Origin of the sequence: Buchnera aphidicola (Rhopalosiphum maidis) (assembly GCF_003671935.1) — a bacterium.
GTDB lineage: Bacteria > Pseudomonadota > Gammaproteobacteria > Enterobacterales > Enterobacteriaceae > Buchnera > Buchnera aphidicola_AL.
Window position 1 is genome coordinate 288,356 of record NZ_CP032759.1, and the last position, 57,671, is coordinate 346,026.

Annotated in this window: 53 protein-coding genes, 5 tRNA genes and 1 pseudogene (2 of these 59 running past the window's edge); 25 read left to right on the forward strand and 34 right to left on the reverse strand. The window is 24.9% G+C overall.

All coding sequences use genetic code 11. The features are described 5' to 3' along the window. Positions 1-49 carry the 3' end of an aspartate-semialdehyde dehydrogenase gene (gene asd, locus D8S97_RS01495; protein ID WP_186821886.1) on the forward strand. The gene continues 1,064 nt to the left of window position 1, outside the view, so only the last 49 of its 1,113 coding nucleotides appear in the window; the start codon falls outside the window, past its left edge; the stop codon is at positions 47-49. Between the two features lie 102 nt (positions 50-151). Here asd and tusA read toward each other — a convergent pair whose 3' ends face one another. The 12 genes and pseudogenes from tusA to prfB form a co-directional block, all read right to left on the reverse strand. Then, positions 152-388 (reverse strand): sulfurtransferase TusA, encoded by a 237-nt coding sequence (tusA, locus tag D8S97_RS01500; RefSeq protein ID WP_158361137.1) that lies wholly within the window; start codon positions 386-388, stop codon positions 152-154. A 52-nt stretch (positions 389-440) separates the two neighbouring features. Then, a complete protein-coding gene (gene nadD / locus D8S97_RS01505; RefSeq protein WP_158361138.1) occupies positions 441-1,082 on the reverse strand; it encodes a nicotinate-nucleotide adenylyltransferase in 642 nt (213 codons plus the stop codon). 8 nt (positions 1,083-1,090) lie between these two features. Next, a complete protein-coding gene (gene holA, locus D8S97_RS01510) occupies positions 1,091-2,113 on the reverse strand; it encodes a DNA polymerase III subunit delta (protein ID WP_158361139.1) in 1,023 nt (340 codons plus the stop codon). A 35-nt stretch (positions 2,114-2,148) separates the two neighbouring features. Then, positions 2,149-4,734 (reverse strand): leucine--tRNA ligase, encoded by a 2,586-nt coding sequence (leuS, locus tag D8S97_RS01515; RefSeq protein ID WP_158361140.1) that lies wholly within the window; start codon positions 4,732-4,734, stop codon positions 2,149-2,151. 290 nt (positions 4,735-5,024) lie between these two features. Continuing rightward, complete coding sequence (gene corC / locus D8S97_RS01520; RefSeq protein WP_158361141.1) at positions 5,025-5,900, reverse strand: CNNM family magnesium/cobalt transport protein CorC; 876 nt, start codon at positions 5,898-5,900, stop codon at positions 5,025-5,027. A gap of 85 nt (positions 5,901-5,985) precedes the next feature. Continuing rightward, positions 5,986-6,342 carry an rRNA maturation RNase YbeY gene (gene ybeY / locus D8S97_RS01525; protein ID WP_315968480.1) on the reverse strand — a complete coding sequence of 119 codons (357 nt, stop codon included), beginning with the start codon at positions 6,340-6,342 and terminating at the stop codon, positions 5,986-5,988. Between the two features lie 126 nt (positions 6,343-6,468). After that, entirely contained in the window at positions 6,469-7,791 is a 1,323-nt protein-coding gene (miaB, locus tag D8S97_RS01530) for a tRNA (N6-isopentenyl adenosine(37)-C2)-methylthiotransferase MiaB (protein ID WP_158361143.1), read from the reverse strand. Positions 7,792-7,853: 62 nt separating this feature from the next. Then, positions 7,854-8,648 carry a thymidylate synthase gene (gene thyA, locus D8S97_RS01535; RefSeq protein WP_158361144.1) on the reverse strand — a complete coding sequence of 265 codons (795 nt, stop codon included), beginning with the start codon at positions 8,646-8,648 and terminating at the stop codon, positions 7,854-7,856. Between the two features lie 20 nt (positions 8,649-8,668). Further along, positions 8,669-9,506, reverse strand: a pseudogene (lgt, locus tag D8S97_RS01540) (prolipoprotein diacylglyceryl transferase). Between the two features lie 52 nt (positions 9,507-9,558). Next, positions 9,559-10,806, reverse strand: a complete 1,248-nt coding sequence (gene lysA, locus D8S97_RS01545; protein WP_158361145.1) for a diaminopimelate decarboxylase — start codon at positions 10,804-10,806, stop codon at positions 9,559-9,561. Between the two features lie 68 nt (positions 10,807-10,874). Continuing rightward, positions 10,875-12,386 carry a lysine--tRNA ligase gene (gene lysS, locus D8S97_RS01550; protein ID WP_158361146.1) on the reverse strand — a complete coding sequence of 504 codons (1,512 nt, stop codon included), beginning with the start codon at positions 12,384-12,386 and terminating at the stop codon, positions 10,875-10,877. Between the two features lie 8 nt (positions 12,387-12,394). Then, positions 12,395-13,493, reverse strand: a protein-coding gene (gene prfB / locus D8S97_RS01555) for a peptide chain release factor 2 (RefSeq protein ID WP_158361147.1) whose coding sequence is annotated in 2 segments (ribosomal slippage) — positions 12,395-13,417 and positions 13,419-13,493 — 1,098 coding nt in all. Because the reading frame shifts where the segments join, the coding sequence is not laid out codon by codon here. An 84-nt stretch (positions 13,494-13,577) separates the two neighbouring features. On the opposite strand from prfB, the gene ygfZ reads away from it, so the two are divergent. Together ygfZ and gmk are read left to right on the forward strand one after the other, a co-directional pair. Continuing rightward, the gene (gene ygfZ, locus D8S97_RS01560) at positions 13,578-14,537 is read left to right on the forward strand and encodes a tRNA-modifying protein YgfZ (protein ID WP_158361148.1); all 960 of its coding nucleotides are present in this window, start codon (positions 13,578-13,580) and stop codon (positions 14,535-14,537) included. A 78-nt stretch (positions 14,538-14,615) separates the two neighbouring features. After that, entirely contained in the window at positions 14,616-15,239 is a 624-nt protein-coding gene (gene gmk / locus D8S97_RS01565; protein WP_158361149.1) for a guanylate kinase, read from the forward strand. A gap of 121 nt (positions 15,240-15,360) precedes the next feature. Here the strand turns inward: gmk and typA are convergent, their stop codons facing one another. Continuing rightward, positions 15,361-17,190 carry a translational GTPase TypA gene (gene typA, locus D8S97_RS01570; protein WP_158361150.1) on the reverse strand — a complete coding sequence of 610 codons (1,830 nt, stop codon included), beginning with the start codon at positions 17,188-17,190 and terminating at the stop codon, positions 15,361-15,363. A 217-nt stretch (positions 17,191-17,407) separates the two neighbouring features. On the opposite strand from typA, the gene yihA reads away from it, so the two are divergent. Next, on the forward strand, positions 17,408-18,013 hold the full coding sequence (gene yihA / locus D8S97_RS01575) for a ribosome biogenesis GTP-binding protein YihA/YsxC (RefSeq protein WP_158361151.1): 606 nt from the start codon (positions 17,408-17,410) through the stop codon (positions 18,011-18,013). Positions 18,014-18,025: 12 nt separating this feature from the next. Here the strand turns inward: yihA and D8S97_RS01580 are convergent, their stop codons facing one another. Continuing rightward, positions 18,026-18,889, reverse strand: coding sequence for a 5'-3' exonuclease (locus D8S97_RS01580; protein ID WP_158361152.1), 864 nt, complete (start codon positions 18,887-18,889; stop codon positions 18,026-18,028). A gap of 319 nt (positions 18,890-19,208) precedes the next feature. Further along, positions 19,209-19,838: a DsbA family protein gene (locus tag D8S97_RS01585; RefSeq protein ID WP_158361153.1), complete on the reverse strand. Its 630-nt coding sequence runs from the start codon at positions 19,836-19,838 to the stop codon at positions 19,209-19,211. Positions 19,839-19,992: 154 nt separating this feature from the next. On the opposite strand from D8S97_RS01585, the gene mutS reads away from it, so the two are divergent. The 12 genes from mutS (at position 19,993) to queD (ending at position 34,311) form a co-directional block, all read left to right on the forward strand. Beyond that, positions 19,993-22,383 (forward strand): DNA mismatch repair protein MutS, encoded by a 2,391-nt coding sequence (gene mutS, locus D8S97_RS01590; RefSeq protein ID WP_158361154.1) that lies wholly within the window; start codon positions 19,993-19,995, stop codon positions 22,381-22,383. 129 nt (positions 22,384-22,512) lie between these two features. Beyond that, positions 22,513-24,315 carry an assimilatory sulfite reductase (NADPH) flavoprotein subunit gene (locus D8S97_RS01595; RefSeq protein WP_158361155.1) on the forward strand — a complete coding sequence of 601 codons (1,803 nt, stop codon included), beginning with the start codon at positions 22,513-22,515 and terminating at the stop codon, positions 24,313-24,315. Further along, entirely contained in the window at positions 24,315-26,018 is a 1,704-nt protein-coding gene (gene cysI, locus D8S97_RS01600) for an assimilatory sulfite reductase (NADPH) hemoprotein subunit (protein WP_158361156.1), read from the forward strand. The genes D8S97_RS01595 and cysI overlap by 1 nt, the downstream gene beginning before the upstream one ends. Positions 26,019-26,029: 11 nt before the next feature. After that, positions 26,030-26,764, forward strand: a complete 735-nt coding sequence (locus D8S97_RS01605; RefSeq protein ID WP_158361157.1) for a phosphoadenylyl-sulfate reductase — start codon at positions 26,030-26,032, stop codon at positions 26,762-26,764. 104 nt (positions 26,765-26,868) lie between these two features. Continuing rightward, a complete protein-coding gene (cysG, locus tag D8S97_RS01610) occupies positions 26,869-28,290 on the forward strand; it encodes a siroheme synthase CysG (RefSeq protein WP_158361158.1) in 1,422 nt (473 codons plus the stop codon). Positions 28,291-28,299: 9 nt separating this feature from the next. Further along, positions 28,300-29,208: a sulfate adenylyltransferase subunit CysD gene (gene cysD / locus D8S97_RS01615; protein ID WP_158361159.1), complete on the forward strand. Its 909-nt coding sequence runs from the start codon at positions 28,300-28,302 to the stop codon at positions 29,206-29,208. A 16-nt stretch (positions 29,209-29,224) separates the two neighbouring features. After that, positions 29,225-30,643 carry a sulfate adenylyltransferase subunit CysN gene (gene cysN / locus D8S97_RS01620; RefSeq protein ID WP_158361671.1) on the forward strand — a complete coding sequence of 473 codons (1,419 nt, stop codon included), beginning with the start codon at positions 29,225-29,227 and terminating at the stop codon, positions 30,641-30,643. Between the two features lie 20 nt (positions 30,644-30,663). Further along, positions 30,664-31,299, forward strand: coding sequence for an adenylyl-sulfate kinase (cysC, locus tag D8S97_RS01625; RefSeq protein ID WP_158361160.1), 636 nt, complete (start codon positions 30,664-30,666; stop codon positions 31,297-31,299). A gap of 281 nt (positions 31,300-31,580) precedes the next feature. Continuing rightward, positions 31,581-32,291 carry a 2-C-methyl-D-erythritol 4-phosphate cytidylyltransferase gene (gene ispD, locus D8S97_RS01635; protein WP_158361161.1) on the forward strand — a complete coding sequence of 237 codons (711 nt, stop codon included), beginning with the start codon at positions 31,581-31,583 and terminating at the stop codon, positions 32,289-32,291. Positions 32,292-32,306: 15 nt separating this feature from the next. Then, positions 32,307-32,810, forward strand: a complete 504-nt coding sequence (gene ispF, locus D8S97_RS01640; RefSeq protein ID WP_158361162.1) for a 2-C-methyl-D-erythritol 2,4-cyclodiphosphate synthase — start codon at positions 32,307-32,309, stop codon at positions 32,808-32,810. A gap of 263 nt (positions 32,811-33,073) precedes the next feature. Then, entirely contained in the window at positions 33,074-33,910 is an 837-nt protein-coding gene (locus D8S97_RS01645) for a peptidoglycan DD-metalloendopeptidase family protein (protein WP_261789594.1), read from the forward strand. 38 nt (positions 33,911-33,948) lie between these two features. Continuing rightward, entirely contained in the window at positions 33,949-34,311 is a 363-nt protein-coding gene (gene queD / locus D8S97_RS01650; protein WP_158361163.1) for a 6-carboxytetrahydropterin synthase QueD, read from the forward strand. Between the two features lie 15 nt (positions 34,312-34,326). Here queD and queE read toward each other — a convergent pair whose 3' ends face one another. From queE to glnS, 4 genes are all read right to left on the reverse strand, one after another. Beyond that, complete coding sequence (gene queE / locus D8S97_RS01655) at positions 34,327-34,986, reverse strand: 7-carboxy-7-deazaguanine synthase QueE (protein ID WP_158361673.1); 660 nt, start codon at positions 34,984-34,986, stop codon at positions 34,327-34,329. 89 nt (positions 34,987-35,075) lie between these two features. Continuing rightward, positions 35,076-36,386 (reverse strand): phosphopyruvate hydratase, encoded by a 1,311-nt coding sequence (gene eno, locus D8S97_RS01660; RefSeq protein WP_158361164.1) that lies wholly within the window; start codon positions 36,384-36,386, stop codon positions 35,076-35,078. Beyond that, complete coding sequence (locus D8S97_RS01665; protein ID WP_158361165.1) at positions 36,379-38,037, reverse strand: CTP synthase; 1,659 nt, start codon at positions 38,035-38,037, stop codon at positions 36,379-36,381. Before D8S97_RS01665 ends, eno begins: the two co-directional genes overlap by 8 nt. Before the next feature lie 147 nt (positions 38,038-38,184). Then, entirely contained in the window at positions 38,185-39,882 is a 1,698-nt protein-coding gene (glnS, locus tag D8S97_RS01670; protein ID WP_158361166.1) for a glutamine--tRNA ligase, read from the reverse strand. Between the two features lie 154 nt (positions 39,883-40,036). On the opposite strand from glnS, the gene D8S97_RS01675 reads away from it, so the two are divergent. The 5 genes from D8S97_RS01675 (at position 40,037) to D8S97_RS01695 (ending at position 41,785) form a co-directional block, all read left to right on the forward strand. Further along, a tRNA-Met gene (locus tag D8S97_RS01675) sits at positions 40,037-40,110 on the forward strand. A gap of 10 nt (positions 40,111-40,120) precedes the next feature. Beyond that, positions 40,121-40,202 (forward strand) — tRNA-Leu (locus D8S97_RS01680). Positions 40,203-40,242: 40 nt separating this feature from the next. Further along, a tRNA-Gln gene (locus D8S97_RS01685) sits at positions 40,243-40,317 on the forward strand. 171 nt (positions 40,318-40,488) lie between these two features. Next, the gene (gene rpiA / locus D8S97_RS01690) at positions 40,489-41,148 is read left to right on the forward strand and encodes a ribose-5-phosphate isomerase RpiA (RefSeq protein WP_158361167.1); all 660 of its coding nucleotides are present in this window, start codon (positions 40,489-40,491) and stop codon (positions 41,146-41,148) included. 43 nt (positions 41,149-41,191) lie between these two features. After that, on the forward strand, positions 41,192-41,785 hold the full coding sequence (locus D8S97_RS01695; protein ID WP_158361168.1) for a 5-formyltetrahydrofolate cyclo-ligase: 594 nt from the start codon (positions 41,192-41,194) through the stop codon (positions 41,783-41,785). A 2-nt stretch (positions 41,786-41,787) separates the two neighbouring features. On the opposite strand, the gene D8S97_RS01700 is transcribed toward D8S97_RS01695, so the two are convergent. Further along, positions 41,788-42,528 carry a 16S rRNA (uracil(1498)-N(3))-methyltransferase gene (locus D8S97_RS01700; protein ID WP_158361169.1) on the reverse strand — a complete coding sequence of 247 codons (741 nt, stop codon included), beginning with the start codon at positions 42,526-42,528 and terminating at the stop codon, positions 41,788-41,790. Positions 42,529-42,532: 4 nt separating this feature from the next. Further along, complete coding sequence (locus D8S97_RS01705) at positions 42,533-43,228, reverse strand: endonuclease (protein ID WP_158361170.1); 696 nt, start codon at positions 43,226-43,228, stop codon at positions 42,533-42,535. A gap of 217 nt (positions 43,229-43,445) precedes the next feature. Between D8S97_RS01705 and metK the strand changes: the two genes are divergently transcribed. After that, complete coding sequence (gene metK / locus D8S97_RS01710) at positions 43,446-44,585, forward strand: methionine adenosyltransferase (protein ID WP_158361171.1); 1,140 nt, start codon at positions 43,446-43,448, stop codon at positions 44,583-44,585. 124 nt (positions 44,586-44,709) lie between these two features. Here metK and gshA read toward each other — a convergent pair whose 3' ends face one another. The 6 genes from gshA to D8S97_RS01740 form a co-directional block, all read right to left on the reverse strand. Then, the gene (gene gshA / locus D8S97_RS01715) at positions 44,710-46,266 is read right to left on the reverse strand and encodes a glutamate--cysteine ligase (RefSeq protein ID WP_158361172.1); all 1,557 of its coding nucleotides are present in this window, start codon (positions 46,264-46,266) and stop codon (positions 44,710-44,712) included. A 113-nt stretch (positions 46,267-46,379) separates the two neighbouring features. After that, positions 46,380-46,453, reverse strand: a tRNA-Arg gene (locus D8S97_RS01720). Positions 46,454-46,481: 28 nt separating this feature from the next. After that, positions 46,482-46,574: transfer RNA gene (locus tag D8S97_RS01725), tRNA-Ser, on the reverse strand. Between the two features lie 128 nt (positions 46,575-46,702). After that, positions 46,703-46,885 (reverse strand): carbon storage regulator CsrA, encoded by a 183-nt coding sequence (gene csrA, locus D8S97_RS01730; protein WP_011053910.1) that lies wholly within the window; start codon positions 46,883-46,885, stop codon positions 46,703-46,705. Between the two features lie 194 nt (positions 46,886-47,079). Next, positions 47,080-49,731 (reverse strand): alanine--tRNA ligase, encoded by a 2,652-nt coding sequence (alaS, locus tag D8S97_RS01735; RefSeq protein ID WP_158361173.1) that lies wholly within the window; start codon positions 49,729-49,731, stop codon positions 47,080-47,082. Positions 49,732-49,781: 50 nt separating this feature from the next. Next, positions 49,782-50,516 (reverse strand): outer membrane protein assembly factor BamD, encoded by a 735-nt coding sequence (locus D8S97_RS01740; RefSeq protein ID WP_158361174.1) that lies wholly within the window; start codon positions 50,514-50,516, stop codon positions 49,782-49,784. Positions 50,517-50,697: 181 nt separating this feature from the next. Between D8S97_RS01740 and rluD the strand changes: the two genes are divergently transcribed. Further along, positions 50,698-51,645: a 23S rRNA pseudouridine(1911/1915/1917) synthase RluD gene (gene rluD / locus D8S97_RS01745; RefSeq protein ID WP_158361175.1), complete on the forward strand. Its 948-nt coding sequence runs from the start codon at positions 50,698-50,700 to the stop codon at positions 51,643-51,645. Between the two features lie 147 nt (positions 51,646-51,792). Next, on the forward strand, positions 51,793-52,092 hold the full coding sequence (gene fis, locus D8S97_RS01750) for a DNA-binding transcriptional regulator Fis (RefSeq protein WP_158361176.1): 300 nt from the start codon (positions 51,793-51,795) through the stop codon (positions 52,090-52,092). 102 nt (positions 52,093-52,194) lie between these two features. Here the strand turns inward: fis and aroQ are convergent, their stop codons facing one another. After that, the gene (gene aroQ / locus D8S97_RS01755) at positions 52,195-52,644 is read right to left on the reverse strand and encodes a type II 3-dehydroquinate dehydratase (protein WP_158361177.1); all 450 of its coding nucleotides are present in this window, start codon (positions 52,642-52,644) and stop codon (positions 52,195-52,197) included. Positions 52,645-52,793: 149 nt separating this feature from the next. Here aroQ and tldD point away from each other — a divergent pair, with 149 nt between their 5' ends. Continuing rightward, positions 52,794-54,245 carry a metalloprotease TldD gene (tldD, locus tag D8S97_RS01760; RefSeq protein ID WP_158361178.1) on the forward strand — a complete coding sequence of 484 codons (1,452 nt, stop codon included), beginning with the start codon at positions 52,794-52,796 and terminating at the stop codon, positions 54,243-54,245. 100 nt (positions 54,246-54,345) lie between these two features. On the opposite strand, the gene rplS is transcribed toward tldD, so the two are convergent. The 6 genes from rplS to ffh form a co-directional block, all read right to left on the reverse strand. Continuing rightward, complete coding sequence (gene rplS / locus D8S97_RS01765) at positions 54,346-54,693, reverse strand: 50S ribosomal protein L19 (protein WP_158361179.1); 348 nt, start codon at positions 54,691-54,693, stop codon at positions 54,346-54,348. 29 nt (positions 54,694-54,722) lie between these two features. Continuing rightward, the gene (gene trmD, locus D8S97_RS01770; protein WP_158361180.1) at positions 54,723-55,532 is read right to left on the reverse strand and encodes a tRNA (guanosine(37)-N1)-methyltransferase TrmD; all 810 of its coding nucleotides are present in this window, start codon (positions 55,530-55,532) and stop codon (positions 54,723-54,725) included. Further along, entirely contained in the window at positions 55,523-55,891 is a 369-nt protein-coding gene (gene rimM, locus D8S97_RS03195) for a ribosome maturation factor RimM (RefSeq protein WP_315968481.1), read from the reverse strand. The genes trmD and rimM overlap by 10 nt, the downstream gene beginning before the upstream one ends. After that, entirely contained in the window at positions 55,888-56,028 is a 141-nt protein-coding gene (locus tag D8S97_RS03200) for a hypothetical protein (protein ID WP_261789567.1), read from the reverse strand. The genes rimM and D8S97_RS03200 overlap by 4 nt, the downstream gene beginning before the upstream one ends. Before the next feature lie 20 nt (positions 56,029-56,048). Next, the gene (gene rpsP, locus D8S97_RS01780; RefSeq protein ID WP_158361181.1) at positions 56,049-56,306 is read right to left on the reverse strand and encodes a 30S ribosomal protein S16; all 258 of its coding nucleotides are present in this window, start codon (positions 56,304-56,306) and stop codon (positions 56,049-56,051) included. 84 nt (positions 56,307-56,390) lie between these two features. Continuing rightward, positions 56,391-57,671: the 3' portion of a signal recognition particle protein gene (gene ffh, locus D8S97_RS01785; protein ID WP_158361182.1), read on the reverse strand. It continues 72 nt past the right edge of the window; only the last 1,281 of its 1,353 coding nucleotides appear in the window; the start codon falls outside the window, past its right edge; the stop codon is at positions 56,391-56,393.

The window sequence follows — 57,671 nt, forward strand, 5'->3', positions numbered from 1 at the left end:
TGCTGCCGAGCCTCTAAGAAGAATGCTAAATTTATTAATTAATATTTAACTTCTTTTTAATTGTTCTTAATTTTTCGTTATATATTAATATACACACCAAGTGTGTATATTAATCTTTTAACTTTTTTTAGATAAATTAATATGAATTAATTTAATCAGTCTTACTAGAAGAAAATCCTTTTTTTAATAAATAGCGATAGGGTTTTACATGAATGAAATGATCGATAAGTTGATGATTCATAAAATGACAAAAATATGGAATATCTCTTTTAGTTGACGGGTCATCTGATAATACTAATACTTTTTCATTTTCTTTCATTTTTCTTATTGTTTTTCTTATAACCATAATAGGTTCGGGACATCGAAGTCCAATTAAATTTAATATAATATTTTTTTTTTCATATTTTTTCTTTTTTTAAAGAAACAAAAACAAATTTTGATTATAAATTTTTATAGAGATTCTTTGACAAAATATATTTGTCTATTTTGGAAGGTAATAATCCGAAAGAACTTTTACTTTCATAATAATTTTTTCTTATTTGCGTTGAAGAAATATTAATCATAGACATTTTTGAAAAAAAAATAAAACCATATGGTTTTTCGTGTAATAAATTAATATTTGTAATTGTATGAGATACAATCCATTTTCTTAATTTAGGATTATTTTTTTTTATATGGATTCTAGGACAAATTAATAAATGAGATAACGATAATATTTTTTTCCAATCTTTCCAAACATTTAAATTATTTAGATGATCTTCCCCTATTATAAAACATAATGATTGTAGATAACCAATTTTTTTTCTTATTTTTTTTAATGTTTCTGTAGTATAAAAAGTTGTATTTTTCTTTGTTTCTAAATAGCTTATTGTAAATAATTTGTTATTTTTAACAAATAATTTAATCATGTTTAATCTATCTATTATAGATGTTTTTGTTTTTAAACGATGAGGGGGTCCATAATTTGGAAGTAATATTATTTTTTTTATTGAAATTTCTTGTGCTAATTTTTCAGCAGAATTTATATGACCGTAATGAATAGGATCAAAATTCCCGCCAAATATTCCATATATTTTTTTCATTTTTTTTACTATTTTTTTGATATATATTTCTTTGGTGAAGATAATAATAATGTTAATGTTTTTAACTCAATCCATACAGAATTATTATATTCTTTTTTTATTTTAATTTCTATTTGTAATAGAATTCTTATTATTTTTAAAAAAATATTAAAATCAATAGAATAGAGAGCTTTGATAAAAAATTTCGATCTATTAAGCCAAATATTATTCTTTTTTAAGAAAAAATCTATATTTATTTTTTTTTCTCTTTTCATATTTAGTAATACTAATAAATCTTTTTGTAAAGATCGTATTAAAATTAGAGGATTATATTTTTGTTTAAAAAAACCATCTAATATATAGATAGCTTTTTCTACATCATTATTAAAGATTGCATTTATCCAATTTGATGGAAAAAAGATTGAAAATTGATTGATGATTTTTTTTATTTTTTCTATTTTAATAGTTTTACCAGGCCATGTAATTAAAAGGATATCTAATATTTGATACGCACATAATGTATTGCCTTCATAATATTTATGTAACAATAAAAAAGATTCTTGTGTGATTTTTAAGTTTCTTTTTTTTATTTCGTATTTTAACCAGTTTTTAAATGCCCATTCATGTGGAGTATCACAACATATAATATCGTTTTCTGACATAAGTATTTTCAATGTCGTATTTTTTTTTACAAAACTAGATAATTCATTAAATTTTAATATTATTAATGTATTTTTGCTTTTAAAAAAAGAAATGCTATTTATATTTTTAATTAAAGATAAATTTAATTTTTTTATAATAAAATTAATTATTAAAATAGTTTTTTTAAAAAATAAATTCTTTAATTGATAGAAATCAATAACTTTATTCCAGTCTGTATTTTTTTCTATATTGATAGTCTCTTTTTCTACAAATTTTTTATTTTTTGCAACACAGAATATTAATTTTTCTGTTTTGTTTAATAAAAGTGAATCTTCTCCTAATAATATATAACAACAATTTAATTGTTGAATTAATTTTTTTTTAAGTTCTTCTGGATATATAATTTTCATTTCGATAAAAATATCACTTTTATTACTTCTTATATTTAAACTACAAAATTGATTACTTTCTCAGGAATATAAATTATTTTAATTATTTTTAAATTTTTTATTTTTTTTTGAATATTTGAGTGGTTTTGTACATAAGATAAAATTTCTTCTTTATTTAAATTATTTTTAACTTCTATGGCATATCTTTTTTTTCCATTAATTTGTACAATTAAAGTATTATAATCTTTATACAAAAATCTTTTTTCAAAAGTTGGCCATTTTTCATAATCAATATAGCAATTTTTATTTAAATATTTCCATAATATAAAACAAAAATGAGGTGTAAATGGATGAAGCATTTTAATAATTGAAATTAAAGATTCCTTCATAATATATTTATCTTCTTCATTTTCTAGTTTAAAATTTGAAAGTGCATTAACTAATTCCATAATTGCTGAAATTGCAGTATTAAATGTTTTTCGACGGCTCATATCATCAGAAACTTTAAAAATAGTTTTATGCAACAAACAATAAATTTCTTTTTGTTTTTTGTTTAAAATATCTAAATTTATAGTTTTATTTATTTTTTTTATTTCAATGTAATTAAATACTAATTTCCAAGTTTTCTTTAAAAATCTATAAATTCCTTTTACACCAGATTCTCTCCATTCTAATGATGATTCTACTGGAGCAGAAAACATTATAAATAAACGAACAGTGTCCGCACCATAACGATTGATCATTACTTCTGGTTCAATTCCATTGTTTTTAGATTTAGACATTTTAATCATTCCTGCATATATAACTTCTTTCTTATTTGTATCATAAAATTTGATTTTTTCTCCTTTTAAATTTTTTTCTTTTCTTACATAAGATGGATGAATCCAATTACGTTGATTATTTTGATCAAATTGATAAAATGCTTCGCCAAGCACCATCCCTTGACACAGTAAATTTTTTACTGGTTCAGTAAATTTAACTAATTTAAAATCATGTAGTAATTTGTGATAAAATCTAAAATACATTAAATGCATAATTGCATGTTCTATTCCTCCAATATACTGGTCTACAGGTAACCAATATTGTGAGGCTATCGGATCAATCATTCCTTCTTTAAAATTCGGACAAGTATATCTTGCATAATACCAAGATGATTCCATAAATGTATCAAACGTATCCGTTTCACGGATAACATCTTGATTTTCAATTTTAATTTTAGCCCATTCAGAATTACTGTTCATAGGTGTTTGAAAAAAATCGGAATTATCTTTTATTTCTGGTAATACCACAGGTAAATTATTTTCTGGTATTGCTATAATTTCTCCATTTTTTTTTGTTGCCATAGGAATAGGTGCACCCCAATAACGTTGTCTTGATATACACCAATCTTGTAATTTATAATTTATTTTCTCTTTTATAATTTTCTTTTCTAATAGTGTTTTTTTTATTTCTTTAGTCGCATCTTCATAATTAAGATTATTAAATTTTCCAGAATTAAATAATATTCCTTTTTGAGTTGTAAATAAATTATACGATTCTGTATTTTTATATTTTTCGTTTTTAACGACGTATTTTATTTTTAAATTATGTTTTATAGCAAAGTTCCAATCATTTTGATTATGTCCTGGAACTGATATAACTGCACCAGTACCGTATTCTTTTAAAACAAAATTTGCTATCCAAATAGGTATTTTCTTATTTGTAATCGGATGAATAATAAACATGTTACTATTTATTCCCTCAAATTTTGTTTTTTCTGTATCTTCTTGAGAGAGATTATTATCAATTTGTTTTTTAATAAATTTTTTTATTTCTTTTTTTTCTTTAGAAATATATAAAGAAAATTCATGAAAAGGAGATATAGAAATATATGTTGCTCCTATTATTGTATCTAATCTAGTAGTAAATACTTTTATTTTTTTAGTACTATTTAATATGTCAAGAATGATTTCAAATCCTTTTGATCGACCAATCCAGTTTCTTTGCATATTTTTTACTTTTTCAGGCCAGTTTTCTAATTGATTTAGATCATTGTGTAAAGATTCTGCATAATCTCTAATTTTTATAAACCACTGCGGTATTTTTTTTATTATTATTTTATTTTGACATCTCCAGCAACAGCCATTTATCACTTGTTCGTTAGCTAAAACAGTTTTATCGTAAGGACACCAATTTACAAAACTATTTTTTTTATAAACTAATTTTTTTTTGTATAGTTGAATAAAAAACCATTGTTCCCAACGATAATAATCTGGTTTACATGTAGTTATTTCTCGATCCCAATCATAACTGAAACCTAACGATTGGAGTTGTTTTTTCATATATTTAATATTTTTATATGTCCAATCAAATGGTTTGGTTTTATTTTTAATAGCTGCTTCTTCTGCAGGCAATCCAAAAGCGTCCCAACCAATTGGTTGTAAAACATTTTTTCCCAACATTCTTTGATATCTTGAAATAACGTCACTAATTGTATAGTTTCTAACATGACCCATATGCAATTTTCCGGAAGGATACGGAAGCATAGGAAGACAATAGTATTTTTCTTTTTTGTTATCTTCATAAACATGGAATACTTTATTATCTTTCCAGTATTTTTGTACGTATGGTTCGATGTTTTTTGGACAATATTCTTTTTCCATAATTTTACTCGTATAAAATACATAATAGTTTAAAAAATTAATTTTTTGATAAAGACATGAATTAAATATTTTTTAATGTGATTTATTATAGACGAACAATTTTTATTAAAAAATAAGAGGATTTTTAGTTTTATCATTCTAATAAATTTTATTCATTAAATTAATGATTTTTAATTTTTTTATTGTCTTAAAAATGAAAGACGTACTGAATAGTATAATTTTATTTTAATTTTTAATAAAAATAATTTTGTAGATAAAATATATAAATATAGTCCTTATTTTTATAGTCCTTATTTTTCTAATTTTTTTGGGATTTTATTTTCTGGAATAGTGACATGTACTTGTATAACTTTTCGACTATCAGCTATAGAAACTTTAAAATTATATCCGTTAATATTAATATTATCTCCCCTGCTTGGTAGATGTCCAAAAGCTTTCATAACTAATCCACCAATTGTATCAACTTCTTCGTCACTAAAATTAGTTTCAAAAGTACTATTAAATTCACTTATTTCTGTAAGTGCTTTAATAGAAAATACACATTTTTTTAATTGTCTAATATTTACTTTTTCTTCATCATCGTATTCATCTTGAATTTCTCCTACAATTAATTCAAGAATATCTTCTATTGTAACTAATCCTGAAACAGCTCCAAACTCATCTATTACTATAGCCATATGACTTCGTTTTAGGCGAAATTCTTTGAGCATTCTATCTACAGATTTGCTTTCAGGAACTACGACAGCAGATCTTAATATGTTTTTTATACAGAATATATCTTTTGAATTTTTCATAAAAGGTAGTAAATCTTTTGCGATCAAAAATCCTTCTACATAATTTTGATCTCTGCTCATTACAGGAAAACGTGAATGTGCAGATTCAATTATAATATCAAGACATTTATTAAGATTATAGTTTAATTTTAATGTTATCATTTGTGTTCTTGGTATCATAATATCTTTGATTCTTTTTTTTGCAATATGCATAACACCTTCTAACATATCACAAGTATCTTGATCAATTAATTCGTTTTGTTCTGAATCACGAATTAATACTAACAGTTCTTCTCTGTTTTTTGGTTCATCGTGAAAAATATGATTCAGTAAAATAGAAAAAAAACCTTTTCGATTAATTTTATCTGTACTCTGTGTATCTTTGTTGCTCATAGTGTTATAATTATCTATTTTTAAAATATATTTTTACTATTCTATAGGTAGAAAGAGATAGGTTGAAATATTTTTTGTAAAAAAATTAGAAATTTTTTATAAAATATGGTTTTTCATAATCTAAAGATAACATTATTTTATTTTCTATTTTTTCCATAATGTTCTTTTCTTTTTTATTTTTATGATCATATCCTAAAAGATGTAATGTTCCATGTATTATCATATGCGCCCAACGTGATTCTAATTCTTTATTATATTTTAATGATTCTTTTTCAATTATGTTTTTGCATAACACAAGATCTCCTAATAAGTTTTGATTTTTATTTATAGAAAAATCCAATTGAAAAGATAAAATATTTGTTGATTCATTTTTTCCTCTATATTTTAAATTTAGATTTTTTATTTCTTTTTCATCAACAATTCTGATCGTAATTAAATTAATATTTTTTTTTTATATAAAACTTTTTTTATCCATTTTTTGAAAATATATTTTTTTGGTATATTTTTAGTGTTTTTACAATTTTTTTGAATTGTTAAGACAATCTTATTTGTTTTTTTCATATGATTTTTAAAGTAATTCACCTTTTAACGAATGAGTGTGGATTTTCTTTATTTTTATCTTAATAAATTTTCCAATTGTATTATGTGATCCTCTAAAAGTGACAATTCTATTGTTTTCTGTTCTTCCATATAATTCCATAATATTTTTTTTTGATACACCTTCTACTAAAACAGATTGTGTACTTTCTAACATTTTTCTACTCCAGGACATAGTTTGTTTGTTGATGCAATTTTGTAAGATATGTAAGCGTTTTTTTTTCTCTTTTAAATCAATATTATCTTCCATTTCTGAAGCCGGTGTACCTGGTCGACTAGAATATATAAAACTAAAACTCATATCAAAATTTATTTTTTTTATGAAATCGATAGTTTTTTGAAAATCTTCTTCAGATTCAGTAGGAAATCCTACAATAAAATCAGAACTAATTTGAATATTTGGACGAGCTAATATGAGTTTTTCGATAATCTTTTCGTATTCTTCTGTTGTATATGACCTTTTCATTAGTTGTAGAATTCTATTTGATCCACTTTGTACCGGAAGATGAAGAAAACTGACTAGTTTTGGTGTATCTTGATAAACTTCAATAATATCATCAGTAAATTCAAGTGGATTACTTGTTGTGAAACGAATTCTATTGATACCGTCTATTTCAGAAACTAATCGTAATAATTCTGAGAAAAAACAAATTTTCCCGTTAAAAGTACGACCTCGATATGCATTGACATTTTGTCCTAATAAATTAATTTCTTTAATGCCATTTTCAGCTAAAATTGATATTTCTAGTAAAATATCGTCAGATGGACGACTAATTTCATTTCCTCTAGTATACGGTACAACACAAAATGAACAGTATTTGTTACATCCTTCCATTATAGAAACAGAAGCTGTATATCCTGTGGTTTTAGGTTCTAAAGAATAATAATTAAATTTCTCTAATTGAGGAAAACTAATATCAATTGTAAAGTGACGTTTTTTTTCTACCTTATCAATCATTTCAGGTAATTTATGTAAAGTTTGTGTACCAAATACAATATCTACATAATTTGCTCTTTTAAAAATTTCTTTACCTTCTTGTGTCGCTACACAACCTCCTACGGCAATAATAATATCTGGTTTTTTATTTTTTAATTTTTTCCATCTTCCTAATTGATGAAAAACTTTTTCTTGAGCTTTTTCTCTTATAGAACAGGTGTTTAAAATTAAAATATCAGCTTTTTCAGCCTCTTTAGTAATTAAATATTTTTTTGTTTTTTCTAAGAATGTAGTCATCATAGATGAATCATATTCATTCATTTGACAACCCCAAGTTTTTATATATATATATTTCATTTTAATAAAATTAATCCTAGTTATTATATAAATATATTTTATTAGTATAAAATATAGTCTTCTTATACAGATATTTTTCCCTTGATTAAAGGATATGGGTTATATCCAATAATTTTGAAATCTTCAAAAGAATAATGGAATAATGATTTAGGTTTTTTTGAAATTATTAATTCTGGTAATTTTCGAGGTGTGCGAAGTATTTGTTTTTTTGCTGATTCAATATGATTTTTATATAAATGAACATCTCCTCCTGTCCATAAAAAATCTCCAACTTGGAGATCGCATTGTTGAGCTATCATATGTATAAGTATCGCATAGCTAGCTATATTAAAAGGTAAACCGAGAAATACGTCACAAGAACGCTGATAAAGTTGACAACTTAATTTTTTTTTTAATACATAAAATTGAAATAGTACATGACATGGAGCTAAAGACATTTTATCAATTTCTCCAACGTTCCAGCTGGATACTAATATTCTACGAGAATTAGGATCTTCTTTTATTTGTTGTAATATATTCTTTATTTGATCGATTTCTTTGCCTTCAGTTGTATTCCAACTTCTCCATTGTTTTCCATAAATTGGACCTAAATTACCAAATTCATCTGCCCAATTATTCCAAATTGATATTTTGTTTTTATTAAGATATGCAATATTCGTTTCTCCTTTAAGAAACCATAACAGTTCATGGATAATTGATGGTATATGACATTTTTTCGTTGTAATAAGAGGAAATCCTTTTTTCAAGTTAAATCTCATGTTGTATCCGAAAATAGATAATGTTCCTGTACCAGTTCGATCTTTTTTTGATTTTCCATTTTTAATTATTTTTTTTATTAAATTTAAATATTGTTTCATATTATCTCAAAAGAAAAAGGTTATTTTTTAAAAAAAGATTGACAAATTATAATACATCCAACAACAATCATTGGAATAGATAATATTTGACCCATAGTTATTATGTTTTTAAATAATCCGATTTGAGGATCTGGTTCTCGAAAAAATTCACTTATTATTCTTAATATTCCATAACTTATTAGAAATAAAGCACTTATACTACCTGTTTTTCTTTTTTTTCTAGTAAAAAAATAAATTATCAAGAATAAAAGTATACCTTCTAAAAAGAATTCATATAGTTGCGAGGGATGTCGAGGTAATACTCCGTATTCATCTAATATGGTTTGTAACTTAGGATTTTTAGAAACTATTTTTAAATCTTCTTTATATGTAGTAGGAAATAGAATAGCATATGAAAAATTTGGTGCTATTCGACCATATAGTTCACCATTAATGAAATTCCCTAATCTTCCTGCCCCTAATCCAAAAGGTACAATTGGAACTATAAAATCAGATATTTTTAATATTTTAATATTTTTTTTTAAAGAAAAGTAATACATGGCCATTATTGCTCCTATCAATCCTCCATGAAATGACATACCACCTTCCCAAATGTGCAGTGAGCATAATATATTTTGAGAAAAATATGAAAAATTGTAAAAAATTATGTATCCTACTCTACCTCCAATGCATGAACCTAAAAAAATAATATATAATAGTTTTTCTATCTTTTCTTTATCTGATTTTTTTTTTATATTTTTTTTTTCCATACCATAGAGCAAATATAAAACTTATGAAATACATAAAGCCATACCAGTGAGCTTTGAAAGAACCAATGGAAAAAATAATAGGATTGATATTTGGAAAATTAATATACATGTAATTTTATTACATCCTTTATTATTTAAATTGTATTTTTCTATAAAAAATTTTATTTTTCTAAATTTAATAATTCTTCAATTGTTTGTCGTCTTCGAATAGTTTTGAAGGTATTATTTTCTATCATTATTTCTTGAATAAGCGGTCTTGTATTATAATTAGAGGACATTGAAGCACCGTAAGCACCTGTATCATGAAAAATTAAGTAATCTCCTATTTTTAATATTGGTAATTTTCTAGTTTCTATAGTTCCACCTTCTTTTTGTGTAAAAATATCGCCTGATTCGCATAAAGGGCCGCCTATAATTGTATCTATTGTATCTCTTTCGTTTATATTTCGATTGTGTGCAGATACAACAGATACGTGATGATAACTTCCATACATAGTTGGACGCATAAGATCGTTGAAACCAGCATCAATTAAGACAAAATTTTTATTTCCCATTTTTTTAATTGCTCTTACTTGTGCAATTAAAATTCCTGATTCTGCTACTAAAAATCTACCTGGTTCAATTTCTAATTGAATTGGTGTATTTAAAAAGCTAGATATTTTTTTTCTTGCTTCATCCCAAATTTTAAAGTATTTTTTCGTATTAATAGGTTTTTCATTAAATTTATAGGGTATTGGTAATCCACCTCCAGCTGAAATAGATGATATTTTTTCATTTATTTTAATTGCATGTTCGACCATGGCTTGACTTACCTTTTTTAGGTGTTCATAGTTAACTCCTGAACCAATGTGCATATGTAAACCTATTAGCTTTAATTTATGTTTTTTTATAATAGGTATAGCTAAATTAGGATTCCAAATTCCATGTTTACTATTTTCTCCTCCAGTATTGGTTTTTTTACTATGTCCATGTCCGAATCCTGGGTTGATTCTCAACCAAACATGATGACCGGGGGAACGTTTACCTAATTGTTCTAACATATCTATTGATCCTGCATTCACTGGTATTTTAAGATCAACTATCTTAGATAAAGTTTCTTCATCAAAAAGATCTGCCGTGAAAATTATTTCGTTAGAATTAGGTTTAAATCCAGCTGCTAAAGCTCGTTCTATTTCACCTAATGAAACTGCATCTATTTTTAGATTGTTTTTTTTCATTAAATGTAATATATGAATATTTGAACACGCTTTTTGAGCAAATCTAATAATATCAAATTCTTTTAATAATTTTATTTTTTTATAGATAATATTCGAATCATAAACCCAAAAAGGGGATTGAAATTTTTTTATTAATATTTGAATATTATTAAAATTAAGATTTGTTTTAGTTTTTTTTAATAATTCTGGCATTTTTTTTCCTATTTAATTATTTTACAATGGAATAATTTATGTAAAATAAATTTCTAAAAAATTAAAAATTATTTTTTAAATGAACGCAATGTTGGAAATAAAATAACATCGCGAATGCTCATTTGATTTGTTAGTATCATAATCAAACGATCGATTCCAATTCCTAAACCGGAAGTAGGAGGCAAACCGTATTTTAATGCTTCTATATAATTTTCATCATAAAATATATCTTTATTTTTTTCTTTTTCTGCTATTTTCATTTGATTTAAAAACCTATTTTTTTGGTCTTCTGGATCGTTTAATTCAGAAAATCCATTTCCGATTTCATATCCAGCAATAAACAACTCAAATCTATCTGTCACATTAGAATTAAAATCATTACGTCTGGCTAGAGGAGAAACTTCTACTGGGTACTGAGTAATAAAAGTCGGTTGAATGAGTTTTTTTTCTACTGTTTTTTCGAAAATTTCATTTTCTATATAACCTATACTCCAACTTTCTTTTATTTCTATACCAATATTATTTGCAATTTTTTTAATTTTTTTTAAACTATTTAAATCTGACAAACAAATATCTGAATTAAATTTTAAAATCGATTCTTTCATTGTTAATTTTTTAAAAGGAAGATTAAAATTTAAGCAATATTTGTTATATTGTATTTTATTTTTTCCAAAAAGTAATTTTGTTATGTTTTTTAGTAAATTTTCAGTAAAATTCATCATATCTTCATAATTAGAATAAGCCATATATGCTTCCATCATAGTAAATTCTGGATTATGTCGAGAAGACACCCCTTCATTACGAAAATTTCTATTTAGTTCAAAAATACGTTCAAAACCGCCTATAATTAGTTGTTTTAAATATAATTCGGGCGCTATTCGTAAGTACATTTCTTTGTTTATTTCATTATGATAAGTAACAAACGGTCGAGCTGTAGCTCCACCAGGAATATTATGCAACATAGGAGTTTCTACTTCTAGAAAGTTATTTTCTACCATAAAATCTCGAATTAATCTGATTATTTTAAAACGATTTTTAAAAATATTAAATAATTTACTATTACTAATTAAATCTAAGTATCTTTTTCTATAACGTTTTTCTTGATTAGATAATCCGTGGAATTTATCAGGTAAAGGTCTTAAAGATTTAGTTAATATTGTTAATTTTTTACCGAAAATAGTTAATTCTCCTGTTTTTGTTTTAAACAACACTCCCTGTATACCTAAAACATCTCCAATATCCCATTTTTTAAAATGATTTTTATAGAATTCAGATCCAATTTCTTTTTCCCTAGTATAAATTTGTATTTTTCCTACCATATCTTGTAGTGTAAAAAAAGATGCTTTTCCCATAGTTCTTCTTTGTATCATACGACCTGCGATAAAAACTTCAATATTTAATATTTTAAGTTCATTAATTGTTTTATCTTTATATTCTTGATATATTTTTATAGAATTAGTATTTCTTTTAAAATTATTTGGAAAAGAAAATCCATTTTTTTTCATATTAATTAATTTTTCTTTTCTTGTTTTTTTTTCATTGTTAAAAGTATTGCTACTTAAATCTGTTTTTTTAATCATTTTATTTCCTATAATTTCATTATTAAACTTTGTTCAATAAAATCATCTAAATCACCATCTAATACAGATTGTATATTATATTTTTCTATTCCAGTTCTAAGATCTCTTATTTTTGAGCTATCTAATATGTAAGAACGAATTTGATTACCCCAGCTGATATCTAATTTATTATTTTCTATTTTTTTTTGTTTTTCTTTTTTTTCTCGTATTTTCATTTCGTATAATTTAGATTTCATTTGTTTAATTGCTTGCTCTTTATTTTTGTGCTGTGATCGATTACTTTGGCATTGAGTGACAATATTTGTAGGTAAATGAGTAATTCGAACAGCTGATTCTGTTCTATTTACGTGCTGTCCTCCTGCTCCTGAAGCTCTGTATACATCTATTCTAAGATCAGATGGGTTAATTTCAACATTAATTTTATCTTCTATATCTGGATATATAAAAATTGAACTAAATGAAGTATGACGTCTTTTTCCTGAGTCAAATGGACTTTTTCGAATTAAACGATGTATTCCTGTTTCTGTTCTTAGCCATCCAAAAGCATATTCTCCAGAAACTTTAATAGTAGAAGATTTTATACCAACTATTTCTCCTATAGATTCTTCAATAATCTCTGTTTTAAATCCCTTTTTATCAGACCATTTTAAATACATTCTTAATAATATTCTTGACCAATCTTGCGCTTCTGTCCCTCCAGAACCAGATTGTATATCGATGTAACAATTGCAGTTGTCATGTTTATTTGAAAACATACAATAAAATTCAAGTTCTTTTATTTTTTTCTTTGTGTTTTTAATGTCTGTAAATATATCTTGTAAAATTGCACTATCTTTTGTTTCTATAGCCAAATCCAAGAAGATAATTGTTTCTTTTATATTTTTTTCAATATTATCAATCTTATTTACTATAATATTTAATAAATTTTTTTCTTTATTTAGATTATATATAGATTCTTTTTTTTTCCATGTTTCAGCTGATGATAATTCTAAATCAATTTCTAAAATACGTGCATTTTTTACTGTATAGTCAAAGATACCTCTTCAAATCTTTTGTGCGTTGTGTCAATTTTTTTATTTGACTTGTTATTGTATTGATATCTATCATAATTTTTTCCAAAAATTTATTTTTGTACTTTTTTTATTATATATTTAATTTAATAATTTTATTTTTTTATTTTCAGGAGAAACAATGTTGTTGTTTAATTTTTTAAAAAAATCTGTTTACCCTTCAACTAATCTACCTTTAACATTAAGTTTACTTGAAGAATGGTGTCTAGTTTACATAGATGGTCTTGATGGTAAAAAACATCTCCAAAATCAATTTACTATTGATATTAATTTTTTAAAAAAAGAAGAATACAAACTTTGTGCTCATTGTAACTTTAATGGAAAAGTATGGGCAACTATGTTTTTATTCCATTATAAAAAAGGTTATGCTTATATTATTCGTAAAAGTATTGTTAAAACACACATTAAAGAACTAAAAAAATATGCTGTTTTTTCTAAAGTACAAATTCGAGAATTAGATAATATTTTTTTATTTGGCTTATCTGGAATTGACGCTAAGTTGTTTTTATCGAAATATTTTATTGATATCCCAAACGAACAGTGTCCATTAACTTTTCATGAAGATAAAACTATACTTTGGTTTTCAAAACCTTTTGAAAGATTTTTATTAGTTTTGTCTTTAAAGGATTTATTTTTTTTACGCAAAAAAGAAAATGAAATTATTTTACTAAACAATAGTAAACAATGGCTTCTATTAGATATAGAGGCAGGATTTCCTATTATTGATGAACAAAATTCTCAAAAATTTTTGCCACAATCTATCAATTTAACAAATCTTCAAGCTGTAAGCTTTAATAAGGGATGCTATTATGGACAAGAAACAATAGCACGAGTATTCCATAAGAATTTGAATAAACATGAATTATATATTTTATCAAGTACAGGAAATATTAATCCTAAAATTGGTTCTATTATTGAAATGAAAAAAGATGAAAAATGGTATAGAATTGGTTTCTTACTAGCAATAGTTCATGTTAAAGTTAATGAAATTGTTATACAAGCAGTTTTAAACAAATCTGTAAAGATTCAAAATATATTTAGAATTTATGAATTTAAAAATATTTTTTTAATTAAAAATTAGTATTTTTTATATTTTATTTAATATTTTTTAAAAAAATTCTTTCTGTGCAAAAATTTAGATAATAATTTTTAAAACATCATGTCTCAAGGTATTCTTTTTATTATTTCAGCACCAAGTGGAACGGGAAAATCTAGTTTAATTGAAGGACTATTAAAAACAAAATCTTTATATAATATCCAAGTGTCTATTTCTCATACTACTAGAGTCATGAGACCTGGTGAATCTCATGGAAAACATTATTATTTTATATCAAAGAAAGAATTTAGAATAATGATTAAACAACAGTCTTTTTTAGAACATGCTAAAGTATTTAATAACTATTATGGAACTTCACGTCAATCTATTGAAAAAATGTTATTTTCAGGAATTGATGTTTTTCTTGATATTGATTGGCAAGGAGCTAATCAAATTCGATATAAGATGCCACATTCAAAGAGTATTTTTTTACTTCCTCCATCTAAAGATGAACTATATAAAAGATTAAGAGAAAGAGGACAAGATAGTGATACAGTTATTTCAAAAAGAATGGAAAAAGCCGTTGATGAAATGAATCATTATTCAGAATATGATTATTTAATTATTAATGATGATTTTCAAAAAGCTATAAATGACTTAAAAACTATCATTAAAGCTGAACATTTGTGTTTATTTCATCAAAAAAATAAACATAACGTATTAATTTCTCAATTATTAAAAAACTAAAATTATAAAAATTTTTTTTCTATATATGAAACATCTTTTTTTATTTAAAATTATTTATATAATTCTATTGATTAAATAGAATTATATAATTAATAAAAGTTAATTTTCTGACAAAAATTTCTTAATTAACTATAGTATTTTTATTTCGATTTGCTTTTTTTCTCTCGTTTTCTTTTAAATAACGTTTTCTTAAACGTATTGATTTTGGTGTAATTTCTACTAATTCATCATCGTTGATGAAAGATAAAGCTTCTTCTAGCGTAAATTTTGTAAATGTTGTTAAAATTATTGCTTCGTCTGTTCCTGAAGCTCGCATATTAGTCAGTTTTTTTCCTGTAAGACAATTTACTGTTAGATCATTGGAACGATTATGAAGACCTATTATTTGACCTTCATAAACTTGACTACCATGTCCTAAAAACAATTTTCCTCTTTCCTGTAAATTAAATAAAGCAAAAGCTACAGCCATGCCAGTGCTATTTGATATTAAAACTCCATTTTTTCTTTGTCCTATATCGTTTTTTTGATATTCTTCATAGTGACTAAAAGATGAATAACAAAGCCCAGTACCAGAAGTTATACTCATAAATTCTGTACGAAATCCAATTAGCGCTCGACTAGATAAAATATATTCAAGACGTATCCTTTTATTAGGATCGACAATTATATTTTTTAATTCGCCTTTTCTTTCTCCTATAAACTTCATGACATTGCCTTGGTGCTTTTCTTCAATGTCTAGAATTAAGTTTTCAAATGGTTCTTGTTTCGTGTCATTTATTTTACGAAAAATTATTTTTGGACGAGATACTTCTAGTTCAAATCCCTCTCGACGCATATTTTCTATTAATATAGATAAATGTAATTCGCCACGTCCAGAAACAGAAAAAGTATTTGCATCTTTTGTTTCTTTTACTTGTAAAGCTACATTATGTATAGTTTCTTTTTTTAATCTTTCTAAAATTTGACGTGATGTAATATATTTACCTTCTTTTCCTGAAAAAGGTGAAGTATTAACTGAAAAAAACATATTTACTGTAGGTTGATCTATAATTAATGGTGGCAGGGGTTGTAAATGATCTGGATGACAGATTGTATCAGAAATATTTAATTTGTTTAGACCTGTAATAGCGATTATATCACCTGCTTCGCCTTTTTCTATTTCTAATCTTTTAAGTCCAAAGTAATTCAATACCTTATTAACTTTACCAATTCTACTTTTTCCTAAATTATCAATAATAACTACTGAATCATTAGGTTTGATATGACCTTGTTTAATACGGCCAACGCCTATTACTCCTAAATAATTATTGTAGTCAAGTTGAGAAATTTGCATTTGAAATTTTTGATTAGGATCTACATTAGGAGATGGAGCATGTTTAATAATTGCTTCGTATAATGGAATCATATCGTTTTGCATCTGAAGATAGTCGGTCCCTGAAGTTCCAAGAATAGCAGAAGTATATATAATTGGAAAGTCAAGTTGTTTATCATTAGCATTAAGATTTATAAAAAGATCAAAGATTTCATTTATAACCCAATCAGGACGAGAATTTTTTCTATCAATTTTATTAATAACTACAATGGGGTTTAAACCGTGTTTAAATGCCTTTTTAGTGACAAAACGAGTTTGTGGCATAGGTCCATCTAATGCATCTACAACTAGTAAAACTGAATCAACCATAGACATTACTCGTTCTACTTCACCTCCGAAATCAGCGTGACCTGGTGTATCAATAATATTGATTTTATATTTTTTCCATTTAATAGAAGTATTTTTAGATAAAATTGTGATTCCTCTTTCTTTTTCTAAATCATTAGAATCCATGATACGTTCTTTCTTTTCTTCATGTTTTTGAAAAGTTCCAGATTGTTGTAAAAGCTGATCAAGTAATGTTGTTTTCCCATGATCAACATGTGCTATAATAGCAATATTTCTTATATTTTGATGCATTTTTTTTCCTTTAAAAAGTAATTTTTTAAATAAATAGATATACCAATAAAGATTAGTTTTAGATAGAATTTAAGAAAAGATTAAATCTTGCGGATTATGTGTTTTATATTAAAGATATCGAATTTATTTGAGAAAGATTTTCTAGAAAAAATACAGTAATTCTACATAAAAATATTTTCAAAAAAAATTTTTGATTCCAGACATTTGAGGTTAAATTTTGACTATTTTGAATTATAACAAAACATTTTTTTTAAAGAGTATTTCTAACATTTCTGATATAAAGATTGAAAATGGAATTGAAATTGCTTTTGTTGGTTATTCTAATTCAGGAAAGTCTAGCGCTATTAATGCATTGACTAATCAAAAAAAACTAGCTCGTTTTAGTAAGATTCCTGGCCGTACTCAATTGATTAATTTTTTTCAAGTAACTTCTAATTTTAGAATCGTTGATCTTCCGGGTTATGGTTATTCTAAAGCTCCTGTTTTAATTAAGATAAAATGGCAAAATATGATACATAGTTATTTAACAACTAGTAAAGCTTTAAAGGGATTAGTTTTATTAATGGATATTAGATATCCTTTAAAGATTTTTGACGAAGATATAATACGCATGTCTTTCGATTATAAAATTCCTATTTTATTATTGTTAACGAAATGTGATAAGTTTACAATAAATAATCAAAAAATTCAATTTCAAAAAGTGCACAAAAAATTAGAAAAATTTTCAAATGAGTTTCATATTCAATTATTTTCATCTTTAAAAAAAGTAGGAATTAAAGAATTAAAATCTAAATTAAATTTTTGGTATAAAAAATATCATTAAATATAGATATTTTTATTTATTAAATGAATATAATTTAATTAAATTAGATAATTTTTTAAAACATGTTTTTTTTAAAGTAATTTCTTCAGAAGTAATATTAATAGGAACATCTAGTTTTATTTGTGCTAATTTGTATGAAAGAAAAGCAGTTTCTTTATATTTTTTTAGTTGAATAGCAGCATTTTTAGAATTTCGAAAAGATAAAAATTGTATTTTTTCAATGTTATTATAAATATTTTTAATATTTGAAAATTTTTTTAATAGACATAATGCAGTTTTCATGCCAATTTTAGGAATTCCTGGAATGTTATCAGAAGCATCTCCCATTAGAGCTAAAAGATCAATAAATTCTTGAGGATAAATACCATATTTTTCTCTTATTTTATCGGGAGTAATAATATTATTTTTACTTAAATGCAATATATTAATATTATTGGTTACAAGTTGTATCATGTCTTTATCATGACTAACAATTAATACTTGTTCTCCTTCTTGTTCTAGTTTATAAGCCAAACTTCCAATAATATCATCAGCTTCTATTCCTAAAATATTTAAAGTTTTAATACCAATTTCTTTAAAAATTTTTAAAAGGGGTGGAATTTGTACGTATAATTTATTAGGCATTTTAGCTCTATTACTTTTATATTCTTTAAATATTGTATTTCTGAAAGTTTTTTTAGATGAATCAAAAATAATAATAATTTTTTTTGAACCATAATTTTTTTTTAAAATATTTTCTATCGTTTTTAACATTCCATATATAGCCCCAGATGGGTTTTCTTCATTATTATTAAAGTTTTGAAATGTAAAATAAGAACGATATAAATATAAGCTTCCATCGACTATAATAATAGGTTTTTTTTTTATGTATAACATGAATTTTTATCTTTTAATTAGTTAAAACCGAATTTAGTAAAATGTAAGATAATAATATAAAATAAATATTATTAAATAATTTTTTACAAAAGTTATCCTGTGGATAACTTTGTGTGTAAAATATATTACATCAATATAATATTTTTTTACTTTTTTTTATTTTCTAATAAAATCAAAAAGTTAAGTCAATTTAATTTTAATGAAAAAAAAAAATAGTATAAAAAAAAGATGTGGATTAAATATTGACAATGTTCTTATTACTTATATAAACAAGAGTTTACCATATAAAATACACAGCTTTGAATTATATTGTATTAATTTATTTTTTTGAAAGTAAAAAGTTTATTAGTTTTATATATTTTTTAGAGAATTGTTTTTTAAAAATCATCTCTAATTTATAATAATCAATAATATATTTTCCATTGATTATCATACTGGGAACATGATTTAATTTTATTTTTTTTATATCATTATCATTTTTTTTTATTAATGTTTTAATTGTAAAACTGTTCCAAAATTGGTTATATTGATCTGAATTTATTCCTGTTTTTTTCAAAAATATATTTTTAATTTTAGAAATATTACTTACGGTATTATTATCTTGAATTTCTTTAAAAATAGGTATCATAATTTTTTCTTCAACTTTCATTTGTTGCGCTATTATCCAAATTTTTGTTAATTTTTTACTAAATGTTCCTCCTAAAAAATTAACATGGTAAGTTTGTATTTTTGTTTTTTTATTTAATTTGTTTTTAATTAAAGATTGAATATTATGTGTCTTTTCTAGTTCGTAACAGTATGGACAAAAAAAAGAAAAAAAATGCATTACTTCAGGAACATTCGAAATATTTCTTTTTTCTATGTCGTATTCTTTTTGATTAGTGAATTCATAAGATAAAGCACTACAAGATAAAAATATACTGTATAAAACAATTAATATTTTTTTCATTTTTTTTATCCGTGTTTTATATTTTGTACAAATTAAAGATTATAAAATAATTTATAAAATAAAAAGAATACACTTATATAGTGTATAATATTAAATTTTTATTTTATAAATTTTTAAAATTTTTTTCATAATTTTAATTATATTTGAGTTCCAAATGACTGAAAATAATAGTTATACTCCAATGATAAAACAGTATTTATCTTTAAAATCACAATATCCTGATATGTTGCTTTTTTATCAAATGGGTGATTTTTATGAATTGTTTTATGAAGATGCTAAGCGTGTTTCTAGACTGTTAAAAATCACTTTAACAAAAAAAGGTTATTCAAATAAAAACACTATACCTATGGCTGGAGTCCCATGTCATACTGCAGAATATTATCTTTCTAAGCTTGTAAAAATGGGAGAATCTGTTGCAGTTTGTGATCAAATAAAAGATATTCATTCTGAAAAAAAACTGTTAACTCGTCAAGTAGTTCGAGTAATAACTCCTGGTACTATTACAGATGAAGCTTTTCTTGAAGAGAATAAAGATAATTTTATTGCTTCTGTTTGGAAAGAAAACAACAAGTTTGCATATGCTGTTTTAGATATTTCTTTAGGATTTTTTGGTGTTTCTGAATATTTTGATAAAAATTCTTTATTATCAGAAATTGAACGTACAAATCCTACAGAATTGTTATATCCTGAAAATTTTGAAGATATTTTATTGATATCTAATAGAAAATGTATACAAAAACGTCCATTATTAGATTTTGATTTAGAAATTTCATATAAATTATTAAATTTACAATTTAAAACTTCTAGTTTGAATGGATTTGGTATTAAAAAAAATCACTTTGTTATTCGTCCTGCAGGTTGTTTAATTAATTATGTCAAATTAATGCATATAGCATATTTACCTCATATTCGTAAAATTCAATTTAATTATATGGAAAATAATATTTTTATGAATACGAGTACGCGTAAAAGTCTTGAAATTACTCAAAGTATTTCGGATGAAAACAAAAACACTCTCTCTTCAGTATTAAATAAAACAGTAACATCTATGGGTGGAAGATTATTAAATCGTTGGTTAAATTCTCCATTAAAAGATTTAAATGTAATCCGAAATCGTCATAATATGATTAAATGTTTGCAACCTTTTTATAAAGAAATACAATATATTCTTAGTCAAGTTAGCGATTTAGAAAGAATATATTCTCGTTTAGCCTTACGTACAGCTTTACCTCGTGATTTTGTACGAATGCGTTCTACATTAAATGTTTTGCCCAGTTTAGATTTAATATTAAAAAAAATAAAATCAAATAACATTAATAATCTTCGTATTTCTATTGGAAAATTTGAAAAAATATTATTTTTATTAAAAAAATCGATAAATTTAACAGTTCCTTCGTCTATTCGAGATGGAGGAGTAATAGCATTTAATTACAATAAAAAACTTGATGAATTAAGATTGTTACAAAATAATTCTCAAAAATATTTAAAAGATTTTGAAATAAAAGAGAAAGATAGATTGAATATTGATTCATTTAAAATTAGATACAATAATATTATTGGTTATTATATTCAAGTCAACAAACGTCACGTTCATTTGATTCCACAATCTTATCTTAAGATACAAACTTTAAAAAACACAGAACGTTACAGCATTCCTCTACTGAAAAATTATGAAAAAAAAGTTATTACTGCCAAATTTCAAGCTTTGCTTTTAGAAAAAACGCTCTATATAGAATTATTTGATATAATAGAACCTTTTTTAGAACGATTAAAAAATAGTGCATTTGCATTGTCAGAATTAGATGTTTTAGCGAATTTATCAGAACGTTCTATATCTTTAAACTATGTTTGTCCTAAAATGACTAAAAAATATGGTATTTCCTTGTTAGACAGTCGTCATCCAGTTGTTGAATGTTTTTTAGAAACTCCCTTTATTACCAATTCTATTTCTTTATCCAATACGAATAGAATGCTTATTATTACAGGCCCTAATATGGGTGGTAAAAGTACTTATATGCGTCAAGTTGCACTTATTGTTATCATGGCTTGCATAGGTAGTTTCGTACCAGCAAAATATGCTTCTATTGGTCCAATTGATAAAATTTTTACACGTATTGGTTCTGCAGATGACGTAAGTAATGGTTATTCAACATTTATGATGGAAATGACAGAAATATCTAATATTCTTCATAATGCTACTTGTAATAGTTTAATTTTAATAGATGAATTAGGACGAGGAACATCAAATAAAGATGGGTTAGCATTAGCTTGGTCATGTTCTAAATATTTAATTATTAAAAATAAATCTATGATTTTATTATCTACTCACTTTATTGAATTAACAAAATTAGAAAAATTTTTTAAAAACATCCAAAATTTTCATTTTTCTGCTATTGAACATAATTCAAGTATAGTTTTTCTATATAAAATTGAAAAAGGAGTTTCAAAAAAAAGTTATGGTATATCAGTAGCTGCTTTATCTGGAATTCCACATATTGTAATAAAGGATGCAAAGGAAAAATTGATTGAATTAGAAAGTAAATAATTCATTTAAAATGGTTTTTACATAAAATTTTGACTTTTTATTAGTAGCTAAAAATTAATATTTTCTGTAAATTATACTGAATTAATAATGTTATTTTTTTAGAATGATAAGATTTAGGTATTTAGTATAATGAAAAATAAAAATCCGTTTGATACCTTTTTTCCTTTTAGTATAGATAAAGTAGAAAATTTAGAAAAAATAGAAAAAAATTGTTCTAATATTCAATACGCTTGGCTTTCAGGCTATTTTTGGAATCTAGCTAATCAAACCTCTTCGAAATTAATATCTGAACCAAATGAATTATTTCAAAAAGATGATACAGAAAAAATAATTACAATTATATCTGCTTCTCAAACTGGTAATGCGACACTTCTTGCTAAACGCTTTAATGAATATTTAAATAATGAAAATAAAAAAACTAATTTAGTTAATGTTTCTGATTACAATTTCAAAAAAATTAAAAATGAAAAGTTTTTAGTTTTAATTATTTCTACTCAAGGAGAAGGAGAACCTCCAGAAGAGGCATTATCTTTTTATAAATTTATCATGTCAAAAAAAGCTCCTAGATTAGACAATTTATACTACAGTATATTTGGATTAGGAGATATTTCTTATGATTTATTTTGTCAATCAGGGAAAGATTTTGATAAAAGATTTAGCGAATTAGGAGCAAAACGTTTACTTAATAGATTAGATGCAGATATTGAATATGAAGAAAATTATATTAAGTGGTCTAAAGATTTATTGTTTTCTATAAATCAGATAGATATTCCTTTTTTAAAAAAAAACAATAAAGATAATTTGATTAATGGATTAAATGTCTATACAAAGTATAAACCTGCTTCTGCTACTATTTTAGTCAATCAAAAAATTACAGGTCGAAATTCAACTAAAGATGTTCATCATATTGAGATAGATATAAGTGATTTGAATATCATTTATACACCTGGTGATGCGTTAGGTGTATGGTATCAAAATAGTAGTCAATTAATAAATCAAATATTAAAATTACTCTCTATAGATACTTTTGATAAAGTTCAAGTCAAAGATAAATTGATTACTGTTTTTGAAGCTTTAAAAAATAATTTTGAATTAACTATAAATACCAAACATATTGTTCAAAAATATGCTGATATTACACAAAATAAATTTTTGCAGAAAATTATATCTAATGATAAAGACTTAAACAACTACGTTAAACAAACCCCTTTATTGAACATGATAAATGATTATCCTAAAAAACTATCTTCTCAACAATTAATTAACATTTTACGTCCTTTAAAACCTAGACTATATTCTATTTCTTCTTCTCAATCTGAAACAAGTGATGAAGTACATATTACAGTCGGGGTGGTGAAGAAAATAATTTCTGGTTCTTTACATTTAGGAGGTGCTTCTGGTTACCTATCACAATTTTTAAAAGTTGATGATTCTATAAAAATTTTTATTGAAAAAAATAATAACTTTCGTTTACCCGAAAACAAAGACTTACCTATTATTATGATTGCATCAGGTACTGGTATTGCTCCATTTCGTTCTTTTATGCAACAACGAGACAATGATGGATCTAAAGGAAAAAATTGGATATTTTTTGGCAATCCTAATTTTACTGAAGATTTTTTATATCAATTGGAGTGGCAAAGATTTTTAAAAAACGGACTTCTTACTAAGATGAGTTTGGCTTGGTCTCGAGATCAAAAACAAAAAATATATGTACAAGATAAAATAAGAGAAAATGGAAAGGAATTATGGGCATGGATAGAGCAAGGCGCACAGATCTATGTATGTGGCAATGCATCTAAAATGGCAAAAGATGTTGAAAAAGCACTATTAGATGTTTTCAGTAAAAATAGTTCAATGAATATTGAAGAATCCAGTGAATTTTTAAACGACTTGAGAATAAAACGACGTTATCAAAGAGATGTATATTAATGAAAAAAGACAATAAAGAAGTACTGTTAAAAAGTACTCCAGAAGAAGCAATTAAAGAAAATAGTAATTATCTTCGAGGTACTATTATTAATGATTTAAAAAATGAAATTACCAATGGTTTTAGTGGTGATAATTTTTCTCTAATTCGATTTCATGGTATGTATCAGCAAGATGATCGCGATTTACGTTTAGAACGTAATCAACAAAAATTAGAACCCCGTTATGCAATGATGTTGCGTTGTCGTTTACCTGGAGGAATTATTAAAGCTAAAAAATGGTTACAAATTGATCATTTTGCGAGTAAAAATACCTTATATGGAACAATCCGTTTAACTAATCGTCAAACTTTTCAATTTCATGGGATTTTAAAGAAAAAATTAAAAGATGCTCATAAAATGCTACATGAAATAGGTTTAGATTCTTTAGGTACAGCTAATGATGTTAATAGAAATGTTCTTTGTACATCTAATCCTATGGAATCTGTAATTCATCAAGAATGTTATGGATGGGCTCAAAAAATTTCAAATTTTTTATTACCTCAAACTAAAGCATATGCAGAAATTTGGTTAGATCAAAAAAAGATAGCTACTACAGATCAAGAACCAATTTTAGGAAAAACTTATTTACCACGAAAATTTAAAACGACGGTAGTGGTTCCACCGTACAATGATGTAGACTTATATGCTAATGATATGAATTTTATAGCAATTGTAAAAGATAATAAAATTATAGGATTTAATGTATTAATAGGTGGTGGTTTGTCTATAAATCATGGAAATAAGAATACATGGCCATTTCTTGCTATTGAATTAGGTTACATTACTGTTGAACAAACTTTATCTGTTGCTAAATCTATAGTAACAACACAACGCGATTGGGGAAATCGTACCGACCGGAAAAATGCAAAAACTAGGTATACTATAAAAAGAGTAGGTTTAAGTATTTTTAAGAAAGAAGTTGAAAAAAGAGCTAATATAACTTTTGGAACTATTCGTCCTTATCATTTTATTAGTCGAGGAGATAGATTTGGATGGACAAAAAATATTGATAATAATTGGAGTTTAACAATTTTTATTCAAAATGGAAGAATATACGATAATGACAAACAATTAGTAAAATCAGGTTTATTAAAAATAGCTAATGTACATAAAGGTAATTTTAGATTAACAGCAAATCAAAATATAGTCATTTCTGAAATATCTGATGAAAACAAGAAAGAAATAGAAGAAATTGCCATCTCTCATGGATTAATAAAAAAAACAAGTCCGTTACGTGAAAATTCTATGGCTTGCGTTTCTTTTCCTACTTGTCCATTAGCAATGGCTGAGGCTGAACGTATGCTATCGTTTTTTATTACTCAAGTAGAAAATATCATGTTAAAATATGGAGTTGAAAAAGAAATAATAATTTTGCGCATTTCTGGATGTCCTAATGGTTGTGGAAGATCTTTATTAGCTGAAATTGGTTTAATTGGAAAAGCTATTGGTCGATATAATTTATATATTGGAGGAAATCGCATAGGTAGTCGAATTCCTAAGATGTATAAAGAAAATATTACAGAAAAAGAAATCTTAACTCATTTAAAGTTTTTAATAAAAACTTGGTCTATTGAACGTAAAAAAGAAGAGCATTTTGGAGATTTTGTCGTTAGAAAAAATATTATAAAAGAAATTGTTAATCCTGTTCATGATTTTTGGAATTAATGGTGATAAATATGTCTCAATTTGACTATAAAAATATAAATTCGTTAGATCCTGAAAAAAAAAAGGAAGTTTTATCTGAAGTTAATATGCTATTGTCTAGATATTCTGCTGAAAAACGTATATCTTGGTCATTAAGGAATTTACCGTTTACACATGTTATGTCATCTAGTTTTGGTATCCAATCAATTGTATTATTACATCTTATAGTAACGCAAAAATCTGATATTCCTATTATACTGATTGATACTGGATATTTATTTCCTCAAACATATAATTTTATTGATATGTTAAAAAAAAAATGGAATTTAAATTTAAAAGTTTTTCGATCCACTATATCTTCAGCTTGGCAAGAAGCTCGATATGGAAAATTATGGACTCAAGGACTCAAAGGTATTAATTTATATAATACTATTAATAAAGTAGAACCAATGGATTTGGCTTTTAAAAAATTATCAGTAAAAACATGGTTTTCAGGATTACGTCGTGAACAATCTAAAAGTCGAAGTGCATTACCATATCTTTCTCTTCAAAAAGGAATTTTTAAAGTCTTACCAATTTTAGATTGGTCTAATCATCAAATATATCAATATTTAAAAGAAAATAACTTAAAAAACCATCCTTTATCAAAAGAAGGCTATGTATCTTTAGGAGATGTTCATACTACTAAAAAATTTAAAACAGGTATGTTAGAAGAAGAAACTCGTTTTTTTGGATTAAAGCGTGAATGTGGATTACATGAAAATTAATTTTCATACTTTTGAAAATTTTATATATTTAAAATTAAATATAAGAATATTAATCATTTTTCAAAAACTTATATAAACTTTTTATTATTTTTAATAGGGTAAATGTGAATTATCTTCCTATTTTTTTAGATTTAAAAGATAAAAATGTATTGGTAGTTGGTGCTGGTAAAGTGGCTTTTAATAAAATTAAATTATTACTTCGTTCAGGAGCTATAATTAATATTATTAGTAAAAATATATCTTCAGAAATTAAAATACTTCTAGATCAAAAAAAAGTACATTGGATTTCCGAAAAATTTCATTTTTCTTATTTAAATAAGATTTTTTTGGTAATTGCTGCTACTAACGATATTCAGTTAAATCAAAAAATATTTGAAACATGTAATAATCTTTGCATATTAGTTAATGTCGTTGATGATCAAGAAAAATGTTCTTTTATTTTTCCTTCTATTATTGATCGATCTCCTGTAATTGTAGCTATTTCTTCAGGAGGAACAGCACCTGTTTTATTGCGTTTATTGCGTGAAAAAATTGAATCTATTCTTCCTATGAGATTGGGTAATGTTGCTAAAATAGCAGGGAATTGGAGATCTATAATTAAACAAAAATTTACTACTTTACTAGAAAGACGTCGTTTTTGGGAAAAGTTATTTAATAGTATTTTTGTGCAATATGTAATTAATGGAGAAATAAAAAAAGCAGTTAAATTTTTAAAAAAAATGATGAATAAACCTCATTTGTTAACTGGGGAAATCATTTTAGTTGGAGCAGGTCCTGGAAATAGTGGATTATTAACTTTAAGAGCACTGCAAGTATTGCAAGAAGCTGATGTAGTTTTATACGACCGTTTAGTTTCTTCAGAAATTTTAGAGTTTATTCGTCGAGATGCACAATGTATTTATGTTGGCAAATCTGCTGGTGCAAAAAATATTAGTCAAGATGAAATTATTAAATTATTAATATCTTTAGCAAAAAAAGGAAAAAAAGTAGTTCGTTTAAAAGGAGGAGATCCATTTATTTTTGGTCGTGGTGGTGAAGAATTAGAGGCAGCAAAAAATGAAGGTATTGATGTTCAAGTTGTGCCAGGGATTACATCTGCCATTGGTATTTCAGCTTATACTGGTATACCATTAACACATCGAGAATACGCACAAGGTGTAATATTTATTACAGGTCATAAATGTCAAAATGGTATGTCAAATAATTGGTCTATTTTATCTGATTCTTCTTATACTTTAGTTGTGTACATGGGAACTTTACAAGCTTCATATATTTCTCAAAATCTTATTTTACATGGTCGTTCTAAATCAACACCAATAGCTGTTGTTGGAAAAGGTACTACTATACAACAAAAAGTTGTTATAGGACGTTTAGATGAACTTGATAAAATAGTTAAATTTACTATAAATCCATCTTTATTAATTATTGGGAAAGTTGTTTTATTACATAAAAAATTAGAATGGTTTAATACTTCTAGTGAATTTAATAACACAAAAAATATCTCTTCTATAGTAAATTTAATTTAAGGAAAGAAAATGTTTAAACAAAATACTACTCATTTACGTCAATTAGAATCAGAAAGTATTTATATAATGCGAGAGGTAATAGCTGAATTTGAAAATCCTGTTATGCTTTATTCTATTGGAAAAGATTCTTCGGTTATGCTACATCTTGCGAGAAAATCATTTTATCCTGGACGTTTACCTTTTCCTTTATTGCATATAGATACTGGATGGAAATTTAAAGAAATGTATTCTTTTAGAGATTATGTTGCTAAATCTTTAAATATAGAATTAATTGTTCATTCTAATCTAAAAGGAAAATTATTAGGCGTGGATCCATTTCAAGATAGTGGTACTAAATACACTGATGTAATGAAAACAGAAGGATTAAAAGAAGCAATAAATAAATATAAATTTGATGCTGCTTTTGGTGGAGCTAGACGTGATGAAGAAAAATCACGGTCTAAAGAACGAATTTATTCTTTTCGTGATTCTTTTCATCAATGGGATCCTAAAAAACAACGTCCAGAATTATGGTGGAATTATAATGGTCAAATTAACAAAGGAGAAAGTATTCGTGTTTTTCCCCTTTCTAATTGGACTGAATTAGATATTTGGCAATATATTTTTTTAGAAAAAATAGAGATTGTACCACTTTATTTTGCTGCTATGCGTCCAGTCTTAGAAAGAGATGGTACTTTATTAGTTGTTAATGATGAACGTATTAATATTAAACCACATGAAAAGATAACTAAAAAAATGGTTCGATTCCGAACGTTAGGTTGTTGGCCTTTAACAAGTGCCATTGAATCAAAAGCTATCACTCTTCCCGATGTTATTGAAGAAACACTAATTGTAAAGACAAGTGAGCGTACAGGTCGATCTATTGATCATGATCAAAGAAGTTCAATGGAGTTTAAAAAAAGACAAGGTTACTTTTAAAAAAAATGAGATTAAAATGAATAAAAATATTAATACTAAAAAACTTAATACAAAAGAGAGTTTTCAAAGTTGGTTACATTTAAATGAACAAAAAACTTTGTTAAAATTTTTAACATGTGGCAGTGTAGATGATGGAAAAAGTACCTTAATTGGTCGTTTGTTACATGATACTAAACAAATTTATGAAGACCAGTTATCTTCTTTAAGAAATGATAGTAAACGTCATGGTACACAAGGAGAAAAAATAGATCTTGCTCTTATAGTTGATGGACTTCAATCAGAACGTGAACAAGGTATTACAATTGATGTTGCATACCGTTACTTTTCTACCAGTAAGAGAAAGTTTATTATTGCTGATACACCAGGTCATGAACAATATACTCGAAATATGGTTACAGGTGCATCTACATGTGATTTATCTATTCTATTAGTAGATGCTAGAAAGGGATTATCAAAACAAACTTATAGACATAGTTTTATTTCTACATTACTTGGAATTAAATATCTAGTTGTTGCAGTAAATAAAATGGACTTAGTAAAATACAAAGAAGAAATATTTATAAACATAAAAAAAAATTTTCTTCTTTTTGCTCAAAGTTTTTCTCAAGATTTAAAAATTTTTTTTATACCTATATCAGCATTAATTGGTGAAAATATTGTATTTAAAAGTAAATTTATGCCTTGGTATAAAGGATTTACATTATTGCATTTTTTAGAAACTATAAAAATTGAAGATGTTGTTAACTCTAAAGAAATTAGATTTCCAGTACAGTATGTCAATCGTCCTGATTCAAATTTTCGTGGATATTCTGGTACATTAGTTTCTGGTAAAATTTATGTTGGGCAAAAAATTAAAATATTGCCTATCAATATTCATTCATCTGTTTCTCGTATTTTGCAGTTTGACAAAGATTTAGAAAAAGCAGAAGTTGGCGAAGCTATTACAATAGTTTTAAAAAATGAAATAGATGTTAATCGTGGAGATTTTTTTGTAAATGTTGATTCTCTTTTAAAACCTTCTCGAGAAGCAATTATCGATGTTGTATGGATGACAAATTCTATATTAGAAATAGGTAATTCGTATATTATTAAATTAGCCGGAAAAAAAATACGTGTTTATATTAAAAAAGTTTTATTTAAAATAGATGTAAACACTTTGGTTAAGAAAAAAACTAATTCTTTAAAATTAAATAGTGTTGGACGAGTGAAAATTGTATTTAGTGAGGAAACTGTATTTGATGACTATGAAGAAAATAAAATCACAGGTAGTTTGATTTTTATTGATCTTTTAAGCAATATTACAGTAGGAGCAGGGATGATTCGAAAAACTATAGAAAAAGAAGAAAAACTTGTTTCTCATAAAAATAATGATTTTGAATTAGATTTATATAATTTAATTTTAAAACATTTTCCACATTGGAATATAAAAAAGTAAAAAAAGGTTTTTTTATTAAAATGAATAATAATTCAAAAAAAAATATTATTTGGCAAAATCATTCGATAACACGCATGAAACGTGAGAAAAAAAATGGGCATAAATCTATAGTAATATGGTTTACAGGACTATCAGGATCAGGAAAATCCAGCATTGCTAATTCTTTAGAAACAATATTATTTAAAAACAATCTTAATACTTATTTATTAGATGGAGATAATATTAGATCTCATTTATGTTCTGATTTAAGTTTCAGTTTTTCAGATAGAAATGAAAATATCAGACGTATTGGAGAAGTAGCAAAACTTATGATGGATGCAGGGATGATAGTTTTAGTTTCTGTTATTTCTCCCTATAAAAATCAAAGAGAGAAAATTTCTACAATGCTAGGAAAAAAAAATTTTTTGGAAGTTTTTGTTGATACTCCAGTAAACATATGTGAAGAACGTGATCCTAAAAAATTATATCAAAAATCTCGCCTTGGTAAAATATCTGATTTTACTGGTATCCAATCTTCATATGAAATTCCAGAAAAACCAGATCTCTATTTAGATGGGACAATGTCTTTAAAAAATAATACAAAAAAATTAATTCAAATATTATATGATAGAAATATTATATCTTTTTTAAATATTGATAAAAAATTTTTATTTTAAATAAAATTATTTAGAGTTATATATGAAAATGCTAAAAATATTTTTACTATTTTTATTTTTTTGGTTGCAATGTTCTCTTTGGATTGGAAAAAATGGTATTCTAGAATATATTAAAATATATAAAAAAATTATAGTAAAAAAAAAAAAAATGAAGATTCTCAAATACGAAACAATCAATTAATATTAGAAATTGAACGTTTAAATAATATAATTAAAAATTAAAAAAATGAGCTATTTATTTTAAATATTTTAAATAAAAATTATTTTTTTTTGGATATTAAATGATATTAATTAATTCACCTAAACCAAAAATTATAGCTGTAGTTCCAGCTGCGGGAATAGGTAGAAGAATGCAATTAGATTTTCCCAAACAGTATATAAAAATTAAAAATTGTACTATTCTTGAATATACTTTAAAAACATTATTATCACATCCTAATATAGTTCGTATTATTGTAAGTTTACATCAGGAAGACAATTTTTTTCAAAAATTATCTATATCATCTAATCTACGCGTATCTTCTGTATTAGGTGGTAACGAAAGAATAGATTCAGTGTTATCTGGTTTAATTATATCAACAGACGCTAAATGGGTAATAATTCATGATGCAGTTCGTCCTTGTTTAAGTTATCAAGATTTAGAAAATTTAATTTCTATTACTAAAAACAGTAAAGTAGGTGGAATTTTAGCGCGACCTGTATGCGATACTATTAAATATAGTAATCACAAAAACAAAAAAATACTGCATACTATTTCTAGAAATCATTTATGGCATGCTTTAACTCCTCAATTATTTCCGATAAATTTATTGCGATTTTGTTTAAAAAAAACTATTAAAGACAAAATAAATATAACAGATGAAGCCTCAGCATTAGAATATTGTGGATATCATCCATTAATTGTTTTAGGAAGCTATAAAAATATTAAGATAACTTATCCTGAAGATCTTGTTTTTGCAGAACTTTATATTAAAGAATTATTAAAAAATTAAGAGGATATATTTATAATGAGAATTGGATATGGTTTTGATATTCATACCTTTGGTGGTATAAAGCCATTAATTATTGGAGGTGTCCAAATACCCCATAATCAAGGCCTAATAGCTCATTCTAACGGTGATTTGTTAATACATTCTTTAATAGATGCATTATTGGGTGCTACTGCTATGGGTGATATTGGTACTTTTTTCCCGAGCGAAGATGCAAAATATAAAAACGTTAATAGTAGAATTTTACTAAAAGATATCTGGAAAAAAATTTATTTAAAAAACTATTATATATGTAATATTGATATTACTATTATTACTGAAACTCCTAAGATGTCATCTTATATCTTTCTTATGAGATCAAATATAGCATCTGATCTTAATATCAAGCTAGACAAAGTTAGTGTAAAATCAACAAGTTCTAAAATGATAGGATGTATTGGAAGAAAAGAAGGAATAGCTTGTCAATCTCTTGTAATGCTTGTAAAATCTAAAAAGAGTAATAAAAAAATTAATAAAATTTAGTATAATTTATTTTATTAAATAAAATTATTACTTAATTTTATTATTTATATAATTAAATGGTATAATTTAATGCAATTGAAATTTTTAATATACAAATTGTTTTTTTTAATATTTACATTTTTCCTTTGTAAAAATTTTGTTTTCGGAAATTCAATTAATAAAAAAAATATTTTTTTTAACAATTCTAAAATTTCACGAGATCATTTTTATGAGAATTATTTTAAAAATGTTCTTTTTTTAAAAAAAAAGAATGTTTTTCTTTGTTGATAAATAGTAAGAAATATTTTTATAAAAAAAATGAAATTTTTATCAGTAATCGAGAATATATTATTTCTTTTAAAAAGAACATTTTTCACATTTTCTATATTATTAAAAATAAAGATACATTATATTCTATATCTAAACGTTTTGGTTATAATTATCAAGAACTATCCAAATTTAATAAAATTAAAAAACCCTATAAGATATTCGTCGGACAAAAAATATGGATAGCAGACATATCAATTAATAATATTAATCATTTAAATTGTACTTTTTTTAATTTTAATAATCAATTAAAAAAAGAATACAATTCTTGTAAATTTTTTTTTGAACAACCATTAAACATTGAAAAATTTTTAAAAAAAAATCGACTTTTTACTAAAATATGTTTTTTCTGCAATAAAAAATTAAACGAAAAAAAATATACTCAATTTCAAAAAAAATCAATTTTTTTTTCTAATTATTGGTCTTGGCCTATAAAAAATCCAAAAATACAAAGTTTTTCTCGTTTTCGAATTAATAATCGACACGGAATTGAAATTTCTGGTTTTAAAGGACAACCTGTTTTGGCTGCTGCTTCAGGAGAAGTAGTATATGTTGATGATTATTTCGAAAATTATGGTAAATTAATTATTATTAAACATAAAGATAATTATTTGAGTATATATGGATTTAATAAATCTATTCTTGTTAAACAAAAAGATCAAGTATATAAAAATCAAAAAATTGCTACTATGGGTATGTTAAATAATAATTTAGCTAAATTATATTTTGAAATACGTTATAAAGGTGAACCTATTAACCCATTAAATTTATTACCTATTTTGAAAAATAATTAAAAATTCTATTAGTCTTTTAAAATTACATTGAGAAAAATGTGAAAACTACCATATTTAAAGATTTTCAATTTGAGGCGGCACATTATCTACCGCATGTCCCTAAAACGCATAAATGTAGACGATTACATGGTCATTCTTTTTTCATTCGTTTAGAACTTAAAGATAAAATCGATAAAAAACATGGATGGATAATAGACTATGCTGAAATTAAATTAGCGTTTCAACCAATTTATGATCAGTTAGATCATAGTTTTTTAAATGATATTCCAGGTTTAGAAAATCCAACAAGTGAAATATTAGCTAAATGGATATGGGATCGTTTAAAACCTAAATTGTCTATTTTAAATACTGTTATAATTAAAGAAACATGTACTTCAGGATGTATTTATCAAGGTTTTTAGTATCACAAAGATCATTTATCTAATTTTAAGATACTTGTGTATTTGTACTGATAATCGCCAATTTTTTATTAAACATATTTTGATACAAATATTTAATGCTTCTTTATTTTGACTAATTGGTTGCAAAAAAATAAAATTATTTTTTTTATTTTTTATTTTTTTTAGAATACTTTCTAAGTAAAATAAATCTTCTTCTTTTAAAATAGGATATTTAATTTCATTAGAACGAAATATTGATGTATCTAGTACTTTTTTATTCATTTTAGGAGAGAGTGTAATCCAAGTTTTTAAAGAACATCTAATTAATTCAGTTCCACTAGTTTCTATTTGACATTTATAACCTTTTTTTTCTAGCTCTTGTGTGATCTCTAAAAGATTATACAAGCATGGTTCTCCACCTGTAATAACAATATGTTTAGCTGTCCATTTTTTAGTTTTTATTATTAGAATAATTTCTTTAACATTTATGTAACTCCATTTTCTATCTGACTCTTTTTTCATTATTATTTTTTTATAAGAAATCTGATCTTGATTACTGCGTTGCCACGTATATTTAGTATCACACCATGTGCAATGTACTGGACATCCTTGTAGTCTAATAAAGATTGATGGTGTTCCAGTATAGTAGCCTTCACCTTGTATTGTTTGAAAAATTTCATTGATTGGATAGTACATAATTAGACTCATGACAAATTATCAATATTTTATATTAATGAGAAACAGGCATATATTTTAGAATACCTGATTCTCTTTAAGAAAATTTTTTATCTTAAAAAAGATGAGTGTACTTCTTTTAATCCATAAAAAGGAGCATTTTTTTCACCTAGATTTTCTTCTATTCGAATTAATTGATTATATTTAGAAGTTCTATCACAGCGACTCATTGATCCTGTTTTAATTTGTCCTGATGCAGTCCCTACTGATAAATCCGCTATTGACGTGTCTTCTGTTTCACCTGAACGATGAGAAATAATTACACCGTAATTAAATTTTTTTGCTATTTTGATGGTTTCCATTGTTTCAGTTAATGTTCCGATTTGATTTAATTTTATTAAAATTGCATTTGCAATACCTTTTTTAATCCCTTTTTTTAGAATGTTTTTATTAGTAACAAATAAATCGTCTCCTACTAATTGGATTTTATTACCTAATTTTTTTGTTTGATATAAAAAACCTTCCCAGTCTGATTCATCTTGTCCATCTTCAATAGAAATAATAGGATATTGATTGGACAAATTTTCTAAATAATGAGTTAGTTCCTGTGAACTAAACTCAATACCTTCTCCGATAAATTGGTATTTCTTTTTGTTTTTATTATATAATTCAGAAGCTGCGCAATCTATAGCTAGTGTAATATCTTTTCCTAATTTGTATTTAGTTTTATGTATTGCATCTTGAATTGTGTTTAGAGCTTCTTCATTAGATTTAAAATTTGGAGCGTATCCTCCTTCATCTCCTACTGTAGTACTCATTCCCTTATCTTTTAGTAAATTTCCTAATGAATAAAATATTTCTGCTCCTATACGTATAGCTTCTTTTATTGATTTGGCTGAAATGGGTTGTATCATAAATTCTTGAAGATCAATATTATTATTGGCATGTTTTCCTCCGTTAATTATATTAATCATTGGTAAAGGCATTGAAAATACACCAGGTGTATTGTTAATTTCTGCAATATGTTGATATAAAGGAATTCCTTTAGAAGATGCTGCTGCTTTAGCAATAGCTAAAGATACAGATAAAATTGAATTAGCACCTAAATTAGATTTATTTTCTGTGCCATCTAAATTAATCATAGTTTGATCAATATCAAATTGATCTTTTGCATTTTTGTTTTTTAAGGCATAAAAAATTTTTTTATTTATTATTTCGACTGATTTTTGAACACCTTTACCCATAAATCGGTTGTTGTCTTGATCTCTTAATTCCCACGCTTCTAAAGAACCAGTTGAAGCACCAGAAGGTGATGAAGCCAAACCAATGAAACCTCCTTCAAGAAGGACTTCGCATTCTATAGTAGGATTACCTCTAGAATCAATTATTTCACGACCAGTAATTTTTAATATTTTAGACATTTTTTACCTTTGTTTTAAAATTGTTTTTTATTTTTTTTGCTGATTTTATAAAATCTATAAATAATGGATGTCCATCGCGTGGTGTAGAAGTAAATTCAGGATGAAATTGACAACCAATAAACCATGGATGATTAGGAATTTCTATGATTTCAACGATATTGTTTTTTTTAGAACGTCCTGCTATTCTTAATCCATTTTTTTCTATTTTTTGTAATAAAAAATTGTTTACTTCATATCGATGTCTATGCCGTTCTATAATAATATCTTTTTTATATAATTTTCTAGATAAACTGTCCTCAGTTAATTTACAAGGTTGACTACCTAGTCTCATAGTACCTCCCAAATTAGGATCATTATTTTTTGTCCCATTAATTACATCTTTTATATCATTTTTTTGAGCATTAATTAAATCAATAACAGGAAATTTACATTTTGGATCAAATTCAGTAGAGTTCGCTTCTTTAATACCTATGACATTTTGTGCAAATTCTATAATTGCTATTTGCATTCCTAAACATATGCCAAAATATGGAATATTGTTTTCACGTGCATATTGAACAGAAAGCAATTTTCCTGTTATACCACGATCTCCAAAACCACCTGGTATTAGAATACCATCAAGACTTTTTAATAATTCAAATTTTTTATTTTCTATTTCTTGAGAATTGATTAATTCTATTTTTACTTTAATTTTGTTTTTTAATCCTGCATGTTTAAGTGCTTCTATTACTGATTTATATGCATCAGGTAATTTAACATATTTTCCAATTATACCAATAATAATTTCTTTATTGGCATTTTTTTCTTCATAAACGACTTTTTCCCATTCTTTTAAATCAGCTTCAGGAACATTTAATTTAAAATATTCACAAATATAATTGTCTAGTTTTTGATCTTTTAATAACTTTGGTATCGTATATATTGAATCTACGTCTTTTAAAGAGATTACAGCATTAACTGGAACATTGCAAAATAATGCAATTTTTTCCCTTTCTCTTATAGGCACAGTTTGTTGAGAACGACAAATTAAAATATCTGGTTGTATGCCAATTGATAATAATTCCTTTACTGAGTGTTGAGTAGGTTTAGTTTTAATTTCTCCAGCTGTTTTTATATACGGAACGAGTGTTAAATGTATATATATTACATTTTTACGACCGACATCGACTGCTAATTGACGAATTGCTTCTAGAAATGGTAAAGATTCAATATCTCCAACGGTTCCACCTATTTCGACAAGAATGATATCACTTCTTTTAGAACATAAAACAATTCTATCTTTAATAGCGTTAGTAATATGAGGTATTACTTGAATAGTTGAACCTAAATAATCACCTCTTCTTTCTTTTTTCAAAACTTCAGAATAAATCCCTCCAGTAGTAAAATTATTTAAGCATGTCATTTTTGTTCGAATAAAACGTTCATAATGACCTAAATCTAAGTCTGTTTCAGCACCATCTTCAGTAACAAATACCTCTCCATGTTGAATAGGACTCATTGTGCCTGGATCAACGTTAATATATGGATCTAACTTCATAATAGTTATTTTTAAATTTCGTGCTTCTAATATAGCTCCTAAAGAAGCAGCTGCAATACCTTTTCCTAAAGATGACACTACGCCACCAGTTATAAAAATATAATTTTTAGTCATGCTAAATATAAAAACATCAGTTAAAATAAATAGGTAGTTTTAAAATTTTAATATTTAATTAAATTATTTTTATTCAAATACTTTAAATAGTTTTTAAATATAAAAGTTTTTAATTTTATTTTAAAATATTAAGTATAGTGCAAAATTTTAATTTTTAATTTTTTTAAAATTCCACGAATCTCGCAAATGAACAGTACGATTGAAGACTAATTTATTTTTTTTCGAATCAAATTCATCTAAACAAAAATACCCAATTCTTTCGAATTGAAAAGATAAACATACAGAATTATTATTCATTTTTTTTATTATATTTTGAGCTATTTTTTTCTCGATAAAACCACTTTTTCTTATTAATGAATCAGAATTTAAAAAAGATAAGAAATTTTTTTCTTTTTCAGGGTTTTTAATTTTAAATAATTGGTTATATAATTTAAATTGGGCTGGAAATGAATTTTTTACTGCAATCCAGTGTATTACTGCTGGATTTTTTTTATTGATTGGTTTTTTTCCTAAACTATTAATATCACAGAAGCATATTATATTAATAATATTACCATTTTTATCTTTTTCTATTTTTTCTGCTTTTATTATATACGCATATCTTAAACGGATTTCTGCTCCAATTTTTAATCTTTTATATTTTTTGTCGTATTTTTCTTTAAAATCTTCTCGTTCAATATATATTGTATTTGTAAATATAACTTCATGAGTTCCTAAATTTGGATTATTTGGATGATTTGGAACTATTAATTTTTCTTTATAACTATCATCTATATTATATAAAAATATTTTGATTGGTTCTAATATAGCCATAGTACGAATTGCTTTTTGATTTAGTTCTTTTCTAATACAGTATTCTAGCATAGAAAATTCTACTAAATTATTTTGTTTAGTAATACCGATTCTACGACAAAATTCACGAATAGAAGACGCTGTATATCCTTTTCTTTTTAATCCAGAAATAGTGAGTATTCGTGGATCATCCCATCCATCAACTATTTTTTTTTCAATTAAAACTGTGATTTTTCTTTTAGATAAAATTGAGTATTCTAGATTTAATCTAGAGAACTCATATTGTTTTGGGTAATGTTTGACACTGGTATTTTTTAGAATCCAGTTATACAAATTTTTATTATCTTGAAATTCTAATGTACAAAAAGAATGTGTTATGCCTTCAATAGAGTCAGATAAACAATGAGCAAAATCGTATGTAGGATATATGCACCATTTATTTTCAGTTTGGTGATGTGTGGAAAAAATAATTCGATATAATACAGGATCACGCATAACAATAAAGGAAGAATTCATATTGATTTTAGCACGTAAGCATGCTTCTCCTTCATTAAATTGTCCTTTTTTCATTTTTTTGAATAATTTTAAGTTATCTTCAATACTTCTATTTCTATAAGGGCTGTTTTTCCCTATAGTTTTTAAAGTTCCTCGATATTCTCGTATTTCTTGTTTTGTTAATTCATCTACATACGCTAAACCTTTTTTAATTAATTCTTTTGCATATTCATATAGTTTTGGAAAATATTCAGAAGAATAGCAAATTTTTTTATGCCATTTATAACCTAACCATTTAATATCTTTTTGAATTGAATTAATATATTTAATATTTTCTTTAGTAGGATTTGTATCATCGAAACGAAGATTACAATATCCATTGTATAAATTTGCGAGTTCAAAATTTAAATGTATTGATTTAGCGTGCCCAATATGAAGGTATCCGTTAGGTTCAGGAGGAAAACGTGTATGTAATAATAAATTTTTATTTTTCTTGAAATCTTCATTAATAATTTTATAAATAAAATTATTGTTTTTTTTTTCTATTTCAGTACTCATTTTTTTTAGGTCTCGTTTTATTTTTTAAAATATATAAAAGAATTACTTGTTTTTAAATAAATAATTATATTGATTATTTATTTTTTATATTATAAAATAAAAAAAGTAGTATCTTTATAAAACAATAAAAAAAACGCTTTTTATTTTTTGATTAGGCTACGTAGCTCAGATGGTTAGAGCACAGCACTCATAACGCTGGGGTCATGGGTTCAATTCCCGTCGTAGCCATTACATAGTAGCGGGAGTGGCGAAATAGGCAGACGCACCAGATTTAGGTTCTGGCGCCGCAAGGTGTGCGAGTTCAAATCTCGCCTCCCGTATATTAAAATATTCTTCTTTAAAAAAAATCTGTAATGATAATGGGGTATAGCCAAGTGGTTAAGGCACCGGTTTTTGATACCGGCATCCCTGGTTCGAATCCAGGTACCCCAGCCATTCTAGAAACATCTTTTTTTTCTCTATACAAAAGTTTTTTATAAAAATATATAAATTATTTTTTTATTAAAATAATAATTTATAATTAAATTATTGGTTTAATGATGTTAAAAATCTATTATTCTTTTCTATTTTAGAATATTTATTTAAAATAAAATAGGTTTTTATACTATGAATTTAAATGAATTAAAAAAAAAAGCAGCATGGGCTGCATTAGATTACATTTGTCCTGGAACTGTTATAGGAGTAGGAACAGGGAGCACTGTTTTTTATTTCATTCAAGCTTTAAGCACAGTAAAAAACTTAATATCTGGAGCTGTTTCTAGTTCTAATTCTTCTACTATTTTATTAGAACAACATGGAATAGAAGTATTAGATTTAAATACTTTTGATTCATTAGAAATCTATGTAGATAGTGCAGATGAAATCAATAATAATATGCAAATGATTAAAGGTGGTGGAGCAGCTTTAACAAGAGAAAAAATCATTGCTGCTATGTCAAAAAAATTTGTTTGTATTATTGATGAATCAAAACAAGTAAATATTTTAGGTAATTTTCCATTGCCTATTGAAATTATTCCTATAGCATTTTCTTATATTTCAAAAGAAATCCTAAAAATAGGAGGTCAACCAAAATTAAGAGAAAATATTACAACAGATAATGGGAACATAATTATAGATGTTTATAATTTATATATCAATAATCCAATCTTAATAGAAAAAAAAATAAATTCATTACCTGGAGTTGTTAGTGTTGGTTTGTTTGCTTCAAGAGTTGCAGATGTTGTTTTAATCGGCACTCAAAAAGGAATTAAGATTATTAAAAATTAACTTTATTTATTAAAAACTATTAATAATGTAATTTATATAGATTATGTCAACTAAACTCTTACAAAATCGAAAAGAAATTCGATCTTATATTCGAATAATACGTAATTCGATAACGTTAACACAACAATATGATGAATCAAATAAAATTTTAAAAACTATTTTTAATTGTGATTTTATTCATAATTCTAAAAACATTGCTTGTTTTTTATCTTTTGATGGAGAAATAAATACATATCCTTTAATTTTAAAATTATGGTTAAAGAAAAAAAACGTATTTCTTCCTATAATAAGTTCTATGTTTTCAAAAAAATTATTTTTTGTTCGGTTTACCTCCCAATCTATTTTATATTACAATCAATATAATATATTAGAACCTTTTTATAACATTCAAGATATTATTTTAGAATCAAATTTAGATTTGATAATAGTACCCTTGGTTGCATTTGATCATAAAGGTGTTAGACTTGGTATGGGTGGAGGTTTTTATGATCGATTTTTAATGCATTGGAAAACAAAAAAATTTATTCCGATAGGAATAGCCTATGATTTTCAGCGTGTTAATTATATACCTAGACAACCTTGGGATGTTTCCTTACCTATTGTTTTAACACCTAATAAAATATACTTTTTTCATTAAAATTAACTGAAATCACCAAATTTTATTTGTAAAGCAGTAATTGCTGCAATTACAGCTGTTTCTGTTCTTAAAACTCTAGGTCCTAATTTAATAGGAATAAATCCATATTGAATTATTTTTTCCATTTCTAAAAGTGAAAATCCACCTTCACAGCCTATTAAAAATCGAACAAAGTTAATTTCTTTAGGCAGTTCGTTAATTGTTAACGTAGCATTTGGATCAAATACTATTTTTATTTCATTTTTATATTTTTTTTTGCACCATGTGAAAATATGTTCTGGTTGTTTAATTTCAGGAATATTATTACGATGACATTGTTGACAAGCAGAAATTACTATATTTTTCCAACGTATATTTTTTTTTGAAAAACATCTTAAATTTTTTTGAAAATTACAGTATTCTGAAAATAGTGGGGTAATTCTATTTACTCCTAATTCAACAGATTTTTGGATAGAAAAATTCATTTTTTTATTTTTTGATAGTACTTGTCCTAAATGAATTGATAATGGTGATTCGAGATTTTTTATTTGTTTTTTTAAAATTATTATTTTTATTGTTTGACTGTTAATTTCTTTTATTTCAGAAAAAAAAATATAATTAGTATTATTAAATATTTCTATTTTATCTTTTTCTTCCATTCTCAATACTTTTTTTACATAATGTGTACAAGATTTAGATAACGATATTACTTGATTAATTTTTAAAAAATCTTCGATATAAATTCGTGGAATACGTTTTTTCATTTTTTTAATTTTTTGTTTTTAAATAAGAAATTTTGCATTTTTTATAAATATAATTATTATGGCTTCCTTGTATTTGAAATATTAAATTTTCTCTTTCACATTCCCATTTAGTTACAGGAAAATTAATATCCCATATTTTAAACAAATTCCTTTCGATTTTAGATAATTTAATTTTATATTTTTTACTCATATAAAAATAAGTTCGAGCTATTTTCCCTTTAGCTCTATCAGGTGGTTCAGCTAATTTTTTTTTAAAATCTATTTTCATGGTACATTTACCATATTTTTTTATATTGCTATCTAGTTGACTGTATTTAAAATTAGATCGATCTCCATTTATTTCTCCAATAGCAGGTTGCAAATTATGAAGATCAAATTCAATTTTTTGATATAATTTATTCTTGATGCATTGTTTTCGTCCTCCATTTTTCCAGCATTTTTTTTCATGTCCAAATTCCCATGCTGGTACTACATGTTCCCATTCAATTCTAGTTGCTCGGTTTTTATTTTTTCGAATATTATATCCACATGATGATAAATCAGGTGTCCCTTTTTTCCCATTCCAAATAATTTTACATCCGCAATAAAATGATCCAGGTGCATTTTTGTGAATTTTAATTGCAAGCACTTTAGCTTGTTGAAAATTTTGTATATGATTTTTTTTAAAATTATTTTTTTTAGTTAAAAATAAAAAAAAAATATACTAATCGTTATCAAGATTATTTTTTTTATCATATTATTTTGTCTTTTTAAAAAATTAATTTTATTAAATAAGAAATTTTTTATTTTTTTATTTTAAATAAATATATTAATCAAGTATTATTTTTAACAATATTTTAAATTAGATAGAAATATTAGTATATCTTTTATTAAAATATTTTTTAATTTTTCAGAATTTTAAAAAAAGGTAAATAAAAATGACTGAATATCTTTTTACATCAGAATCAGTGTCAGAAGGACATCCTGATAAAATTGCAGATCAAATTTCTGATGCTTTATTAGATGAAATCATTAAACAAGATTTAAAAGCAAGAGTAGCGTGCGAAACGTATGTTAAAACAGGAATGGTTTTAATTGGCGGTGAAATTACCACTACAGCTTGGGTGGATGTTGAAGAAATTACTCGAAATACTATTAATAACATTGGTTACATTAATTCTGAAACAGGTTTTGATGCAAATTCTTGTGCAATACTTAGTGCTATAGGAAAACAGTCACCTGATATTAATCAAGGAGTAGATCGTTGCAATCCCTTAGAACAAGGAGCTGGGGATCAAGGAATTATTTTTGGCTATGCCACTAATGAAACAGAAGTTTTAATGCCAGCACCTATTACTTATGCTCATTTACTAGTAAAAAAGCAGTCTGAATTAAGAAAAAAAAATATTTTACATTGGCTTAGACCAGATGCTAAAAGCCAAGTAACATTTAAATATAAAAACGGTCATATAATCGGAATAGATACAGTAGTTTTTTCGACTCAACATAAAGAAAGTATTACTCAAAATATTTTAAAAGAAGCTGTTATGGAAGAAATTATAAAACCAGTTTTACCAAAAAAATGGTTAACTAAGAATACGAAGTTTTTCATAAATCCTACAGGTAGATTTGTTATTGGAGGCCCTATGGGAGATTGTGGTTTAACAGGTCGTAAAATTATTGTTGATACTTATGGTGGAATGTCTAGACATGGAGGAGGAGCTTTTTCTGGTAAAGATCCTTCAAAAGTAGATCGTTCTGCTGCTTATGCAGCAAGATATGTAGCTAAAAATATTGTTGCAGCAGGATTAGCAGATCGTTGTGAAATTCAATTATCTTATGCTATTGGAATTGCTGAACCTACTTCAATTATGATAGAAACTTTCAGAACTGGAAAAGTAAGCAATAAATCTTTAATTAATTTAGTTCGCAATATTTTTGATTTACGTCCTTATGGATTGATTGAAATGCTCGATCTTCTTCGTCCAATTTATCTTAATACAGCAGTATACGGACATTTTGGAAGAGAAGAGTTTCCTTGGGAAAAATTAGATAAAGTAGATGAATTATTGCAATAAAAATTATTTAGTATAATTCTCTATTTCGATAAAGAAATAAATAATTAAATAAATTATATATTAAATAATATAGTAAAGTGAACTCAATATGGAAAATTATGTTGATTTTTAATTATTTCCCATGTTAATTTTTAGCATGGGAGAGATTATTCTTTTTAAATAAAATTTCGTCTTTTTCTATTTTTTTTTGTTTTTTATGAGAGAGTATAACTTCACGTTCTAAAGTATTTTTATCTGAATTATAATTAAATTTACTAATAAATTGTTTATGATATTTATTTGCTAAATTTAATCCAGTTTTTTTTATTCCATTTTTGATTAAAAGTTTTAAACATTTTGCTGAATAAGTTAATTCTGGATTTTTAAAAAAAAGTATTATTTCTTCACATGCATGTTGATATTTAAAACTTTTAGATTGATAATCTAGTATTTTAGCAATTTTTTTTAAATCTTTAAAAATTTTTTCACCAATTTCAATTAGTGTTTTTTTTTCATATTTATTATTAATATAAATTTTTTGATTCGGTTTTCTTCCTTCAAAAATAATTTTGTCCCAATTTTTATTATTTACTAAAAAGTTTTCTTTATTCATTTTAGGTGCTTTAATTAATGCACACCAAATTAGAAATAAATCTAATATTAGTATTTGTTGTTTATTTATTCCTATTGAAGAGAATGGATTAATATCTAAAGAACGCACTTCTATATATTCAATTCCTCTTTTTCCAAGAGCTTCTAAAAGTGATTCGCCAGGATTAGTTTTTCTTTTTGGTCTTATTGGCGTATATAGTTCACTTTCCATTTGTAATATATTTGTATTTAATTGCAGAAATTCGCCTTTTTTGTTTTTTATTCCTATATTAGAAAACTTTTTTGAAGGTGTATTTATCGCTTTATGTAAAGATTCAATGTACGATTTTAAATCGTTGAACATAATATTCAATTCTGTAATAGAAGTTTTAGTATATCCGATATCGCTTAATCTCAAGGAAGTTGACCATGGTAAATATAACATGTCTTCTGTATTTTTTTTGAATTCATATTTTTTGTTTTTTAAAAAATGTTTTGATACTGCAGGTGATGCTCCAAATAAATAGGTAATAATCCATCCAAATCGATAATAATTTCTAATTAAATTTAGATAGCCACATGAAATATAATCTGTATTTTGTAAGTTATTTTCATATTTTTTCCAATTTTTCCAAAATATTTTAGGTAAAGAAAAATTATAATGTATTCCTGAAATAGTATTTACTAGATCACCATATCGGTTTTTTAAACCTTTTCTATAAATATTTTTTATTTTCCCAAGATCGGAAGTTCCATATTGAGCTATTTTAATAGTCATGGATTGATTATAAATATAAGGAATACTGAATGGCCACATTCGTTCATTTTTGATTTTATGAGCTGTGAAAGAATGTAAATTTTTTAAAAATTTTAATAAATAATTAATGCTACTACTAGCAGGTGTAATAAATTCTAATAAATTTTCTGAAAAATCAGTTGTGATCCATTTATGTGTTAAAGGTGAACCAAGTAAATATGGATGTTGGGTATTAGAAAAGTTACCATTTTTTTCAATTCTTAAAGTTTCACGCTCAATACCTCGAAAAATATCTTTTAATATTGCTGGCTGTTTTTTCAGCCAATCAATTTTTTTTGAGATATCCTCTATCAATTTTTTCTCCTTAATTTTTTTTTAAAAGATAATTTTTTAAAAAAATAATTTTCTTAAAGATTTATTTTTATACATGGTATTTTGCTTGATTAAGACGTTTTTTGGATTTTTTTTGCATCCGGGAGGATTCGAACCTCCGACCGTTCGGTTCGTAGCCGAGTACTCTATCCAACTGAGCTACGGATGCAATTTAAATGTGTAAAATACAATAAACATGGCGGTGAGAGAGGGATTCGAACCCTCGATGCAGATTATTTCTGCATACTCCCTTAGCAGGGGAGCGCCTTAATCCTCTCGGCCATCTCACCTGACTAAAAAATTTTTTATTATCTTAATAATACTTTTTTTTTAATATAAGTCAATTTTTTTTTAAAAATTTTTTGTAAAAAAATAAAAAAGCATCTTACCTAAAAGAAGTAAGATGCAGTATTTACTATCAACTTTTTTTTTGTTTTTTTTCTGCTTGAATACGTTGATATATTTCTTCACGATGTACCGAAACTTCTTTAGGGGCATTTACACCAATACGAACTTGGTTACCTTTAACTCCTAGTACTGTTACAGTTATCTCATCGCCAATTATTAACGTTTCGCCAACTCGACGAGTTAGAATAAGCATTCTTTTTTCCTTGAAATAAAAGATTTTAGCCCATCTGGTTCCTGGCTTTATAAACAACACGGGGTTAAACGTAGACCATAAAATGTCTTAATAGTATATCATTACATAAAATTCTTTTAATTATAAGCAATTTATTTGATAAATAATTATAAAAAAAATATTTTTATTTAAATTAAAAATAGTTTAATTAAATATTAATTGTTAAAATTTTCTATTTTTATATTTTCTAATTGTATTTTGATCCAGGATTTTATGTTAGTTAAAATCATAGGTAATTTTTTTATGTTCATGCTACCTCCTTCCGCAATTTCTTTTTTTCCTCCTCCCTTACCATTAGTTTTTTTAATAAAAATATTAATGATTTTCAATGCAGTTATATAATTAATTAAATTTTTTGTTACTCCAATAATAACTGTAAAATCATTTTTATTTTTATTTATAAGTATGATAATTGCAATTTTTAGTTCTTTTTTTAATTGATCAAGTATTATTCGCATAGATTTTTGATCATAATTTTGAAACGTATTAATTAATAAGTTTATTCCCTTAATATTATCAATATTTTTAATTAATTTTTTAATTTGATATACATTTTCTTTTTTTTGTAATTGATCTGTTTTTTTTTCTAAATATTTAACTTGTATTATTAATTTTTCTATTTTTTCTTTTATATTAGAATGTTTACATTTTAAAAGAAAAGATATATTGTTTATATTATTGTCTTTAACATGCAAATAATCGATTGCTTTTTGTCCAGTCACAGCTTCAATTCTTTTAATTCCTGATGATATACTTGATTGTTCTATTATTTTAAACAATCCAATGTCCCCAGTTCTTTTTGCATGAGTACCTCCGCAAAGTTCTATAGAAAAATCTTTTATAAACACGACTCTAACAAAATTTTTATATTTATGATCAAATAATGCTATAGCTTTTGTCTTTTTAGCTTCTTCTAAACTTAAATTTTTAACTTTAATTAAATTATTACTGCGAATTTTTTTATTAACAACGTTTTCAACTTTTTGTAGTTGAGATAAATTTATATTACCAGAATAAGAGAAATCAAATCTTAAGTGTGTATTACTGACTAAGGAACCTTTTTGAAAAACATTATCCCCTAATATTTTTTGTAGTGCAGCATGAAGTAAATGCGTTGCTGAATGATTTAACTGAATAGAATTTCTATATATTTGATCAATTTTACTATATATTAATTCATTAATTTCCATTTTACCTGAAATCAACGTTCCAAAATGTCCTATGGCATCTCCATATTTTTTTGTATTTTTTACTATAAAACGCGATTTTTTGTAATATAATTCACCTATATCACCTATTTGACCACCAGATTCTGGATAAAAAGGAGTTTTATCAAGAAAAATAGTTGCCGTTTGTTTTTTTGATATTAAGGATACAGATTTGTTTTTTATAAAAATATATTTTATTAATGATTTTGTTTTGTTTTTTTTGTAACCTTCAAATATACATGAATTATTAACAATGATATCTTCATTATAATCTTTATAAAACTTATTTTTTATATTAGATTGTTTTTTTTGTTCTTCTTTAGCTATATTATAACCTTTAAAATCAATATTTATATTTTTTTCACGGCAAATATCAGATGTTAAATCAATAGGAAATCCGAATGTATCATAAAGATAGAATGCAGTTTTTCCAGAAATTTTCTTATTGATGCTTTTTTTTATTTCTGTATTTAGTATTTTTAAACCTTTATCTAATGTTTGAGAAAATTGTATTTCTTCTATTTTTAAAGTTTTTTCTATTATTTTTTCTTTTTTTTTCAGTATTTTAGCAGAATCACCCATAATTTCTATTAAACTAGGAACTAGTTTATAAAAGAAATGATTTTTTATTCCAATTTTATGACCATGTCTAAGTGCTCTTCTAATAATTCTTCTTAAAACATATCCTCGATGTTCGTTTGAAGGTACAATATTCTCAGCAATAAGAAATGAAGAAGATCTAATGTGATCTGCAATTATTTTTAAAGAAGTATTATTTAAATCTTTTACTTCGGTAAATTCAGATATTTTATTAATTAATTTTTGAAAAATATCAATTTTATAATTAGAATGAACATTTTGTAAGACAGCTGATATTCTTTCTAAACCCATACCTGTATCTATAGATTTATTTACTAAAGGAATTATTTTTGTTTTTGAAATACGATTAAATTCTATGAAAACAATGTTCCAAATTTCTATAAAACTTTCATTTTTATTTTTTAAAAAATCATTAGAATTATCTACATTGCTGTAATTATAAAATATTTCTGTACATGGACCACATGGTCCAGTTTCACCCATTTGCCAAAAATTTTCAGAATCATATTGACAATTGTTTTTATTACCTATTTTTATAATATGATTAGAAGGAACATTGATAATGTTACGCCATATTTTATATGTTTCTTCATCTTCTTCGTATACTGAAATCCATAAATTATTTTTATCTATATTAAACCATTTTTTTGATGTAAGTAATTCCCATGCGTATGTGATTGCTTCTTTTTTAAAATAGTCATCAAAACTAAAATTACCAAGCATTTCAAAAAATGTGTGATGTCTTTTAGTATAGCCTACGTTTTCTAAATCATTGTGTTTTCCTCCGGTTCTTAAACAACGTTGCACAGTTGTAATACGCGGATAAAATTTTTGTTTTTGACCTAAAAAATATTCTTTAAATTGATTCATTCCTGCATTAGTAAATAATAATGTTGAATCGTCTTTTGGAATTAAAGAGCTACTTGGCATAATTACATGCCCTTTTTCTTTAAAAAAATTTAAGAACTTTTGTCTTATTTCATTTGTTGTGTTTTTCATTTTTTTTACTTAAATATTAAAAATAAAAATTAATTTATTTACAAAAAAAACTAAACTTTATTTAATAAAATAATTTTAGATATTTTTTCAGCTGTATCAAAAATTTTTAATGCAAGAAAAGATTTTTTCATGTATTCAAGTGCATTTATTGCAGCTAAGGTTTCTGGATACTTTTTCAGTATTTCTTCTCCTCGATTAATAACTGCTATATATTTTTTTTGAAAAAAATAATATTTTAATATTTTTAGATCATATTCTGATAAACGATTTTTTAAATAAAATAAGTCTTTTTTTGCATTTACCACATATGAACTATTAGGATAATTATAGATAAAGTTTTTAAGTTGGAAAAATGCTTTAGTTGCATAAATAGGATTGCTTTTATAAGTTTTTATAGAGAAAACGTTATGATATATTTTTTTATCTAAAGATATATTAATCAAACTTTTTATATAAAAGATATAATCTATATTTGGATGTTTTGGATATAATTTAATAAATTCTTCTATATTTTTTTCAGCCATATTGAATTCTGAAACTTTGTAGTAAGCATAAATCAAATTTATTCTAACCTTATCATCAATATAATTAATAATATTGTTCTTTTTAATATTTTCTAAATTAAATATTGCTTTATAGAAATTTTCTTCTTTCAATGCTTTTTTGCATTTTTGGTAAAAATAATAATTTGACATGAAAATATGACTTTTTAAATTTTGAGAATATACTTCAAAAGTTAAAAATAATATCATAAAAATAAATATAACATTTTTATTTTTTTTCATTAGTATTTGTCTTTCAATTAATAAAAATTTTTTAAATCGTATTTGTATTCAATAATGTATAAATTACTACTAATCTTAGTAAGATATAGAATATTAATAATATATACAATATCATATTCTGTAAAAATTAAAGGTTTAGATTTATATAAATATGTTTTATTGTAAAATAAGGGTTATTCCATTGGAAAAAAAAGAATTAAATGCTTTTGTACCTTATGTTGGTTTTACAGGAAAAAGACTAGATAAAATTTTATCTAAAATTTTTATACAATATTCTCGTACCTGTTTAAAGAAATGGATTATTATGAATAATGTTTATGTCGACGGAAAAATTGAAAATCAACCTGACAAAAAAATATTAGGAGGTGCAAAAATTACGGTTTGTTCTCCTATTGAGAAATCGCCTATTAATTTACCTGAAAATATTTTATTAAACATTATTCACGAAGATAATGATATATTAGTTATTAATAAACCGTCTGGTTTAGTCGTTCATCCAGGAGCAGGTAATGAAGATGGCACAATTTTGAATGCATTGTTACATCGTTATAAAAATATTAACCACATACCTCGTTGTGGAATTGTTCATCGTTTAGATAAAAATACGAGTGGATTAATGCTTATTGCAAAAACAATTTCTTCATATAATCAATTAGTAACATTGTTAAAAAAAAGAAAAATTATCCGAAAATATCAAGGTGTTGTTAAAGGTAACATGATTTCAGGTGGTGTTGTTAATTGTCCTATCATGCGCCATCCTTCCAAAAGAGTATGTATGATAGCCCATTCTTTAGGTAAAAAATCTATTACACACTATAGAATAATTAATCGTTTTAAATTGCACACCTATGTTTCTTTTAGGTTAGAAACTGGTCGTACACATCAAATTCGTGTGCATATGCTTCATATTGGATATCCTTTATTAGGAGACCCCCTATATGGAGGTATTAATTATGGTTTTAATAATTATAAAGAAAATGAAAAAATTCACCAAAAATTTAATTTTTTTCGTCAAGCATTACATGCTAATTATATTGAATTTGTCCATCCTGTTACTAAACAGTCAATGAGTTGGAAGGCGCCTTTACCACAAGATATGCAAGACCTTCTTTTATATTTAGATAAATGAATATATAATATTTTTAATAAAATTGAAAATAATTAGTTTTTTTTAAAATACAACATATCTCTTTTCTAAAGTATGATTTATTGTTTTAATAAAAAATTTAATTAATAATATATATACATCAAAAAAGATTAAAGAGTCGATCATTCTATGTCAGAAGATTCAATACATACAGAATTTTTAGTTATTCATACTAAAGACAAACAAGATAAAATGGTTAAAAAACCCTTGCGTATATTAGTAAAAAAATCTTTAGAAAATTATTTTTTACATTTAGATGATAGTAAACGTGTAGGTAATTTATATCAATTAGTTCTATCTGAACTAGAACGACCATTATTGGATACAATTATGCAATACACACGTGGAAATCAAACACGAGCTGCTTCTATTATGGGTATTAATCGAAGTACTTTGCGAAAAAAATTGAAAAGGTATGGTATGAATTAATTTAAAAATTAATATTGAATTTTATATTTTAATCCTATTGCACTTTCTAAAATTTCATCCTACAAAAGAAGGTGCAAATAAGATGTTTTTATCGATAGTTTTTTATAGGCTGCATCTTTTCGATATTGTTTTTAATGCCCAATAATAACCATCAAAACCTAAACCTGTAATAACACCTTTAGAAATATCAGATAACCATGAATGTGAACGAAAATTTTCTCTTGCATAAATATTTGAAATATGAACTTCAATAAATGGAATATCAACAGCAATTAATGCGTCTCTGATTGCTATACTTGTATGTGTAAATGCAGCAGGATTAATAATAATGTAATCAATTTTTTCTTTTTTAGAGGAATGTATTTTTTCGATCAGTGCATGTTCAGCATTAGATTGAATGTGACTTAACGATATATTAAGTTTTTTTGATCTTTTTTTTAAATTATCTACTAAATGAGATAAAGTTTCATCTCCATAAATTTCTGTTTCTCTAGTCCCTAAAAGATTTAAATTAGGTCCGTTTATCAATAACACGTTTATAATTTTTTTCATTATTATCTCGAATAAGTATTAAATTTGAAGTTTTTCTTAAAAATTTTGAAGATATTATATAACAATATCTATAAAAAATATTTTTTATTTTTTTAAATAATATTTTATAATAAATAATAATAAAATTTAACGCAAAAAAGTGAATTAAAATGACATTGGAATTAGTTAGTGAGTCTTTATTGACTGCAAATAAAATAAATCATCAAGATATTTTTTCTTCTTTAGAAGAGTTTTGTACTCATAACATAGATTATGGAGATTTTTATTTTCAATCTCGTTTTTGTGAATCTTGGTTATTAGAAAATAGAATTATTAAAGAAGGTGATTATCATTTAGATCAAGGAGTTGGCGTAAGAGCTGTTTGTAGAGAAACAACAGGATTCTCATATGCTGATCAAATATCTATAGATGCAGTGAGAAAAAGTGCTCGTATGGCAAAAAGTATTTTTGATGCGAAAGAAAAATCAAAAGTAAAACCTTTATTAAACCAAGAAAAAAAATTCTTTTATGATCCTATCAATCCACTAAAAACATTCACATCTAGAGAAAAAACTAATTTACTTTATAGAGTAGATCACATAGCACGTAGTATGGATGATCGTGTTGTAGAGGTAAATGCTAGTTTAAGTGGATCATACGAACAAATTTTAGTTGTTTCTACTGACGGTAATTTATCTTCAGATATAAGACCTTTAGTTGAATTCTCTGTTAGTGTTTTAGTCGAAGAACGAGGTAGAAGAGAGAGAGGTCGAAGTGGAGGGGGTAGCCGTACTAATTATAGCTTCTTCATCACACAAGATGATTGTTTTGGAGAAAATAGAGTTGATTATTGGACAAAGGAAGCTGTTCGTATAGCTTTATTAAATTTATCTTCAAAAGAAGCACCTTCTGGTACTTTTCCAGTTGTTTTAGGATCTGGATGGCCTGGTGTTTTATTACACGAAGCAGTAGGACATGGTTTAGAAGGTGATTTTAATAGAAGAGGAACTTCAATCTTTACTAATATGATTGGAAAAAAAGTTGCTTCAGAATTATGTACTGTCATTGACGATGCGACAATAAAAAATCAACGTGGTTCATTAAATATTGATGACGAAGGAGTTCCAGGGCAATGTAATGTATTAATTGAAAATGGTATTTTAAAAAAATATATGCAGGATAAACTCAATGCTCGTTTAATGGGAACAAAATCTACTGGTAATGGACGTCGTGAATCTTATTGTCATTTACCTATGCCTCGTATGACTAATACTTATATGACATCTGGAAAATCTAAGTTAGAAGATATTATTAGTAGTATTGATTATGGAATATACGCTATTAATTTTTCTGGAGGACAAGTGGATATTACTTCTGGGCAATTTGTATTTTCAACTTCGGAAGCTTATTTAGTAAAAAAAGGAAAAGTTTTTTCACCGATTAAACATACTACTCTTATTGGATCTGGTTTAGAAGTTATGGAACAGATATCAATGGTTGGAGACGATTTAAAAATGGATCAAGGTATGGGTATGTGTGGAAAAGAAGGTCAAAATATTCCGGTAGGAATAGGTCAGCCATCTGTAAAAATAGAAAAGTTAACTGTCGGTGGGACTGCTTAATTTTTTGAAATAAAAATTTTTATTTTTTTTTATAAATAATGGTGCAGTCAAGAATAACGTCATGACTGCATATTTAAATATTTTTTTTAAATAAAATAACTTATTCCATTCTTTCTTTAATTCGTGCAGATTTTCCAGTACGCGTTCTTAAATAGTATAATTTTGCCTTCCTCACTTGTCCTTTTCTTTTTACCAATATACTATCAATACTATGGGAATGAGTTTGAAAAACACGTTCAATACCTTCTCCATTAGAAACTTTTCGAACAGTAAAAGATGAATTTAAAGAACGATTTTTTATCGAAATAACTACTCCTTCAAAAGATTGTAGCCTTTTTTTTGAACCTTCAATCACCCATACTTTTACTTCAACTGTGTCTCCAGGACGAAAATTAGGTATATTTTTTTTCAATTGTTCTTTTTCAATTTCTTGAATAATATTAGTCATTTTTTTCCCTTTTTATAAAAAATTAAAAATTAACAATTATTTTTGTCTTTTTCTTTATTAATTTTTTTTTTAAATTTATTTAAGATTATTTTTTCTTCTTTTTTTAAAATTTTATTTTTTAATAAATCTGGTCGTTCTATCCATGTTTTTTCTAAAGATTTTTTTAGACGCCATAGACGAATTTTATTATGATTTCCGGAAAGTAATATTTCTGGTACTTTCATTTCGTTTATTATTTTAGGCCTTGTATAGTGTGGATAATCAAGTAGATCATTAAAAAATGAATCTTCTTGTATTGATTGTGTTTTTTTGATAACTCCGGGAATAAATCTAGAAATAGAATCTATTGCAACCATAGCTGCAAGTTCTCCTCCAGTAAGTATATAATCTCCTATAGACCATTCCTCATCTACTTGATTATCAATAATTCTTTGATCTATTCCTTCATATCGACCGCAGACAAAAATAATTTTTTTATTTTTAATTGTTTCTAGAATTTTTTTTTGATTGAATTGTTTTCCTTGAGGCGATAAGTAAATAACTACTGCAGTTTTTAACAAATCTTTTGCGTGTTGAATTGCAGAATACAATGGTTTTACACTCATTAGCATTCCTGGTCCTCCTCCATAAGGACGATCGTCTACAGATTTATATTTATTATCAGTAAAATCTCTTGGATTAAAAAATTTAATATTTATAATTTTTTTATGAATAGCTTTTCCAATTACTCCATAATTTGTGATTGCATAGAACATTTCCGGAAAAATTGTAATTATATAAAAGGATATTAAAGCACTATCATATTTTTTTTTATTTTGAGAACAATTATTTAATTCCATATGACCGTTATAATTTTATGTTTAATATTAATACACTGAACTATTTTATTATAGATAAAGGGAATCATTATTTTTTTAAAATTATTTTTTTCTAAGTGATCTTGTATAATAAGAATGTCGTTATTTTGATTTCTTATCAAATTAATTACTTTTCCTAAATATTTTTTTCTTGTATTAAATACTTCACAATCAATAATATCGTTCCAGTAGTATTCATCTTTTTTTAATGTAGGAAGTATGCTTTTTTCTATGAAAATATCTAAATTAGTAAATTCACTGATTATTGAACGATCAACGATATTTTTTATATGAATAATAAAATTATTATTGTGTTTTTTCCATTTATCAATATGAATTATTTCCCATTTTTTTTTTTAAGAATAAACAATGGAAAATAACTGAATATTTTTTCTTTATTTTCAGTAAAAGAAAAAAACTTTATCCAACCTAGTATCCCATAAGCTCTTCCTATTTTTCCTATTAAAATGGGATGCAATGGTTTTTTTAAAAATATATTTATAATGAATCCTCTCTTTTATTTAATAATTTTATTAGTTTTTTAGATCTTTTCGAAATCTGTGCTCCTTGTTTTTGCCAGTATGTAATGCGATCTAAATCTAGTTTAATAGCCGAATTTTTGTATTTATCAACTGGATTAAAATAACCTAATTTTTCTATAAATCGTCCATCTCTAGCAAATCGGCTATCTGCTACTACCATTTTGTAAAATGGACGCTTTTTAGTTCCATATAAGGCTAATCGAATTTTTACCATCTATTTTCTCTCTTATATATAAAGATTTTAATTTTTTATGTATTTTTTTATATATATTAAACTAAAAATTATTGTTTTATTTTTTTAAAAATTTTTAGGAAGTATATTTTTTATATTTCGGATCATTTTTCCGATCCCTCCTTTCTTTATTTTTTTCATTATTCTTTGCATATCGTTAAAATTTTTTAATAATTTATTTACATCTTGAATTTTTGTTCCGGAACCTAAGGCAATTCTGCGTTTACGAGAACCTTTAATGATTACTGGATTGATTCTTTCTTTATAAGTCATAGAATATACAATTGCTTCTATTTTATTTAAAGTATTTTTATCTTCTCCTAATAATGGATTTTTAGATAGCATTATATTCTTCGAAAACTTTTCTATAAAATAGTTTAAACCTCCTATATTTTTCATTTCTTTTAATTGTATTAAAAAATCATTTAAGTTAAAATCATCTCCTTTTTTAAATTTTTTAGTTAATTTTTCTACTTGAGATTGATTTACTTTTTCTTCGATATCTTTAATAAGAGATATAACTTGATTCATTCCTAAAATTCTATCAGCTATCCTCTCAGGATTAAATATTTCTAATTCACTTAATTTTTCTCCGTTTCCTATAAATTTAATTGGTTTTCCGGTGATATAGCGAATTGATAACGCAACACCACTTCTAGCATCACTGTCTGTTTTAGTTATTACTATACCTGATATAGATAAATATTCGTTGAATTTTTTTGCTATATTTATTGCATCTTGACCCATCATCGCATCTACTACTAATAGTGTTTCAATAGGTTTTGAAATTTTTTGTATTTCATTTATTTCATTCATCATTATTTCATCAATATGTAGACGCCCTGCTGTATCGATTAATAAAACATCATATAGTTTTAATTTTGCATATTCAATTGCTTCTTTTGTTATATTTATTGGTTTTTGATTTGTATTAGATGAATAAAAATCTATCTTAACTTGATTCGATAATATTTGTAATTGTTTAATTGCAGCGGCTCGATAAATGTCTGTTGACGTTGTTAATATTTTTTTCTTATGTTTGTCTTTAATCCATTTAGCTATTTTTACTAAAGTCGTTGTTTTTCCAACTCCTTGTAGTCCTACAATTAATATTATTGCTGGTGGTTGAATAGAAAAGTTTAAATTATGATGTTTTTCACCCATAGCTAAAATTAATTCATTTTTTACAATTTTGATAAATTCTTGGCCAGGTGTTAAACTTTTATTTATTTCATAACCAATTGATTTTTTTGAAACATTTTTGATAAATGTTTTTATTACTGACAGTGTTACATCAGCTTCTAAAAGTGCTTTTCTTACTTCTCGTATAGTATCTTTGATATTTTC

Bases quoted from the DNA above. Each gene is read 5' to 3' on its own strand.
- nadD (WP_158361138.1), bottom strand. From the start codon at position 1,082: ATGAAAAAAATATATGGAATATTTGGCGGGAATTTTGATCCTATTCAT.
- holA (WP_158361139.1), bottom strand. From the start codon at position 2,113: ATGAAAATTATATATCCAGAAGAACTTAAAAAAAAATTAATTCAACAA.
- leuS (WP_158361140.1), bottom strand. From the start codon at position 4,734: ATGGAAAAAGAATATTGTCCAAAAAACATCGAACCATACGTACAAAAA.
- corC (WP_158361141.1), bottom strand. From the start codon at position 5,900: ATGAGCAACAAAGATACACAGAGTACAGATAAAATTAATCGAAAAGGT.
- miaB (WP_158361143.1), bottom strand. From the start codon at position 7,791: ATGAAATATATATATATAAAAACTTGGGGTTGTCAAATGAATGAATAT.
- thyA (WP_158361144.1), bottom strand. From the start codon at position 8,648: ATGAAACAATATTTAAATTTAATAAAAAAAATAATTAAAAATGGAAAA.
- lysA (WP_158361145.1), bottom strand. From the start codon at position 10,806: ATGCCAGAATTATTAAAAAAAACTAAAACAAATCTTAATTTTAATAAT.
- lysS (WP_158361146.1), bottom strand. From the start codon at position 12,386: ATGATTAAAAAAACAGATTTAAGTAGCAATACTTTTAACAATGAAAAA.
- ygfZ (WP_158361148.1), top strand. From the start codon at position 13,578: ATGTTGTTGTTTAATTTTTTAAAAAAATCTGTTTACCCTTCAACTAAT.
- gmk (WP_158361149.1), top strand. From the start codon at position 14,616: ATGTCTCAAGGTATTCTTTTTATTATTTCAGCACCAAGTGGAACGGGA.
- typA (WP_158361150.1), bottom strand. From the start codon at position 17,190: ATGCATCAAAATATAAGAAATATTGCTATTATAGCACATGTTGATCAT.
- D8S97_RS01580 (WP_158361152.1), bottom strand. From the start codon at position 18,889: ATGTTATACATAAAAAAAAAACCTATTATTATAGTCGATGGAAGCTTA.
- D8S97_RS01585 (WP_158361153.1), bottom strand. From the start codon at position 19,838: ATGAAAAAAATATTAATTGTTTTATACAGTATATTTTTATCTTGTAGT.
- mutS (WP_158361154.1), top strand. From the start codon at position 19,993: ATGACTGAAAATAATAGTTATACTCCAATGATAAAACAGTATTTATCT.
- D8S97_RS01595 (WP_158361155.1), top strand. From the start codon at position 22,513: ATGAAAAATAAAAATCCGTTTGATACCTTTTTTCCTTTTAGTATAGAT.
- cysI (WP_158361156.1), top strand. From the start codon at position 24,315: ATGAAAAAAGACAATAAAGAAGTACTGTTAAAAAGTACTCCAGAAGAA.
- D8S97_RS01605 (WP_158361157.1), top strand. From the start codon at position 26,030: ATGTCTCAATTTGACTATAAAAATATAAATTCGTTAGATCCTGAAAAA.
- cysD (WP_158361159.1), top strand. From the start codon at position 28,300: ATGTTTAAACAAAATACTACTCATTTACGTCAATTAGAATCAGAAAGT.
- cysN (WP_158361671.1), top strand. From the start codon at position 29,225: ATGAATAAAAATATTAATACTAAAAAACTTAATACAAAAGAGAGTTTT.
- cysC (WP_158361160.1), top strand. From the start codon at position 30,664: ATGAATAATAATTCAAAAAAAAATATTATTTGGCAAAATCATTCGATA.
- ispD (WP_158361161.1), top strand. From the start codon at position 31,581: ATGATATTAATTAATTCACCTAAACCAAAAATTATAGCTGTAGTTCCA.
- ispF (WP_158361162.1), top strand. From the start codon at position 32,307: ATGAGAATTGGATATGGTTTTGATATTCATACCTTTGGTGGTATAAAG.
- queE (WP_158361673.1), bottom strand. From the start codon at position 34,986: ATGTACTATCCAATCAATGAAATTTTTCAAACAATACAAGGTGAAGGC.
- eno (WP_158361164.1), bottom strand. From the start codon at position 36,386: ATGTCTAAAATATTAAAAATTACTGGTCGTGAAATAATTGATTCTAGA.
- D8S97_RS01665 (WP_158361165.1), bottom strand. From the start codon at position 38,037: ATGACTAAAAATTATATTTTTATAACTGGTGGCGTAGTGTCATCTTTA.
- glnS (WP_158361166.1), bottom strand. From the start codon at position 39,882: ATGAGTACTGAAATAGAAAAAAAAAACAATAATTTTATTTATAAAATT.
- rpiA (WP_158361167.1), top strand. From the start codon at position 40,489: ATGAATTTAAATGAATTAAAAAAAAAAGCAGCATGGGCTGCATTAGAT.
- D8S97_RS01695 (WP_158361168.1), top strand. From the start codon at position 41,192: ATGTCAACTAAACTCTTACAAAATCGAAAAGAAATTCGATCTTATATT.
- D8S97_RS01700 (WP_158361169.1), bottom strand. From the start codon at position 42,528: ATGAAAAAACGTATTCCACGAATTTATATCGAAGATTTTTTAAAAATT.
- metK (WP_158361171.1), top strand. From the start codon at position 43,446: ATGACTGAATATCTTTTTACATCAGAATCAGTGTCAGAAGGACATCCT.
- csrA (WP_011053910.1), bottom strand. From the start codon at position 46,885: ATGCTTATTCTAACTCGTCGAGTTGGCGAAACGTTAATAATTGGCGAT.
- alaS (WP_158361173.1), bottom strand. From the start codon at position 49,731: ATGAAAAACACAACAAATGAAATAAGACAAAAGTTCTTAAATTTTTTT.
- D8S97_RS01740 (WP_158361174.1), bottom strand. From the start codon at position 50,516: ATGAAAAAAAATAAAAATGTTATATTTATTTTTATGATATTATTTTTA.
- fis (WP_158361176.1), top strand. From the start codon at position 51,793: ATGTCAGAAGATTCAATACATACAGAATTTTTAGTTATTCATACTAAA.
- aroQ (WP_158361177.1), bottom strand. From the start codon at position 52,644: ATGAAAAAAATTATAAACGTGTTATTGATAAACGGACCTAATTTAAAT.
- tldD (WP_158361178.1), top strand. From the start codon at position 52,794: ATGACATTGGAATTAGTTAGTGAGTCTTTATTGACTGCAAATAAAATA.
- rplS (WP_158361179.1), bottom strand. From the start codon at position 54,693: ATGACTAATATTATTCAAGAAATTGAAAAAGAACAATTGAAAAAAAAT.
- trmD (WP_158361180.1), bottom strand. From the start codon at position 55,532: ATGGAATTAAATAATTGTTCTCAAAATAAAAAAAAATATGATAGTGCT.
- rpsP (WP_158361181.1), bottom strand. From the start codon at position 56,306: ATGGTAAAAATTCGATTAGCCTTATATGGAACTAAAAAGCGTCCATTT.